53 protein-coding genes (1 of these 53 running past the window's edge) are annotated in these 56,330 nt (G+C 63.3%); 33 read left to right on the top strand and 20 right to left on the bottom strand.

Translation table 11 applies throughout. The features are described from left to right. Positions 1–839 carry the 5' portion of a helix-turn-helix domain-containing protein gene (locus tag RTP54_RS29490; RefSeq protein ID WP_312367540.1) on the bottom strand. 88 nt of this gene lie to the left of the window's left edge, so the window shows 839 of its 927 coding nt (coding positions 1–839); its start codon is at positions 837–839; its stop codon lies beyond the left edge, outside the window. Between the two features lie 95 nt (positions 840–934). Between RTP54_RS29490 and RTP54_RS29485 the strand changes: the two genes are divergently transcribed. From RTP54_RS29485 to RTP54_RS29475, 3 genes are all read left to right on the top strand, one after another. Beyond that, positions 935–2,497, top strand: a complete 1,563-nt coding sequence (locus RTP54_RS29485) for a 4-hydroxyphenylacetate 3-hydroxylase N-terminal domain-containing protein (RefSeq protein ID WP_312367539.1) — start codon at positions 935–937, stop codon at positions 2,495–2,497. Between the two features lie 10 nt (positions 2,498–2,507). Next, positions 2,508–3,020, top strand: coding sequence for a flavin reductase (locus RTP54_RS29480; protein ID WP_112808106.1), 513 nt, complete (start codon positions 2,508–2,510; stop codon positions 3,018–3,020). A gap of 182 nt (positions 3,021–3,202) precedes the next feature. Next, complete coding sequence (locus RTP54_RS29475; RefSeq protein ID WP_312367535.1) at positions 3,203–4,462, top strand: sensor domain-containing diguanylate cyclase; 1,260 nt, start codon at positions 3,203–3,205, stop codon at positions 4,460–4,462. A gap of 54 nt (positions 4,463–4,516) precedes the next feature. On the opposite strand, the gene RTP54_RS29470 is transcribed toward RTP54_RS29475, so the two are convergent. Next, positions 4,517–5,995, bottom strand: coding sequence for an aldehyde dehydrogenase (locus RTP54_RS29470; RefSeq protein ID WP_312367533.1), 1,479 nt, complete (start codon positions 5,993–5,995; stop codon positions 4,517–4,519). 58 nt (positions 5,996–6,053) lie between these two features. Next, a complete protein-coding gene (locus RTP54_RS29465) occupies positions 6,054–7,505 on the bottom strand; it encodes an APC family permease (protein ID WP_312367531.1) in 1,452 nt (483 codons plus the stop codon). A 310-nt stretch (positions 7,506–7,815) separates the two neighbouring features. Here RTP54_RS29465 and RTP54_RS29460 point away from each other — a divergent pair, with 310 nt between their 5' ends. From RTP54_RS29460 to RTP54_RS29435, 6 genes are read left to right on the top strand one after another with little or no spacing between them, the layout of a single operon-like run. Then, positions 7,816–8,598, top strand: coding sequence for an IclR family transcriptional regulator (locus RTP54_RS29460; RefSeq protein WP_112808112.1), 783 nt, complete (start codon positions 7,816–7,818; stop codon positions 8,596–8,598). Then, entirely contained in the window at positions 8,598–9,851 is a 1,254-nt protein-coding gene (locus tag RTP54_RS29455; RefSeq protein ID WP_312367529.1) for a Tm-1-like ATP-binding domain-containing protein, read from the top strand. The genes RTP54_RS29460 and RTP54_RS29455 overlap by 1 nt, the downstream gene beginning before the upstream one ends. Beyond that, positions 9,848–10,495: an HAD-IA family hydrolase gene (locus RTP54_RS29450; RefSeq protein WP_312367528.1), complete on the top strand. Its 648-nt coding sequence runs from the start codon at positions 9,848–9,850 to the stop codon at positions 10,493–10,495. The genes RTP54_RS29455 and RTP54_RS29450 overlap by 4 nt, the downstream gene beginning before the upstream one ends. A gap of 18 nt (positions 10,496–10,513) precedes the next feature. Next, positions 10,514–11,872, top strand: coding sequence for an aspartate aminotransferase family protein (locus RTP54_RS29445; RefSeq protein WP_312367527.1), 1,359 nt, complete (start codon positions 10,514–10,516; stop codon positions 11,870–11,872). A gap of 1 nt (position 11,873) precedes the next feature. Beyond that, complete coding sequence (locus tag RTP54_RS29440; protein WP_312367525.1) at positions 11,874–13,145, top strand: aspartate aminotransferase family protein; 1,272 nt, start codon at positions 11,874–11,876, stop codon at positions 13,143–13,145. Positions 13,146–13,152: 7 nt separating this feature from the next. Continuing rightward, entirely contained in the window at positions 13,153–14,166 is a 1,014-nt protein-coding gene (locus tag RTP54_RS29435) for a phosphotransferase (protein ID WP_312367524.1), read from the top strand. Between the two features lie 17 nt (positions 14,167–14,183). Here RTP54_RS29435 and hpaR read toward each other — a convergent pair whose 3' ends face one another. Beyond that, the gene (gene hpaR, locus RTP54_RS29430) at positions 14,184–14,654 is read right to left on the bottom strand and encodes a homoprotocatechuate degradation operon regulator HpaR (RefSeq protein WP_312367522.1); all 471 of its coding nucleotides are present in this window, start codon (positions 14,652–14,654) and stop codon (positions 14,184–14,186) included. A gap of 125 nt (positions 14,655–14,779) precedes the next feature. Here hpaR and RTP54_RS29425 point away from each other — a divergent pair, with 125 nt between their 5' ends. The 7 genes from RTP54_RS29425 to hpaI all read left to right on the top strand — a co-directional run bounded on the left by RTP54_RS29425 (position 14,780) and on the right by hpaI (position 21,798). Next, on the top strand, positions 14,780–15,172 hold the full coding sequence (locus tag RTP54_RS29425; protein ID WP_312367521.1) for a 5-carboxymethyl-2-hydroxymuconate Delta-isomerase: 393 nt from the start codon (positions 14,780–14,782) through the stop codon (positions 15,170–15,172). Positions 15,173–15,240: 68 nt separating this feature from the next. Beyond that, positions 15,241–16,758, top strand: a complete 1,518-nt coding sequence (gene hpaE, locus RTP54_RS29420; RefSeq protein ID WP_312367519.1) for a 5-carboxymethyl-2-hydroxymuconate semialdehyde dehydrogenase — start codon at positions 15,241–15,243, stop codon at positions 16,756–16,758. A gap of 45 nt (positions 16,759–16,803) precedes the next feature. Next, positions 16,804–17,784 (top strand): 3,4-dihydroxyphenylacetate 2,3-dioxygenase, encoded by a 981-nt coding sequence (gene hpaD / locus RTP54_RS29415; protein ID WP_312367518.1) that lies wholly within the window; start codon positions 16,804–16,806, stop codon positions 17,782–17,784. A 45-nt stretch (positions 17,785–17,829) separates the two neighbouring features. Beyond that, positions 17,830–19,242, top strand: coding sequence for a pyridoxal phosphate-dependent decarboxylase family protein (locus RTP54_RS29410; protein WP_312367516.1), 1,413 nt, complete (start codon positions 17,830–17,832; stop codon positions 19,240–19,242). A 58-nt stretch (positions 19,243–19,300) separates the two neighbouring features. Beyond that, entirely contained in the window at positions 19,301–20,170 is an 870-nt protein-coding gene (locus tag RTP54_RS29405) for a fumarylacetoacetate hydrolase family protein (RefSeq protein ID WP_312367514.1), read from the top strand. A 3-nt stretch (positions 20,171–20,173) separates the two neighbouring features. Further along, complete coding sequence (gene hpaH / locus RTP54_RS29400) at positions 20,174–20,977, top strand: 2-oxo-hept-4-ene-1,7-dioate hydratase (protein WP_112808136.1); 804 nt, start codon at positions 20,174–20,176, stop codon at positions 20,975–20,977. Between the two features lie 8 nt (positions 20,978–20,985). Next, positions 20,986–21,798 (top strand): 4-hydroxy-2-oxoheptanedioate aldolase, encoded by an 813-nt coding sequence (gene hpaI, locus RTP54_RS29395; protein WP_312367511.1) that lies wholly within the window; start codon positions 20,986–20,988, stop codon positions 21,796–21,798. 20 nt (positions 21,799–21,818) lie between these two features. On the opposite strand, the gene RTP54_RS29390 is transcribed toward hpaI, so the two are convergent. The 3 genes from RTP54_RS29390 to RTP54_RS29380 form a co-directional block, all read right to left on the bottom strand. After that, positions 21,819–22,790, bottom strand: a complete 972-nt coding sequence (locus RTP54_RS29390; protein WP_312367509.1) for an NAD-dependent epimerase/dehydratase family protein — start codon at positions 22,788–22,790, stop codon at positions 21,819–21,821. Between the two features lie 13 nt (positions 22,791–22,803). Further along, positions 22,804–24,075, bottom strand: a complete 1,272-nt coding sequence (locus RTP54_RS29385) for a glycosyltransferase (RefSeq protein WP_312367508.1) — start codon at positions 24,073–24,075, stop codon at positions 22,804–22,806. Positions 24,076–24,212: 137 nt separating this feature from the next. Further along, on the bottom strand, positions 24,213–24,800 hold the full coding sequence (locus tag RTP54_RS29380) for a YqaA family protein (RefSeq protein WP_312367506.1): 588 nt from the start codon (positions 24,798–24,800) through the stop codon (positions 24,213–24,215). Between the two features lie 333 nt (positions 24,801–25,133). Here RTP54_RS29380 and RTP54_RS29375 point away from each other — a divergent pair, with 333 nt between their 5' ends. The 4 genes from RTP54_RS29375 (at position 25,134) to RTP54_RS29360 (ending at position 28,881) form a co-directional block, all read left to right on the top strand. After that, the gene (locus RTP54_RS29375) at positions 25,134–26,021 is read left to right on the top strand and encodes an NAD(P)/FAD-dependent oxidoreductase (RefSeq protein WP_312367503.1); all 888 of its coding nucleotides are present in this window, start codon (positions 25,134–25,136) and stop codon (positions 26,019–26,021) included. Positions 26,022–26,128: 107 nt separating this feature from the next. Beyond that, positions 26,129–26,605: an Rrf2 family transcriptional regulator gene (locus tag RTP54_RS29370; RefSeq protein WP_112808147.1), complete on the top strand. Its 477-nt coding sequence runs from the start codon at positions 26,129–26,131 to the stop codon at positions 26,603–26,605. A gap of 148 nt (positions 26,606–26,753) precedes the next feature. After that, on the top strand, positions 26,754–27,785 hold the full coding sequence (locus tag RTP54_RS29365; RefSeq protein ID WP_312367499.1) for a GH25 family lysozyme: 1,032 nt from the start codon (positions 26,754–26,756) through the stop codon (positions 27,783–27,785). Between the two features lie 838 nt (positions 27,786–28,623). Continuing rightward, positions 28,624–28,881 carry a hypothetical protein gene (locus tag RTP54_RS29360; RefSeq protein WP_162703393.1) on the top strand — a complete coding sequence of 86 codons (258 nt, stop codon included), beginning with the start codon at positions 28,624–28,626 and terminating at the stop codon, positions 28,879–28,881. A 163-nt stretch (positions 28,882–29,044) separates the two neighbouring features. Here RTP54_RS29360 and RTP54_RS29355 read toward each other — a convergent pair whose 3' ends face one another. Next, positions 29,045–29,506, bottom strand: coding sequence for an Lrp/AsnC family transcriptional regulator (locus RTP54_RS29355; protein ID WP_312367497.1), 462 nt, complete (start codon positions 29,504–29,506; stop codon positions 29,045–29,047). Positions 29,507–29,717: 211 nt separating this feature from the next. Between RTP54_RS29355 and RTP54_RS29350 the strand changes: the two genes are divergently transcribed. Continuing rightward, positions 29,718–30,971, top strand: a complete 1,254-nt coding sequence (locus RTP54_RS29350) for a D-amino acid dehydrogenase (RefSeq protein ID WP_312367495.1) — start codon at positions 29,718–29,720, stop codon at positions 30,969–30,971. Positions 30,972–31,167: 196 nt separating this feature from the next. Here the strand turns inward: RTP54_RS29350 and RTP54_RS29345 are convergent, their stop codons facing one another. Together RTP54_RS29345 and RTP54_RS29340 are read right to left on the bottom strand one after the other, a co-directional pair. Beyond that, on the bottom strand, positions 31,168–31,377 hold the full coding sequence (locus tag RTP54_RS29345) for a hypothetical protein (RefSeq protein WP_312367493.1): 210 nt from the start codon (positions 31,375–31,377) through the stop codon (positions 31,168–31,170). A gap of 175 nt (positions 31,378–31,552) precedes the next feature. Next, entirely contained in the window at positions 31,553–31,972 is a 420-nt protein-coding gene (locus RTP54_RS29340) for a VOC family protein (RefSeq protein ID WP_312367491.1), read from the bottom strand. 641 nt (positions 31,973–32,613) lie between these two features. Between RTP54_RS29340 and RTP54_RS29335 the strand changes: the two genes are divergently transcribed. Further along, on the top strand, positions 32,614–32,925 hold the full coding sequence (locus RTP54_RS29335) for a hypothetical protein (protein WP_312367489.1): 312 nt from the start codon (positions 32,614–32,616) through the stop codon (positions 32,923–32,925). A 52-nt stretch (positions 32,926–32,977) separates the two neighbouring features. Here the strand turns inward: RTP54_RS29335 and RTP54_RS29330 are convergent, their stop codons facing one another. From RTP54_RS29330 to RTP54_RS29310, 5 genes are all read right to left on the bottom strand, one after another. After that, on the bottom strand, positions 32,978–33,475 hold the full coding sequence (locus tag RTP54_RS29330; protein WP_312367487.1) for a DUF2165 family protein: 498 nt from the start codon (positions 33,473–33,475) through the stop codon (positions 32,978–32,980). Positions 33,476–33,805: 330 nt separating this feature from the next. Next, positions 33,806–34,228: a DMT family transporter gene (locus RTP54_RS29325; protein ID WP_112808165.1), complete on the bottom strand. Its 423-nt coding sequence runs from the start codon at positions 34,226–34,228 to the stop codon at positions 33,806–33,808. Then, the gene (locus tag RTP54_RS29320; protein WP_112808167.1) at positions 34,225–34,710 is read right to left on the bottom strand and encodes a DMT family transporter; all 486 of its coding nucleotides are present in this window, start codon (positions 34,708–34,710) and stop codon (positions 34,225–34,227) included. The genes RTP54_RS29325 and RTP54_RS29320 overlap by 4 nt, the downstream gene beginning before the upstream one ends. A gap of 204 nt (positions 34,711–34,914) precedes the next feature. Beyond that, positions 34,915–35,916: a toll/interleukin-1 receptor domain-containing protein gene (locus RTP54_RS29315; RefSeq protein WP_312367486.1), complete on the bottom strand. Its 1,002-nt coding sequence runs from the start codon at positions 35,914–35,916 to the stop codon at positions 34,915–34,917. Then, on the bottom strand, positions 35,913–36,377 hold the full coding sequence (locus RTP54_RS29310) for a hypothetical protein (RefSeq protein ID WP_312367485.1): 465 nt from the start codon (positions 36,375–36,377) through the stop codon (positions 35,913–35,915). Before RTP54_RS29310 ends, RTP54_RS29315 begins: the two co-directional genes overlap by 4 nt. A gap of 119 nt (positions 36,378–36,496) precedes the next feature. Between RTP54_RS29310 and RTP54_RS29305 the strand changes: the two genes are divergently transcribed. The 3 genes from RTP54_RS29305 to RTP54_RS29295 all read left to right on the top strand — a co-directional run bounded on the left by RTP54_RS29305 (position 36,497) and on the right by RTP54_RS29295 (position 41,176). Next, positions 36,497–37,273 carry an RNA polymerase sigma factor gene (locus tag RTP54_RS29305; RefSeq protein ID WP_312367483.1) on the top strand — a complete coding sequence of 259 codons (777 nt, stop codon included), beginning with the start codon at positions 36,497–36,499 and terminating at the stop codon, positions 37,271–37,273. 93 nt (positions 37,274–37,366) lie between these two features. After that, positions 37,367–38,314: a FecR family protein gene (locus RTP54_RS29300; protein ID WP_312367481.1), complete on the top strand. Its 948-nt coding sequence runs from the start codon at positions 37,367–37,369 to the stop codon at positions 38,312–38,314. 171 nt (positions 38,315–38,485) lie between these two features. Further along, a complete protein-coding gene (locus RTP54_RS29295) occupies positions 38,486–41,176 on the top strand; it encodes a TonB-dependent receptor domain-containing protein (protein WP_312367480.1) in 2,691 nt (896 codons plus the stop codon). A gap of 53 nt (positions 41,177–41,229) precedes the next feature. Here the strand turns inward: RTP54_RS29295 and RTP54_RS29290 are convergent, their stop codons facing one another. Both RTP54_RS29290 and RTP54_RS29285 read right to left on the bottom strand, forming a co-directional pair. Then, positions 41,230–42,654, bottom strand: a complete 1,425-nt coding sequence (locus RTP54_RS29290; RefSeq protein WP_312367478.1) for a coniferyl aldehyde dehydrogenase — start codon at positions 42,652–42,654, stop codon at positions 41,230–41,232. Continuing rightward, positions 42,644–43,360 carry a lysoplasmalogenase gene (locus tag RTP54_RS29285; protein WP_312367476.1) on the bottom strand — a complete coding sequence of 239 codons (717 nt, stop codon included), beginning with the start codon at positions 43,358–43,360 and terminating at the stop codon, positions 42,644–42,646. Before RTP54_RS29285 ends, RTP54_RS29290 begins: the two co-directional genes overlap by 11 nt. A 292-nt stretch (positions 43,361–43,652) precedes the next feature. Here RTP54_RS29285 and RTP54_RS29280 point away from each other — a divergent pair, with 292 nt between their 5' ends. Next, entirely contained in the window at positions 43,653–44,186 is a 534-nt protein-coding gene (locus tag RTP54_RS29280) for a TetR/AcrR family transcriptional regulator (protein WP_312367474.1), read from the top strand. Between the two features lie 59 nt (positions 44,187–44,245). Continuing rightward, the gene (locus RTP54_RS29275) at positions 44,246–44,719 is read left to right on the top strand and encodes a Rid family hydrolase (protein WP_312367472.1); all 474 of its coding nucleotides are present in this window, start codon (positions 44,246–44,248) and stop codon (positions 44,717–44,719) included. Positions 44,720–44,735: 16 nt separating this feature from the next. Here RTP54_RS29275 and RTP54_RS29270 read toward each other — a convergent pair whose 3' ends face one another. The 3 genes from RTP54_RS29270 to RTP54_RS29260 all read right to left on the bottom strand — a co-directional run bounded on the left by RTP54_RS29270 (position 44,736) and on the right by RTP54_RS29260 (position 49,310). Beyond that, positions 44,736–45,626, bottom strand: a complete 891-nt coding sequence (locus RTP54_RS29270; RefSeq protein ID WP_312367470.1) for a hypothetical protein — start codon at positions 45,624–45,626, stop codon at positions 44,736–44,738. Positions 45,627–45,941: 315 nt separating this feature from the next. Then, positions 45,942–46,088, bottom strand: coding sequence for a DUF1127 domain-containing protein (locus tag RTP54_RS29265; RefSeq protein ID WP_112815170.1), 147 nt, complete (start codon positions 46,086–46,088; stop codon positions 45,942–45,944). A gap of 177 nt (positions 46,089–46,265) precedes the next feature. Next, positions 46,266–49,310, bottom strand: coding sequence for a PAS domain-containing protein (locus RTP54_RS29260; RefSeq protein ID WP_312367468.1), 3,045 nt, complete (start codon positions 49,308–49,310; stop codon positions 46,266–46,268). A 650-nt stretch (positions 49,311–49,960) separates the two neighbouring features. On the opposite strand from RTP54_RS29260, the gene RTP54_RS29255 reads away from it, so the two are divergent. The 6 genes from RTP54_RS29255 to RTP54_RS29230 all read left to right on the top strand — a co-directional run bounded on the left by RTP54_RS29255 (position 49,961) and on the right by RTP54_RS29230 (position 55,910). Then, positions 49,961–51,076 (top strand): ROK family transcriptional regulator, encoded by a 1,116-nt coding sequence (locus tag RTP54_RS29255; protein ID WP_312367466.1) that lies wholly within the window; start codon positions 49,961–49,963, stop codon positions 51,074–51,076. After that, the gene (locus RTP54_RS29250) at positions 51,073–51,870 is read left to right on the top strand and encodes an ABC transporter permease (RefSeq protein WP_112808193.1); all 798 of its coding nucleotides are present in this window, start codon (positions 51,073–51,075) and stop codon (positions 51,868–51,870) included. Before RTP54_RS29255 ends, RTP54_RS29250 begins: the two co-directional genes overlap by 4 nt. Next, on the top strand, positions 51,867–52,667 hold the full coding sequence (locus RTP54_RS29245) for an ABC transporter ATP-binding protein (RefSeq protein WP_112808195.1): 801 nt from the start codon (positions 51,867–51,869) through the stop codon (positions 52,665–52,667). The genes RTP54_RS29250 and RTP54_RS29245 overlap by 4 nt, the downstream gene beginning before the upstream one ends. Before the next feature lie 23 nt (positions 52,668–52,690). Then, positions 52,691–53,671, top strand: a complete 981-nt coding sequence (locus tag RTP54_RS29240) for an aliphatic sulfonate ABC transporter substrate-binding protein (RefSeq protein WP_409517232.1) — start codon at positions 52,691–52,693, stop codon at positions 53,669–53,671. Between the two features lie 61 nt (positions 53,672–53,732). After that, positions 53,733–55,292, top strand: a complete 1,560-nt coding sequence (locus RTP54_RS29235; protein WP_312367463.1) for a sulfatase — start codon at positions 53,733–53,735, stop codon at positions 55,290–55,292. Positions 55,293–55,604: 312 nt separating this feature from the next. Beyond that, complete coding sequence (locus RTP54_RS29230; RefSeq protein ID WP_112808201.1) at positions 55,605–55,910, top strand: hypothetical protein; 306 nt, start codon at positions 55,605–55,607, stop codon at positions 55,908–55,910. The last annotated feature ends 420 nt before the right edge of the window (positions 55,911–56,330 follow it).

Genomic DNA, 56,330 nt, shown 5'->3' with positions numbered 1-56,330 from the left:
TCGCGTGGCGCCATGCCGGTGCGCAAGCGGAAGAAGCGGGAGAAATACGCCGCATCGCGCAGACCGATCTCATAGGCGATGTCTTCGAGCGAGCGTACCGTGAAGAGCAGTAAGCGCTTGGCTTCGAGCAGCCGACGCTCGTTGATCAGTTCCTTGACCTGCATGCCGAACGCCGTGTTGCTGGCCTTGGCCAGCAGATGCGGCGTTGTCGCGAGCGCATCCGTGTAGCGTCCGATGCTCCAGTTTTCGCGAAAATGCGCGTCGATCATCTGTCGCAACTGCGTTGCCAGCATGCTGTCTCGGGCGTGGGCAGACGACGGAGCCAGCGAGGCAAGTCGGGCGATCTGGGTCAGGATTGCCGATGCGAGTGATGCCATCATCGACTGCGTGGCAAAGGCACCCGTCCCGTATTCGTTCGCGATCATCTCCATCAGTTGCGCCAGACGCTGCCACTGGCGGTCGTCGCTGCTGCCGGCCACCATGATCGGCGCGTCGGGCGGAAGCACCGTGCGCTCCCGGATGGACAACATCAGACCGTCGGCGATCGAGATCACGAAGGCATCGCTTTCCAGCGGCTCGACGGAAAATCCGTGCACGATGCCGCTCGGTACGAAGCTGACGGCCGGCGCGGAAAAGTCCAATACCTTGTCTTCGATGAAATAGGTGCCGCGGCCGCGGAACCAATAGGTCACCTGCGCCAGCTGGTCATGCTTGTGTGCCTTCACCTGCCCCTGGTGAAGTCCACGCCTCGCCATGACAGTTTCGACATGGAAGAAACCGGGCTCAAGCGGTTGCTCCGGCTCGCCATAGACAAAGAAGCTTGGAATGACGTCGGCCATCAGTCACCCGAAAAAGTACAAGTCATTTTGGCATTCTGTCCATGGAGACCGCGACAAGCAATGCCTAGTCTTGACGAAATTCTGGGAGGAGAACCATGAGAGCAGAGGACTTTCGCGCCGACAAGGCGCGCCCGTTCACCGGGGCCGAATATCTCGAAAGCCTGCGCGATGGTCGCGAGGTCTATATCAATGGCGATCGCATCGCCGATGTGACCACGCACCCGGCCATGCGCAATTCCGCGCGCTCACTGGCGCGCCTCTATGACGCGCTGCATGAACCGGCAAAGAAGGATGCCCTGACCGCGCCGACCGACACCGGCTCCGGCGGTTATACGCACAAGTATTTCCGTGTCGCCCGATCGGCTGCCGATCTCGTCGCCCAGCAGGGCGCGATCGCCGAATGGGCGCGCATGTCCTATGGCTGGATGGGACGCACGGCCGACTACAAGGCGGCGCTGATGAACACGCTCGGCGCCAATGCCTCCTGGTACGGCCCGTTCAAGGACAATGCGCTCGCCTGGCACGCACGCGCCCAGGAGGCGGCGCTGTTCATGAACCACGCGATCGTCAACCCGCCGATCGACCGGCACAAGCCGGCCGATGCGGTCAAGGATGTATTCGTCCACATCACCAAGGAGACGGACGCCGGCATCTACGTCTCCGGCGCCAAGGTGGTGGCGACCTCGTCGGCGCTCACGCACTACAATTTTCTCGCCCAGAGTTCGGCGACGGTGACGGAGGACCCGTCGCTGTCGGTGATGTTCATCGTCCCGATGAACGCGCCCGGGATCAAGATGTTCTGCCGCGTCTCCTACGAGCAGACCGCCAACACGGTCGGCCATCCCTTCGACTATCCGCTGTCGTCGCGCTTCGACGAAAACGATGCCATCCTGGTGCTCGACAACGTGTTCGTGCCCTGGGAAGACGTGCTCGTGCTGCGCGATGCCGCCAAAATCCTGTCGTTCCACCCGGCCTCGGGCTTCATGCACGGCTACTGTTTCCAGGGCTGCACCCGCTTTGCGGTCAAGCTAGACTTCCTCGCCGGCCTGCTTGCCAAGGCGCTACGCGCGACCGGCGGCGACGCCTTTCGCGGCAACCAGGCAGCCCTTGGCGAGGTCATCGCGCTGCGGCACATGTTCTGGAGCTTCTCCAATGCCATGGCCTATAACCCCATCCCCTGGGCGGACGGCGCCGTTCTGCCCAATCTGGAAGCCGCCCTTTCCTACCGGACCTTCATGTCGGAGGCCTATCCCCGGGTGGTCGACACCATTCGCCGCGTCGTCGCTTCGGGCCTCATCTATCTGCCTTCGTCTGCCAAGGATTTCGGCAATGGCGAGATCGACCGATATCTCGCGCAATATGTGCGCGGCTCCAACGACATGGGCCATATCGAGCGCATCAAGATCATGAAGCTGCTGTGGGATGCGACCGGCACCGAGTTCGGCGGGCGCCATGCGCTCTACGAACTCAACTATGCGGGCGCGCCGGAAGAAGTGCGCCTGCAGGTGCTGAAGGGTGCGGAACGCGGCGGACGGCTGAAGGAAATGGAAGCGCTCGTCGACACCTGCATGGCCGACTACGACCAGCATGGCTGGACCGGCGACACCTGGCTGCCGCCGCTTGGGGCCGAGGGTCAAATCCGCGATGCGGCCGAGTGAGGCGCTCGCCATGGAAACGGCTGTCTCGAAGACCGAATTCCGCAACGCGATGGCGCGGGTCTGCGCGCCCGTCAACGTCGTCACCACCAATGGACCCGCCGGGCGCGGCGGGTTCACCGCCACCGCAATGTGCTCGGTGACCGACGATCCGCCGAGCCTGCTCGTCTGCATGAACCGCAACTCGACGCAATGCGGCCTGTTCATCGACAACCGCCGCTTCTGCGTCAACGTGCTCAGCCACGACCACACCGCGCTTGCCGGGCATTTCGCCGGCGCCACCAAGGACATGACGGAGCGCTACGCAGCAGCCGACTGGGTGGAGATGCAATCGGGAGGTCTCGCCGTCAAGGATGCGATCGTCTCGCTGGATTGCGAACTGGCCGAGGCACGATTGCTCGGCACCCACCACATCCTGATCGGTCGTGTCGTCGGCATCCGCGCGCGCAGCGACGGCAACGCGCTCCTCTATTTCGACCGCAACTACGTGCATGTGCCGACACAACTCGGAAGCTTCGGCGGATAGGCAAACGTCGCAATCGTCCGGATCGTCGCGCGCCGCCGGTCACGACCGTCTGAGATGGCCCAGCCAGAAGCCGCTTTGCCGCAGAGCCGTCGCAATCGACAGGCACATGCCGGATCGGCGCCTTTTGCTTTTTTCCGAAACGCGTCTATTTGCCTGGCGTGGAATGAAAAAGGAAAAGCGGAATGGTGGTCAAGCCAACCGGACGGTCGATGACGGACATGAAGGACATGAACGACAGGGAGATCGTTCGTCTGACCGCCCTCGGGCAACTCGACTTCCTCGATACACCGAGAGATCATGGCATCGAACGCGTCGTGAGGCTCATCAAGAGTGTCTTCGCAATCGAGATCGGCATCGTTTCGCTAATCGACGCGCATCGGCAATGGTATATGGCCTGTTCGGGCCTTTCGGCGGAAGAAATGCCGCGCGAAGACACGTTCTGCCAATACGTGATCGCCGCCGACAAACCCGTCGTTGTGCACGACGCCACAAAGGACGCGCGTTTTTCGCAGCATCCGGCCGTGACGGGCCAGGAGCATATTCGGTTTTACGCCGGCGTTCCCCTGAGGACCCGGGACGGGCACATGATCGGGACCGTTTGCGCGATCGATCGCAGCGCGAGGGGTTTTGCCGACAGGGAACTCGACATCCTGACCGAACTGGCAGGGGTGGCGATGGACCGGATCGAACTGCTCCGCTCGGCTGCGACTGACGGATTGACCGGCACGCTGACGCGACGTGCCTTCCGCGAAGAGGCCGACAAGCTCATTTCGCTTGCTGTCCGCCACCAGCACGACCTGTCGTGCATCGTGCTCGACGTCGATCACTTCAAGCGGATCAACGACACCCATGGGCACCCCGCCGGTGACGAGGTGCTAAAGGCGGTCGCCTCCGCGTGCCAATCCAACCTGCGGGCAAGCGACCTGTTCGGGCGGCTTGGCGGCGAGGAGTTTGCCATCATGCTACCGCATGTCGACGCCAAGGGCGCGCTGGCCGCGGCGGAAAAGCTCAGGGCAGCGATCGCTGCGGCGACAATTCACGGCGATTTCGGTCGGCTTGCGGTCACCGCCAGCTTCGGCATATCGACGCTTGCGACCGGCACCCGGGATAGCGGCACCTTGCTGGCTCAGGCGGATGCGGCCATGTACTACGCCAAGGCCGCCGGCCGGAACCGATGCGCCGATTGGAGCGACCTTGATGTCGATCCTCAGGCCGGCCCCCGACAGAGCGTTCTGAAAGCCGGCACCATTCTTTACGACGACCGCCACTCAAGGATCGAATGCACGGTCAGGTCGCTTGGCACAGACGGTGCGGCGGTCACCGTTTCCAATTCCGCCGGCATTCCGCCGGATCTCGTGCTGGTCGTCGCCAGCGAGGGTCTGGAGACCAAATGCCATGTGGTGGCGCGGGATCGGCAAAACCTCGAACTCGCCTTCGGATAACTCCGTTTCGCGACGCAAGCGCCCGGCCCGAACGGTCGGGCGCTTGCGTGCCAGTCAGAGCTGGATCCAGGCAGTCTTGAGGTCGGTGTACTTGTCGAGCGCATGCAGCGACTTGTCGTGACCGTTGCCGGACTGCTTCACGCCGCCGAGCGGCACCGTGTTGTCGGCGCCGCCATAGGTGTTGACATGCACGACACCGGCCCGGATGGAGCGCACCATGCGGTGCGCCCGCGACAGGTTCGCGGTCCAGACCGCCGAGGCGAGACCATATTCGCTGCCATTGGCGATCCGAAGCGCATCAGCCTCGTCGTCGAAGGGGATGATCGACAGGATCGGCCCGAAGACCTCTTCTCTCGCAAGCGTCATGCCGGGCGCGACGTCGAAGATGGTGGGCTGCATGTAGAAGCCGCCGGTGTCTTCGAGGATGCGTTTTCCGCCGGTCCTCAGTCGTGCGCCTTCGTCCAGCGCCTGCCCAGCGAAACCGAGATTCTTTTCCAGCTGGATCTTGCTGGAGATGGCGCCGGCCTCCGTGGACAGCAGCAACGGATCGCCCACCCTGATCGCTGCCGCGATCGTGGCCACCTTCTCGGCAAAGGTCTCGTGGATCGATCGCTCGACCAGAAGCCGCGAACCGGCGACGCAGACCTGGCCGGAATTTCGGAAGATGCCGTAGGCGGAGACCTTTGCCGCCTGGTCCAGATCCGGCGCATCGGCAAAGACGATGTTCGGGGACTTGCCACCGAGCTCGAGATAGACGCGCTTGAGGTTGGAGCGTGCCGAATAGTCCAAGAGCCGCCGGCCGACGCCACCCGAGCCGGTAAAGGCGAGCACATCGATGTCGGCATGCAGCCCGATCGCCTCGCCGGCGACGGATCCCCTGCCGGTCACGACGTTCAGCACGCCCTCCGGCAACCCGGCTTCGGCACAGAGCGCGGCAAGCCGCAGCAGGGTCAGCGACGCGTCCTCCGCCGGCTTCAGGATCACCGAATTGCCAGCAGCAAGCGCCGGCGCGATCTTCCAGGCGCCGATCATGAGCGGGAAATTCCAGGGCACGATGGCAGCGACGACACCGACGGGCTCGCGATGGATGAGGCCGAGCACGTTGTCAGCGGTGGGCGCGATCTCGCCATAGACCTTGTCGATCGCCTCGGCATAGTAGCGGAATGTGCCGGCAGCACTTCCCGGCTCCGCTTTCAGCGCCATCGCGATTTCAGTGCCATTGTCACGCACGCCGAGGACGGCAAGTTCGAGCGCATTCTTCTCGATCAGGTCGGCGACACGCAGCAGCACTTTCTTGCGCTCGGCGGGTGCAGCCCTCGACCACGTCCCCTTCTCGAAAGCAGCCCGGGCGGCGCGAACCGCGGCGTCGACGTCGTCTGCGCCGGCATCGGCAATGGTCGTCAGTCGGGTCCCATTAATTGGCGAGATGACCTCGAGCGTCCCGCCGGACATCGCCTCGCGCCAGTGGCCGCTGATGAAGAGTTGTTGCGGCGGCACGACAGTGGCGCGCAACTGGTCGATTTTATCCTGCATGTTCCCGTTCCATTTTTCAGGCGGAAGAGCGGCCGATTGCTCGGCCGCCCCTATCGGATCAGATCTCCTGGCCAGCGCCAAGCCGGGCAAACTCCAGCGGACGGCCCGATTTCAGAGCGGCTGCCAGCGCCAGACCGACAACGCCGGCAATAAGAACCAGCCCCGGCAGGAAGATTGCGAGCAGCCCGGTGGCGCCAGCGAGATCGCCGAAGTTGATGGTGATCGCGATGATCACCGCGATCAGGATCAGACCTGTGATCACCGGAATGACCTTGGTCACGAGCGTATTGGATTCCAGCCCCGGATTGCGGTTGAAGAAGGCGACGATGGCAAAGGCGGTAAAGGCCATCAGCACCATGACGGCAAGCGTGCCGACGTTTGTGAGCCACGAAAACAGCGCCAGCACCGGATCCTGCCCTGTCGCGGCAAACAGCGCGACGACGATGGCGGCGGTGATCGTCTGGATAACCGAGCCGGCATGCGGGCTGTGATAGACCGGATGGGTCACGCCGACGGATGCCGGAAGCAGCCGCTCGCGGCCGGCGACATAGAGATATCGGGCGACGCCGTTGTGGAATGCGAGCACGCCGGCAAACAGACTTGTGACGAAGAGCACGTTCATGATCGGTGGCAGCCAGCCGCCCGCATAGCGCTCGGCGAGGCCAAAGAGGAAGGTGGTCGGATCGGCAAGCCCCTGCAATTCGGGCACCAGCTTGTCGGCACCGGCCGCGCTCACCATCAGCCAGGAGGTGAGCATGTAGAAGATGCCGATGATCAGCACGGAGATATAGGTCGCGCGCGGCACGGTCCGGTGCGGATCGCGGGCCTCCTCGCTGTAGATCGTCGTCGCCTCGAAACCGATGAAGGCGGCAAAGCAGAAGAGGATACCGATCGCCGGCGAGCCTGACAGCAAGGCGGAAGGCGTGAACGATACCGTCGTCAGGCCGCTGTCTCCGCCCTTGGCGATGATCGCGACGTCGATGACGAGGACGACCAGATATTCGAGGATGACCAGCACGGTCAGAACCTTGGCCGACAGGTCGACGCGACGATAGCCGAGAACGCCGACCACGGCGATGCCGATGAAGGTCCAGACCCACCACGGCAGGTCGAGGCCGAGCCCGGCGAAGAGCCCGGCCGTCGCCGCCCCGAACAGGCCGAAGACGCCGATCTGCATGGTGTTATAGGCCAGGATCGCGATCATCGCGGCCGCACCTCCCATCAGCCCACCCAGCCCTTGCGCGGTATAGGCATAGAAGGCGCCAGCATTGCGGATATGCCGCGCCATGGCGACGTAACCGATCGAGAACATCAACAGGATCAGCGTAACCAGCAGAAACGTGCCGGGAATGCCGGCACCGTTGCCGAGCAGCATGGCCAGCGGCACGCCGCCGGCAACCGCCGTCAGCGGCGCTGCGGCCGATACCACGAGAAATGTGACGGCACCGACCCCGAGCGCATTCTTGCGCAGCTGGTTCGCGCCGGTTGCGGGCGACGATTGATTGTCCATAGCGTCTTAAGCTCCCCTTTTTTCTTGGCACTATTTGCCTTCGCCTCAGATCGGTCTCTCCAAGGCATCCTCCCGTGAAGCTGCTCTCGACCATGTTGCTTTTTGTTCTTGGTCACGCACACTATTCGGTTCAATATTTAAACCGTTGCTTCAAATATAGACTTGCAAATGCCGCGGCGACCTGTCAAGTTATTTCGCATGTTAAGTATCTCTGCCGGATAAAAACGCGATACGGGTGGCGCAACCCCCTGAAAATCAAGGGAACAGGCATCGGGATCACTGGCGGCGGCGCTCGGCGACGGAGGACTGGATGAGCACCATCGGTAAGGCACTGGGCCTGTTGGACGCGATCTCGCGGCTGGACAGGGAAGTCGGCTTGAGCGACATCGCCAGGCATTGCGCGCTCGACAAGGCGACGGCGCGGCGCTTCCTTGTCGAGCTCGAAAGACACGGTTTTGTCGAACAGGATCCGGACAGCAAGCGCTACCGCATCGGCGGCGCGCCAGTAAGGCTCGCGCGTATCCGCGAGGCCCGCTTTCCCTATCTCAGCGTCGCCATGCCCTTCGTGAAGGAACTCGCCGGCCTATCGGGCGAGACCGTGCATCTCTCGGAATTCGTCGCCGGTCGGCTTTCGACCATCTATGTGGAAGACTCGCCGCGCGCGCACCGGGTGACGGTCGATGCCGGCAGCGCGCTGCCGTTTCATGCGACCGCATCCGGCCACGCCTTCCTTGCCTCCTGCCCGGCAAGACAGGTGGAGGATGTGCTGGCCCTGCCTCTGGAAGCCTTCACCGAGCACACGATCACCTCGAAGACCGAACTGCGCAGGCTCATCGCGGAGACGGCGCGACGCGGCTATTCGATCAGCCAGCAGGGCCTTGAAAGCGGCGTCATCAGCGTTGCCGCTCCCATCGGCGCACCGGACAGCGTGCCGATCGGCGCAATCGCCGTCGCAGCTCCGCAGGTTCGCGCGAACGCCGAGACGATCGAGCAGCTTGGCCCGGCGACGGCTGCGATCGCTCGACGCATTTCGGAGAAATTCTTCGGTTTGGAACCGGCGACGGCAAGTCCGCTGGCAAGGAGGGCCGGCTGATGAATGCGATGAACCGCCTGCCCAATATCCTCGTCGTGGGAACGGGAGACACCAAATGTGATGAACTTCAGTTCATGGCATCCGTCATTAGAGAGGCCGGCGGCCTGCCTGTGATGATGGACGTCAGCGTTCTCGGCGATCCGCCCTATGCGCCGGAATATTCCCGCCACGATATTGCGGCAGCCGCCGGCACCTCGATCGTCGCGATCGCCGCGAGCGGCGACGAAAACAGCGCGATGGAAATGATGGCCAAGGGGGCAGCGGCCCTGACCCGCAGCCTCCACGATGCAGGCCAAGCCGATGGCGTCATCATTCTCGGGGGCTCGATGGGCACCGATCTGGCGCTCGACGTCGCAGCATCCCTGCCGCTCGGCGTACCGAAATTCGTCGTCTCGACCATCGCCTATTCACATCTGCTGCCGCCGGAGCGCATCGCGCCCGATCTGATGATGATCCTCTGGGCCGGTGGACTTTACGGCCTCAACGGCATCTGCCGTTCGGTGCTGTCGCAGGCCTGCGGCGCTGTTGTTGGTGCGGCACGTTTCGGCACCAGGCCGGACAGGGACCGTCCGTTGATCGGCATGACCTCGCTGGGGTCGAGCTGCCTCAAATACATGAAACACCTGAAGCCCGAACTGGAACGCCGCGGCTATGACGTCGCGGTGTTTCACGCGACCGGCATGGGCGGGCGTGCCTTCGAAGCGATCGCCGCGCAAAACGGTTTTACCGCCGTCTTGGATTTCTGCATCCAGGAGGTCAGCAACCACCATCACGGCACCGTCGTCACGTCGGGGCCTGATCGACTCGAAAATGCAGGCCGCGCGGGAATTCCGCAGATCGTCGCGCCGGGCGCGGTCGACATGGTTGACCTGCCCGCATGGCAACCGCTGCCCGAAACCCTTGCCGACCGGCCCTATCATGCGCACAACCGGCTGCTCGGTTCGGTGACCACATCGCCCGAAGGCCGGCGTGAGATCGCCCGCGTCATCGGCGGCAAGCTCGCCGACAGCAGCGCGGAAGTGGCCTTCATTTTGCCGCTCAGGGGCATCCAGGAATGGGACCAGCCGGGCGAACCGCTGCATGAGCCGGAGGCGCTCGATGCCTTCGTCGACGAGATGCGCCGCGCCATGCCCTCTTCCGTCCGCCTTCACGAAATCGACAGCCATATCAACGCACCGGAGTTCTCCGCCATGGCGCTCGCCATCTTTGACGACTGGATCGCCCGCGGCGTGATCCCGGAGGGCCGCCCGTGACCGACCGCGCCCTCATCCTCGACTTCGGCGGCGTCGTCACCCGCACGCTGTTCGAGACCCACGATGTTACCGAGCGGGCGCTCGGCCTGAAGCAGGGCAGCCTCACCTGGCTCGGACCGTTCGACCCGGCGACTGATCCGCTCTGGGTCTCGATGCAGCAACGCGAGATCACCGAGCGCGACTACTGGACGGAGCGGACGCGCGAAGTCGGACGTCTTGTCGGCGAAGACTGGAGCGACATGAAGACCTTCGTGCAGCGCGCCCGCGGCGCCGAGCCGGAACTGGTGCTGCGCCCGGAAGCACGCGACGCGATCCTGCAGGCGAAGGACGCGGGCATCCGGCTCGCCATCCTTTCCAACGAACTCGACCTTTTCTACGGCATCGAATTCCGCAAGCGCTTCCCGCTGATCGAGCTTTTCGACGTCATCGTCGATGCCACCTACACCGGGATATTGAAGCCGGACGCACGGGCCTACGAACGCGTGCTTTCCGAACTCAGCCTGCCGCGCGAAGCCTGCGTCTTCGTGGACGATCAGCAGAAGAATATCGAAGGCGCAGAGGCAGTCTCCCTGCCCAATGTGCACTTCGACGTCACCAGACCCGCAGACAGCTACGCCAGAGCCCTTCGGATGCTCGGCATTTGAACTGACCAGGAGCAAGACATGCGCGAAACCAACTTTCTCATCGAGAACAATGCCCGCCTTCTGTGGCACCCGATGGCGCACCCCGCCGAGATGCACGCGACACCGCCGCGCATCATCAATGCCGGGGACGGCGTGGAGATCGTCGATATCCACGGCAGGACGGTGCTCGATGCGGTCGGCGGCTTGTGGAACGTAAATCTCGGCTATTCCTGCGAGCCGGTGAAGAAGGCGATCCGCGACCAGCTCGACGAGCTGCCCTATTATTCGACCTTCCGCGGCACCACCAATTCGCCGCTGATCGAACTTTCCTACGAGCTTGCCGAATGGTTCAAGGAAGATGGCCTCAGCCGTTCGTTCTTCACGTCGGGCGGCTCGGATTCGGTCGAGACCTGCCTTCGCCTTGCCCGCCAGTACCACAAGCTTAATGGCCAGCCGGAGCGCACGAAATTCGTGAGCCTGAAGAAGGGCTATCACGGCACGCATTTCGGCGGCGCATCCGTCAACGGCAACGCCAATTTCCGCCGCAACTACGAGCCGCTGCTGCCGGGCGTCTTTCACCTTCCCGCCCCCTACACCTACCGCAATCCGTTTGCGACCACCGATGGCGCCGAGATCGCGAGCGGCATTGCCCGCCTGTTCGAGGACGAGATCGCCTTTCAGGGCGCCGACACCATCGCAGCCCTGATCATGGAGCCGGTGCTGGGTGCCGGCGGCGTGATCGTGCCGCACGAAACCTTCATGCCGCTGATGCGCGAAATCTGCGACCGCCACGGCATCCTCCTGATTGCCGACGAGGTGATCACCGCCTTCGGCCGCACCGGCGCATGGACCGGTTCGCGCCTCTGGGGCATCAAGCCGGACCTGATGTCGACGGCCAAGGCGATCACCAACGGCTACTACCCCTTCGGGGCCGTTATGATCTCCGACAGGGTCGCCGAGGCGTTCGAAAGCAACAGGACGGCCGCCGGCTCGATCGGCCATGGCTACACCTATTCCGGCCATCCGGTCGGGGCGGCCGCCGCGCTCGCCACGCTCAAGGAGACGAAGCGCCTCGATGTCGCCACCAATGCCGGCGCGCGTGGCGAAGAGTTGATGACGGGGCTGCTTGCCTTGCAGCTCAAGCACGAGCTCGTCGGCGACGTGCGCGGCAAGGGGCTGATGTGCGCGCTTGAGCTTGTTTCGGACCGCGAGAAGAAGTCGCCAGCCGCCAAGGATGTGGTGCAGAAGGTGCAGGACGCTGCCTACGAGGCGGGCGTGATGGTGCGCACATCCGGGCCGAACGTCATCCTGTCGCCGCCGCTGATCATCACTGCCGCGGATGTCACCCGGATCCTCTCGGCCCTCGATGCCGGCCTGAGCGCTGCCGGAGGCATGTGACATGAGCGACACGGCAGCGCTCAAGGCACGCCGCGAACGGCTGCTCGGCCGGAACATGTCGCTGTTCTACAGCGACCCGGTCCACATCGTCAGGGGCGAAGGCGTCTGGCTTTATGACGCCGACGGCCGGCGCTATCTCGACTGCTACAACAATGTGCCGCATGTCGGCCATTGCCATCCGCGCGTGGTCGAGGCGATCGCCCGGCAGGCATCGACGCTCAACACCCACACGCGCTATCTGCACGAAGGCATCCTCGACTATGTCGAGCGGCTGACGGCAACATTCGACCGCCGCCTCGATACGGCGATCCTGACCTGCACCGGCAGTGAGGCCAACGACATTGCCCTGCGCATGGCCCAGGCGGTGACCGGCAAGACCGGCGTGATCGCCACCGATCACACCTACCACGGCAACACCACCGCCGTTTCGCAGCTTTCCACCCGGATGCCGCCGGTCGGCGGTTTCAGTGGCCATGTGCGCCATGTGCCGGCCCCCGACAGCTACCGGCCGCTCGGCGGTACGCCCGGCGACGCCTTCTCCGCTGCGGTGGCAAAAGCGATCGCCGATCTGCAGGAAAGCCCTTTCGGCTTCTCCGCCCTGATCATCGACCCGTTCTTCGCCAATGAAGGCTTTCCCGACCTGCCCGAAGGCTTCCTCGACGCAACCGTTGCGGCGGTGCGCAAGGCCGGCGGCGTGGTGATTGCCGACGAAGTGCAGCCCGGCTTCGGCCGCACTGGCGGGCACATGTGGGGTCACCAGAAGGCCGGCATCGTCCCCGACATTGTCACGCTCGGCAAGCCGATGGGCAACGGCCATCCGATCGGTGGCGTCGTTGCCGGCAGCGACACGCTGAATGCGTTTCGTCAGGCATTCCGCTACTTCAACACCTTCGGTGGCAACCCGGTCTCCTGCGCCGCGGCCATGGCGGTTCTCGACGTCATCGACGACGAGGCCCTGATCGATAACGCACGAGAGGTCGGCGCATATGCCAAGGCCGGCCTCGACAGGCTGAGGCACAAGCACGATGTGATCGGCGATATCAGGGGCAGCGGCCTGTTCTTCGGCGCGGAACTCGTTCTCGACCGGGAGAAAAAGACCCCGGCCACCGATCTTGCCACCAGGGTCGTCAACGGCATGCGCGAACGTGGCGTCCTGATGGGCAAGCTCGGCATTCACCAGAATGCGACGAAGATCCGGCCGCCGATGCCGTTTTCGAGGGAGAATGCCGACCTGATGCTGTCGACCCTCGACGACGTGCTGTCGGGGCTGTGAGCGGGAGATGAGCGAAGCTCTGCCGCAAAATCTACTGGACGCGCTCGACGCTCGGGCGAAGGAAGCGATGAGCCATTGGGGCCTTGCAAACGTAAAGCCCACGCTGCTGAAATACCGCGAGAATGCCGTCTTCCGGATCACGCTTGCCGACGGTGCACCGGCCGCGCTCCGGCTGCATCGGCCAGGCTACCATGATGAGGCGGCGCTGCGCTCGGAACTGCAATGGATGACGGCGCTGCGCGACGGCGGTCTTTCCGTGCCCCACGCGATCACGGCGTCGGACGGTCGGTTGCTGGTAGCGTTGCGGCCGACCGACGACTTCGCCGCCCAGCATGCCGATATCGTCAGCTGGATGCATGGGCTCCCGCTGGGTGAAAGCGGTTTGCCGCTCAGCCACGGTCCGGAGGCGCAGGTCGCCATCTTTCAGGCGCTCGGCGCGATGATGGCCGACATGCACGATCTTGCCGATCGCTGGCCGACACCGCCTGATTTCAAGCGACCCGCCTGGGACATGGAAGGCCTGCTCGGCGAAAACCCCGTCTGGGGCCGTTTCTGGGACTGCGACGGTCTTGCGCCTGAACACAAGTTTGCCCTTTGTGACCTGCGTCACCAGCTTCGGCGCCTGCTCTATGCCGTGCCGCCAGAGGCGCTCGATTACGGGCTGATCCATGCCGATCTCGTTCGCGAAAACGTACTGGTCCGGGATGGCGGCGTGGCCTTCATCGATTTCGACGACGCCGGCTTCGGATTCCGGCTGTTCGATATCGCGACGGCGCTTCTGAAGAACCGCAACGAGCCGAACTACGAGGTGATCGAACGGTCACTGATCGAGGGGTATCGGACCAAGCGGCCGCTGACGGATGCGACGTTGGCCATGCTGCCTATCTTCATGACGCTTCGCAGCCTCACCTATATCGGCTGGTTTGCCACGCGGCCTGAACTTCCCGGCATCGCGGCGCGCCTCAAACGCTACGCAGACGAAAGCCTGCGCTTGGCGCAAGCGTTGTCGGTCGCCGCATGACATCCAGAAGCATTCGTTCAGTCGCCAAGCGTCGCAAGCTCGTCGAGCATGTCGAGCAGAACCTCGACGCGTTCGCGTCCATAGCGCGCCTCGAGCTGATCGTAGATGGCTCGGCTTTCCGGGCTGACATCGGCGATCACCCGCATGCCGGCGGGTGCGATCTCGAGCAGCACGCGACGGCCGTCATCGGCGTCCTTGTGCTTGGTGATCAGTCCGCGCTCCTCGAGCGATCGAATGATGCGCGTCAGGCTCGGGGCCAGAATGAAGGCCTTGTCGGCCATCTCGGACGCATCGACCTTGCCGGATTCGGCGAGGATGCGGATCACGCGCCACTGTTGCTCGGTGATTTCGTGGCGCGCCAACATCGGCCGGAAATGGCCCATCACCGCTTCACGCGCGCGCAGAAGCGCAATCGGCAGCGAGCGCCGGGTGCTGTGGGGAAGAAGGGCGTCCGGCCCAAGCTCGACGGGGGTTTTCGCGCGGCTCATGGCCGATCTATGGGCGATTTTTCTCGGCTGCGCAATCACCGCCGAAATCAGGCGTCAGCGAAAGCCGCTTGACAGCGGACCGCATATTGTTAACGTGTTAATTAATAAATCGACGGGGACTGGGAATGCCGCACTTCACGATCGAATATTCCGCCAATCTCGAAGGCAGCGTCGATTTCGATCACCTGTGCCAAGAGGTCCACAAGACCATCCTCGCCACCGGCCTCTTTGAAATCGGCGCCGTCCGCGTCCGCGCGATCGCAAGCGACCACTACGCCATCGCCGATCTGCAGCCGGAGAACGGCTTTATCGACATGTCGTTCCGCATCGGTCGCGGCCGCTCTCAAGGTGAGAAGAAGGCGGCAGGAACGGCCATCTTCGACGCCGTTGCGCAGGAGCTCGCGCGCCTTTTCGACACGCCCCATTTTGCCCTCAGCCTGGAGATCCGCGAGATCGACCCGGAGCTGAGCTGGAAGAAGAACGCGATCCACCCGCGGCTTCGACAGAAGGGCGACTGATCCCGACAGACGTCGGCACGCTATTTCCGCGCCGCACCAGCGGCAGCGCAGCACGATTGGAGAATGCCATGTCCAAACTCGACGACAACATCAAGAAGGCCGAAACCTATCTCGCCCGCTTCCGCACCGGCGGCGTCCTCAACCACATCGATGGGCGGGCCGTACCGGCACAGGACGGCGAGACCTTCGAGACCATTTCTCCGGTCGACCTCAAGCCGCTTGGCTCCGTTGCGCGCGGCAAGGCGGCCGATATCGACCGAGCGGCACGCGCTGCCAAGGCGGCCTTCCCGGCCTGGGCTGCGATGCCCGGCGACGCGCGCAAGAAACTCCTGCACAAAATAGCCGACGCCATCGTCGCGCGCGCCGAGGAGATCGCCTTCGTCGAGTGCATGGACACGGGACAGTCGCTGAAGTTCATGGCCAAGGCCGCCTTGCGCGGCGCTGAGAACTTTCGCTTCTTTGCCGATCGCGCGCCCGAGGCCCGCGACGGCAAGGTGCTGCGCGCCGAGGGCCAGATCAACATGACCACGCGCGTGCCGATCGGCCCGATCGGCATCATCACGCCGTGGAACACCCCCTTCATGCTGTCGACATGGAAGATTGCGCCGGCGCTCGCTGCCGGCTGCACCATCGTCCACAAGCCGGCAGAGTTTTCTCCGTTGACCGCGCGCCTGCTCGTCGAGATCGCCGAGGAAGCAGGCCTTCCCAAGGGCGTCTGGAACCTCGTCAACGGTCTCGGCGAGGACGCGGGCAAGGCGCTCACAGAGCACCCCGCCATCAAGGCGATCGGCTTTGTCGGCGAGAGCCGTACAGGCTCGCTGATCATGAAGCAGGGCGCCGACACGCTGAAGCGGGTGCATTTCGAGCTTGGGGGCAAGAACCCGGTCATCGTCTTTGCCGATGCCGATCTGGAACGGGCCGCCGACGCCGCCGTCTTCATGATCTATTCGCTGAACGGCGAGCGCTGCACCTCCTCCTCCCGCCTGCTGGTGGAAGAGAGCATCTATGAGAGCTTCACCGCGCGGGTCGCCGAAAAGGCAAGACGCATCCGGATCGGCCACCCGCTCGATCCGGAAACCGTCGTCGGTCCGCTGATCCACCCGGAACACGAAAAGAAGGTGCTCGACTACATCGAGATCGGCCGGAAGGAAGGGGCCACCGTTGCAGCAGGCGGCGCCAAGTTCGAGGGCCCCGGTGGCGGATGCTATGTCCAGCCGACGCTGTTTACCGGCGCCGACAATGCCATGCGCATCGCGCAAGAGGAAATTTTCGGGCCGGTCCTGACCGCCATCCCCTTCAAGGACGAAGCGGAGGCGCTGGCGCTCGCCAACGACGTTCAGTACGGCCTGACCGGCTACCTCTGGACGTCAGACGTCACCCGCGCGTTCCGCTTCACCGACCACCTCGAAGCGGGGATGATCTGGGTCAATTCGGAGAATGTCCGCCATCTGCCGACGCCCTTCGGCGGCGTCAAGAGCTCCGGCATCGGCCGCGACGGCGGCGACTGGTCCTTCGATTTCTACATGGAAACCAAGAACATCGCGTTTGCCAGCTCGGCCCATGCGATCGCCAAGCTCGGCGGCTGAGCGCGACACGAAACCGCGCCGCCCAAAAACCTGGAGGAGACCAGAATGCCGTTACCGAAGCCGAACCTTCACCCGCCCTTCAACATCGTGCGGCTGAGCCACGTCGAACTCGCCGTCACCGATCTTGCCAAGTCGCGCGCCTTCTATGTCGACGTGCTCGGCCTGCAGGTGACCGACGAGACCGCCGACACGATCTACCTGCGCGCCATGGAGGAACGCGGCCATCACTGCATCATCCTGAAGAGGGCGGCTGACGCCGAGGCGCGCGATCTCGGTTTCAAGGTGTTTGGCGACGAGGATCTCGACAAGGCGGCGCATTTCTTCAAACAGAAAGGGCTGTCGGTCGAATGGATCGAGCGCCCCTATCAATCGCGCACGTTTCGCACCCGTGACCCCCAGGACATACCGCTCGAATTCTATTCGAAGATGGACCGCCTGCCGCCGATCCACCAGAAATATGCGCTCTATCGCGGCGTGAAGCCGCTGCGCATCGACCATTTCAACTGCTTCTCGCCCAATGTCGACGATGCCGTCGCCTTCTACAACGAGATCGGCTTCCGCGTGACCGAGTACACGGCCGACGAGGAGACCGGCCGGCTCTGGGCCGCCTGGACCCACCGCAAGGGCGGCGTCCATGACATCGCCTTTACCAACGGTCGCGGGCCCCGGCTGCATCACACCGCCTTCTGGGTGCCGACACCACTCAACATCATCGACCTGCTCGACCTGATGTCGACCTCCGGCTGGCTCGCCAACATCGAGCGCGGCCCCGGTCGGCACGGCATCTCCAACGCCTTCTTCCTCTATGTCCGCGATCCCGATGGACACCGCATCGAGATCTACTGCTCCGACTACCAGACGGTCGATCCCGATCTCGAACCGATCAAGTGGGACCTCAAGGACCCGCAGCGCCAGACGCTCTGGGGGGCACCGGCACCAAGATCCTGGTTCGAGGAGGGCAGTCTTTTTGCCGGCGCCGAGGCGGTGGAACCCGTGCTGAAGGCGCAACCTATCATCGCCCCCTAAATCGAGGCATGAAAGGCGGTACGCGAGCGCAAAGGGAGGAATGTCATGGACGAAAAGACTTTCGGTGAATGGTCGCAGAAGGCGGCCGAATGGGGGGCGGCCTACCGGGCGTCGCTCCGCGACCGGCCGGTTCGCGCCCAGACGGCACCGGGCGCCATCGCCGCACAGCTCCCCACCAAGCCGCCGCAGACCGGCGAGGACATGGCTGCCATTTTCGAGGATTTCGAAAACATCATCCTGCCGGGCATGACCCATTGGCAGCATCCGCGCTTCTTTGCCTATTTCCCGGCCAACGCCGCGCCGGTCTCCGTCATCGCCGAGTATCTGGTCACGGCAATGGCCGCCCAATGCATGTTGTGGCAGACCTCGCCGGCGGCGACCGAGCTTGAAACCCGGGTGCTCGACTGGCTGCGCCAGGCGATCGGCCTGCCCGACGGCTTTTCAGGCGTCATCCAGGATTCTGCCTCCTCCGCCACGCTTTCAGCCGTGCTCGTCATGCGCGAGCGCGCCTTGAACTGGAAGGGCAACAAGCAGGGGCTGAGCGCCCATCCACCCTTGCGTATCTATTCTTCGGACCAGGTGCACACCTCGATCGACCGGGCGATCTGGGTCTCGGGCATCGGCGAGGAAAACCTCGTGCGCATACCGGTGGCAGGGTCGCTGCAGTCGATGGATTGCCAGGCGCTCGAAGCGGCCATTCTGAGGGACAAGGCTGCGGGCCTTCTGCCTGCCGGCGTCATCGCCTGCACCGGCGGCACCAGCACTGGCGCGTGCGACGATATCGCCGAGGTCGTGCGCGTTGCCCACAGGCATGGGCTTTATGTGCATGTCGATGCGGCATGGGCAGGCTCCGCGATGATCTGCGAGGAGTTTCGCCCGCTGTGGGCCGGGGTCGAAGAGGCGGATTCGGTCGTCTTCAATCCGCACAAATGGCTCGGCGCCCAGTTCGACTGCTCCGCCCATTTCATCCGCAATCCCGACGATCTCGTGCGCACTCTGGCGATCCAGCCGGAATATCTGAAGACGCACGGCCGCGATGGCATCATCAACTATTCCGAATGGACCATTCCGCTCGGCCGGCGCTTCCGCGCGCTGAAACTGTGGTTCCTGCTGCGCTTCCACGGGCTTGATGGCCTGAAGACGATGATCCGCAACCATGTGGCCTGGGCAGGCCGTCTCGCCGAGCGCCTGGGCGCAAATGAGGACTTCGAAATCGTCACCGCCCCGCGGTTCTCGCTGTTTTCGTTCCGTCATCGCGGTGGCGCCGACGGCGACGCCCACAACATCGCGCTCGTCAACGCGATCAACGATGACGGCCGGATCTACCTGACCCAGACGCGGGTCGACGGCCGCGTCGCCATCCGCTTCCAGGCCGGCCAGTTCGACATGACCGAGGCGGACGCTAACGTCGCCTTCGACGTCATCACCGAAGTCGCAGCGGGGATGGCGAACCAATGACCCCGAAGATCACCCACGCTTACCCGCAGGCGGTGCCTGACCGGGACGGAGGATTGAAATGACGTCTGCGAAACTTGCCAGTTTTTCCGTGGCCGGGCGCCACGGCTACGGCCTTGTCAGCAATGACGGTATCGTCGATCTGTCCCGACGCCACGGCGCAACGTGGCCGACGCTCCGTGAGATGATCGCCGACGGTGCTCTTGCAAGACTTGTGGACCAGGCGTCCAGCCTAGCGCCGGATCTGTCGCTCGCCGATATCCGGTTCGAGATCCCCGTGCCAGCGCCGGAGAAGATCATCTGCGTCGGCGTCAACTTCCCGGATCGCAATGCGGAATATAAGGACGGACAGGCAGCACCCTCCAACCCTTCGCTGTTCATTCGCTTTCCGCGCTCGTTTACCGGCCACGGGCAGCCCCTGATCCGCCCACCCGAAAGCCCTGAACTCGACTACGAGGGCGAGATCGTCATCGTCATAGGCAAGGGCGGCCGGCGCATCCCAGAGGCATCGGCGCTCGATCACATCGCAGCGCTGTCGCTCTGCAACGAGGGCACGATCCGCGACTGGGTGCGCCACGCCAAGTTCAACGTGACGCAGGGCAAGAACTTCGACCGAACCGGGTCGATCGGCCCGTGGCTCGTGCCCTTCACCGACGAGGCGCAGATCGCCGACATCAAGCTGGAAACCCGCGTCAACGGCGAAGTGCGCCAGCAGGACCGCACGAGCCGAATGATCTTCTCCTTCCGCAAGATCATCAACTACGTCTCGACATTTACGACGCTCGTGCCCGGCGACGTCATCGTCACGGGAACGCCAACCGGCGCCGGCGCCCGTTTCGACCCGCCGATCTGGCTGAAGCCCGGCGACATCGTCGAGGTCGAGGCCGATGGCATCGGCTTGCTTGCCAATCCTATTGCCGACGAGGCCTGAACCATGCTGGACGCCAACGAAATCGCCGCTGCCGCAAAGGCGCTGGATGAGGCGGAGAAAAGCCGCATCCAGACCGGCCTTCTCTCCCTCAAGCATCCCGAAATGACCATGGACGACGCCTATGCCGTGCAATCGGCCTGGGTGAAGCAGAAGATCGCCCGCGGCCGGCGAGTCATCGGCTGGAAGATCGGGCTGACGTCGAAGGCGATGCAATATGCACTCAACATCGACATTCCCGATTCCGGCGTGCTGTTCGACGACATGATGTTCGAGGATGGCGCGACGATCCCGGCGGATCGTTTCATCCAGCCGCGCATCGAGGCCGAGATCGCCTTCGTCATGAAGGCGCCGCTCGCCGGCCCGAATGTCAGCGTCTTCGACGTGCTCAACGCCACGGACTACATCACCCCGGCGCTTGAAATTCTCGATACGCGTATCCTGCGCGCCGACCCGGAAACGAAGAAGGCCCGCACCATCGTCGACACCATTTCCGACAATGCCGCCAATGCCGGCATCGTCATCGGCGGCCGCGCCATGCGGCCACAGGATGTCGACATGCGCTGGATGGGCGCCATCGTCTCGCGCAATGCGGAAGTGGAGGAAACCGGGCTCGGCGCCGGCGTGCTCAATCACCCCGCACGCGGGATCGCCTGGCTCGCCCGGAGGCTCGCCAGCTACGGCGACCGCATTGATGCCGGGCAGATCGTCCTTGCCGGCTCCTTCATCCGCCCCGTCGAGGCCCGTCACGGCGACACCATCGTCGCCGATTTCGGGCCGCAGGGAACCGTCAGCTGCTTTTTCGAATAGGTGCGTCCATGCCCGCTCCCCGCAACATGTTCAAGCAGGCGCTTGCCGAAGGACGGCCGCAGATCGGCCTCTGGCTGGCGCTTGCCAACCCCTATACGGCTGAAATCTGCGGCGGTGCCGGCTTCGACTGGCTGCTCATCGATGGCGAACATGCGCCCAACGACGTGCCGTTGATGATGGCGCAACTGCAGGCGCTTTCGGGTTCGCCGAGCCATCCGATCATCCGCCCTGTGATCGGCGAGCCCTGGCTGATCAAGCAGCTTCTCGATATCGGCGCCCAGACGCTGCTGGTTCCGATGGTCGAGACCGGCGAGCACGCCCGCGCGCTGGTGCGGGCTGTGCGATATCCGCCACACGGCATGCGCGGCGTCGGCGCCGCGCTTGCCCGGGCGTCCGCCTTTAACCGGGCGGAGGATTATCTGGCAACGGCCAACGCCGAAATCTGCCTGCTACTGCAGGTGGAAAGCCGCGCGGGATTGGCCGCCCTCGACGCGATTGCCTCGACCGAAGGGGTCGACGGCGTCTTTATCGGCCCCGCTGATCTGGCCGCAGACATGGGCTTTCTTGGCCGGCCGGGCGCCCCGGAGGTCCAGCAGGCGGTCGAGGCGGCACTCGCGCGGATCCAGTCGCACGGAAAGGCGGCCGGCATCCTCACCTCCGACACCACGCTTGCGAAACGTTACCTCGAACTTGGCGCGCTTTTCGTCGCGGTCGGCAATGATGTCAGCCTGCTTGTCGGTGCTACGAGCCGCCTGCGAGCGAGTTTTGACGATGTCCCCGTCTCACCCGCGGGCGCGAATGCGCCTGCGTCCGGATATTGACGGTCGATAGCAACGCGAGGTCAGTGCACCCTCGTTCGCAGATGATCGAGCGCGCGCGCCACGCCGGCTTCGAGGCTGACGCGTGGTGCTAGGCCATAGGAGGACTGCAGCGCCGTGTCGCCGCAGCGGAAGAACACGCCCTCCGGCTTGTCCGACCGACCGGATATTTTCGGCTCCCAGCCGATGCCCCGGCTGACGAGCCTGGCGAGTTCGATGAACGATGTGGGGATACCGGTCGAGATATTGAGAGATCCGCCGTTCTGAAGCCGCGTAAACGTCTTCCAGACGAAATCGATGCAATCCGAGATATGGATGAAATCGCGGCATTGCCGTCCGGAGCCCCAGACGAAGACCTCATCCGAACCGCGCTCCTCGATCAGCCGCTGGCAGATTGCCGGGAACGGGTAGCTCAGGTCCTGATCTTCGCCGTAGCCGCTGAACGGACGATAGGCGACCGCCCGCCCGCCGTAATTCTCGACATAGAGCTTCATCAGATATTCGCCGCTGAGTTTCGCCCAGCCATAGCTCAGATCCGGCACGCCGAGCGTATGTTCGAAGTCGATCATGTCTTCGCTGAGCTTGCGATACCCTTCGGGGCGCTGCAGGCCAACGGGGTAGGCGGCGCTCGAGCTGAAATAGACGACCGACCCCGGGCGCGTGCGTGCCGCCCAGCGCCACATGTCGGTGTCGACGGCAAGATCCTCGGCAACCAGCAGCGTCTGGGTCTCCAGCATGACGCGACCGCCCACCATGGCGGCGAGATGGAACACCATGTCGAACCGTTCGGCGGCGCGATCGAAGTAGCGGCGGCAATCCTCCTCGATGAGAACGAAGCCGCCCTTGGGCGGAGCATGCCATCGCGCGGGGCGCATCGCGCCCGTCCCGCGCGCAAGCTTGTCGACGCAGACGACATCGACGCCTTCCGATAGGAGCTTGGCGCAGAGATGGCGCCCCACGAATCCTGCTCCCCCCGTCACCAACGCACGCGCCATCCCCCTCCCCCTTTCAGATCCGCCCGGCCAGTTCAAACGCCGGGCGTTCCGGTTGCCCCCGTGCTTCCGTCATCACGTCACGAGTCGAAAATTTGACCCGCCCCGTGTAGATATCGACCATGCGCTGGCGCCATTCCTCTTTCGAGGGCGCCACCCTGCGGCCATAGGCAAGGGCACCCTCGCTCAATTGCCGGACCAACGCGTCATTCTCCATCGACAGCATCTTTTCGGCGAGTGAGCAGGCATTGCCGCTTTCAAACACAAGCCCCGCCTGGTTCTCCTCGATCTCCCTGGCAATCAATGCATTGCTGCTGGCGATCACCGGTATACCGGACATCAGCGCTTCGGCTGCGACAAGACCGTAGGGTTCCGGCATCCGCGAAGGCATGAAGAAGTAACGCGCCCTTGCCGCCACATATGCGACCTCTTCGTCATCAAGCCAGCCGGGGACGTAACAGTGGGGAAGCGCGCCCTGTATCTCCTCGAGCAGCGGCCCGCGCCCGATCAAAGCCGCCGTCCGGCCCGTCAGGTTCAGCGCGTCGGCCAGCGTGCGCACGCCCTTTTCGACCGACATGCGCCCCAGAAACAGCGCGCGCTCATTTCGCCAGGCCTCGACAGGAACCCGCGTCAGCGGCGTCGATGGCGTGCGTAATGTCAGGAAATTTCGAAGCGGACCTGCGCCGAGATATGGCTCCATGCCCTCATGGGCGAGAATGACGCCGACGCGGGCCCAGAATGCTTCACCGGCCGCCACCTGGGTCATCGCGCGGGCGAAACGCCACAGCTTGTGAAGATAGTTGCGCTTGTCGCAGGCGCTGGCGAGGCAGCCGGCAGACAGCGGTTTTTCGCGACAGATGTCGCCCCTGCCGAAATGCGCATAGGCGCCGTTCGGACAGGTCAGGAAGAAATCATGGGCGGTCACGACCACCTTGGCCTCGCTTCGGGCCAGCGCATGGAAAATCGAAGGGGAAAGGATTTGCGACCAGCCGTGCACATGGACGACCGTATCGCTGCCGGTTTTCAGGAGCCGGCGCAAGGCACGGTAGGCGCGGCCGTTGAAATGTCTGTCGAACAGGTTTGCGAAACGGACGCCGTCACGCAAGGGGCGCTCGCCCAGTGCCTCGACCCGCACACCGGGGAAGCGCGCGCGAATTCCCGCACCGTCATCACCGACCAGAACGGCGCATTCCAGCCCCGCCGCAACACCTGCCTCTATGCACTGGAGCGCGACCTTGGTCGCACCGCCCAGGGCCTCCGACACGTCGTTGACAACGATAAGCCGCATGGACACTCGCCTCTCGGAGACTAAACTGCGCGACCTGGAATAGCTCCATTTGGCCGCCGCTTGCGCCCGGTTGGCAAGATATCAATTTGCGGTAGACGCGGTGTGCCTGCGGCCGGATCGGCGCCGACAGACCGCCCTCATTTCACCAGGACGTAACCCGCATAAAGCATGATCAGCGCCGCCGCACCGCCGGCGGCGATCAGCCCCAAACGCTTTTCGATGAAGTGGCGGACGGCGTCGCCATGCCGGCGAAGGACCGCGGCCAGGATGAAGAAGCGGGCGCCGCGCGTGATCACTGCCGACGCTATGAACATGCCGAGGCTGACATTGGCCGCCCCCGACAGAATGGTGACCACCTTCATCGGCGGAACATGAGCAAGCCCCGAGGTTACCAGCAGCAGCAGGATTGCCTCGATATCGACCGATGCGCGCATGGATTCGAACGCGTCGAGCTTGCCATAGAATTGCAGGATCGGACGGGCAATGGCATCGAAGGCATAATGGCCGAGGAACCAGCCGGCGATACCGCCGAGCACGGAAAAGACGGTCGCGAGGAACGCATAGCGATAGGCTCTATGCGGTTTTGCCAGCACCATGGGCAGGAACAGGACGTCGGCCGGGACCACGAAGACGGAGCTTTCGACGAAGGCAACAAGTGCCAGCCACCAGGCAGCCGATTTCCGGCCAGCGAGGTCCATCGTCCAATTATACAAGCTGCGAAGCATGAGAATTCCGGTCGTTGATAGGGCGTCCGACGGGGCCGATGGCGGGAGCGACGCGTTCCCGAGAATGAATGCCAGGCCGCGCCGCGTTTCCCCTTCCATTATCAAAAAGGCATATGTTTGTCCGCACGTGCGGAACGCGGAAGCGAAGCTGGCACCGCGACCCTAGGCAATTTGCCGAGGAAGAATACTGATCGATCCTGGCGTGCTGCGGATCCATCCGCGAGGACCTTTCCCGGCGTTACCAGCGCCCATCATGTAACTTTTGACATGCCATGATATTGCAATCGGAAATCACGTAACTTATAAAGATGCGAAATCGAAACAGGAGGCGACATGTCCTTTGACGCAATCATCCTCGGCGGCAGCTATGCCGGCCTATCAGCCGGCCTGCAGCTCGCCCGCGCCCGCCGCAAGGTTCTGATCATCGACAACGGCTTGCGCCGGAACCGCTTCGCAGAAACGTCGCACGGCTTTCTCACCCAGGACGGCAACACGCCCTCGGCAATCGCGGCCGAAGGCCGCGCACAGTTGATGGAGTACCCGACCGTGCAATGGTTGCAGGACGAGGCGACAAGCGCCGAGCCCTTGAAGGATGGCTTCAAGATCGCGCTCCGGCACGGTGCCGACATCACCGGCCGACGGCTTGTTCTTGCGACCGGCGTCACGGATGTGCTGCCGGAACTGGAAGGCCTTGCCGAACGCTGGGGCAAAAGCGTCTTCCACTGCCCCTACTGCCATGGCTACGAACTCGAAGAGGGCGCGATCGGCGTGCTTGCGACATCCGCCCTTTCCATGCACCACGCGCTGATGCTGCCGGACTGGGGGCCGACCACGTTCTTTCTCAACGGTGCATTCGAGCCCGATGCGGATCAGTTGCAGCAACTGGCACGGCGCAATGTGACGGTGGAGCGAGGAACGATCGACAGGCTGGAAGGAGAGCGGGCAAATGTCGTCATGAAGGACGGGCGCGTGCTCCCGATGTCGGGCCTGTTCACCGCCACCAGGACAGAGGTGGCGGCACCCTTTGCCGAACAACTCGGTTGCGCCTTCGATGATGGTCCGCTCGGTCGCTCCATCCGGACCGACGCCATGAAGGCGACGACCGTTCACGGCGTCTTTGCCTGCGGCGACGCGGCAAGGTCTGCGGGGTCGGTGGCGCTGGCTGTCGGTGACGGCGCAATGGCCGGCGCGGCCACCCATCGGTCCCTGATGTTCGACTGAGGGTCCGCCACATCAGCACCCCCGCATCGCTGAGATGCACAATGCTGCATCGGTCTCCCCGGCCCGCACCATCCATGCTATCAGATGCAAAACAGGAAATGGTGCCATTGCGACAGGACGGACGCCTCTCACGATTGCTGCATGTGTTGCTGCACATGGAAAAGCATGCACAGCCGATGACATCCGAAAGGATCGCCCAGATGCTCGGGACGAACTCCGTCGTCGTCCGACGTACGATGGCCGGTCTGCGCGACGCCGGCTATGTCTCGTCCGAAAAAGGCCATGGCGGCGGCTGGACGTTGTCGCGGCCGCTTTCGGACATCACTCTCCTCGATGTCTACAGGACGATCGGGAGCCCCGGCTTTTTCGCCATGGGTGTCGCGACCGAAGAGCCGCAATGCCTGGTCGAACAGGCCGTCAATTCGGCGCTGGAGCGCACGCTCGATGAGGCGGAGACACTGCTGCTGAGGCGCCTCGGCGAAATCGCCATCTCGGATATCGCCGCTGATTTCGAAAGGCGCTACGGCGCGGCCAGGGGCAGCGGATCACGCCCCTGCGCCGACCACCCGGACAGATCGTCCTGATCGCGGCTCCTTGGGCGCCGCCTCCATGGGGGGCGGCCGTAAAGATTGTATTTAGTCTTTTCCGGTAAGTTTCCGTTAGCAATTTCAAATCAATGGGGTCACGGCGGCACTGTTCCTCGCCGCCGACATGTTTTGCGTACGGGTGCTCATGCGTTTCTCAGCTGTGCCAGCAATGTTCCTTGCCTGCCTGGTCTTGGCAGGCTGCACGTCCAGTTCGGCGCTCGATACGATCGTGCCGCAACAGCCCTCGCGCGAAACGACGAGCTCCGTCGTGCCGGCGTCGCCCGTGCCGTCGGCCAGCGTCGGCGTTGCCCAGGCGCAGACAGCGCCACCACAGGAAGTGCTTGCCTGGGCCGGAACCGTGCCGGAGCCGGAAGCGTTCCAGCCACAGACAAGAACCGTCGCAATGCCGATGCCGCTCGAACGGCCTGTTGCCGCGATCGTGCCCGCGACGCCTGCCGTCCTGACGACGCCTGGAACGCGCACGCAGATCTACGGACACCGTTTCCGCGACGCCAAGCCGATCAATTTCGGGCGGGCGTCCCCCCGCAAGATGGCCGTCCATGGCGTCGACGTTTCGCGCTGGCAGGGTGAGATCGACTGGCCCAAGCTGCGCACGCAAGGTGCCAACTTCGCCTTCATCAAGGCGACCGATGGCGGCGACCACCTGGATCCGATGTTCAAGACGAACTGGCGCAAGGCAAAGGAAGCCGGACTGAAGCGTGGCGCTTACCACTTCTTCTACTGGTGCCGCACGGCCGGCGAGCAGGCCGACTGGTTCATTCGCAATGTCCCGAGGGAAGCCGGCGCACTGCCACCGGTGATCGATGTCGAATACAATGGCGAGTCGAGCTGCAAACGGCGGCTGTCGCGCGCCCGCGTGCTGGAAAAGATGCAGGTCTTCATGGACAAGCTCGAGGCGCATTACGGCCAGCGCCCGATCATCTACACCGCCCCCGATTTCTATGCCGACAACCTTTCGGGCGAGCTGCTCGACTATCCGTTCTGGCTACGCTCGGTTGCAGCTCATCCCTCCAAGAGATACCCGGGCCGCAAGTGGGTCTTCTGGCAGTATTCGGGCTCCGGGCTGTCGCACGGCGTTGAAGGCAAGATCGACCTCAACGTGTTCCACGGCGACGAGAACGACTGGCAGAACTGGCTCGCCCGACGCGCGAGCTAGAATTGGCCGTGCAAGGCCGCCAGCGGCTTTGGGCTTTCGTACGCGCCGAGCGTGCGAAATCAAGTATATCCTGAGCGCGCGCGACGCGCTCCGACGGTCGCCGTCACATCGACCGCCTCGGCCCAATGGCGACCGGTCAACCGTCCCCACGGATCCGTGGCATGCGCAATGCGCTTGCTGCCCCCATGACCCCATGACCCGACCTGTGCCACGCGCAGTCGCGCATCGCCGCCGAGGCTATATTTCGATCAATGGTGATACCCGCCCACATCCGCCAAACCGTGCCCTGAAAAAGAAAAAGCCTGCCGCGGGAGGAGGTGCGGCAGGCTCTTAAAGGGATTGAATGGCAACTGGGAGGAGGAGTGTTGCCATTCCGGCAGGCGCTCATTGGGAGGAGGAGAAAGCGCCTGCATGCATCGAAGTTCTGCGGGAGGAGGTGCATCGCTTCGATGAGTTCAATATACAGAATGCCCACGGTTTTCGTAGAGCCGACTTCGCAGACCAGCCATGCGCTCAGCGCCGATCACCTGTTCTGCCGCGATCGCCAGCACCCGCCACGGGCGCCTGCCGATCGCGGAAATACTGAAGGTTGAGGGGCACCGCATAGCCGGCGCACGCCTATGGGCGCGCCCACTTTTATTTCTAAAAATTACGACTGTTCAATATGTTACGGTAATATTAGCGATCTCGATTGCAGCCGTCACGCCCATGTCACGGGAACGGTCCCAAAAACCATGCTATAGAATTCCGACATCGCGTGTCTCGGACATCCCCGGCTTTTGGCCGCGGATGCGGGAAGCATTGAGAGCCCATGCAAATCGGAAAGGAGCGGCGGACCATGCCCCGCTACATGTACCATATCCATGCGGCCGGTGTGACAAGCCGCGACCAGGCCGGCAAGCAACACCCCAATGAAGGCCGCGCTGTTGCCTACGGTCAACTGATCGCCGACGAACTCGCCGAGGAATACGAATATCGCGGCGCGATCGTCGATGTCCTCACCCCAGGCGGACGGCTGATCGCGCGCCTTGTTTCCAGTCGGGCGTTCCCGCCCTGGCTGCAGTCGACGCCGCCGGAGCAGCGGGCGTTGCACTGATCCACATCGTCGCCACAAGGTACCGATCGTCGCGCTTACCGGCGCGACGCGGCAATTTCGGGTGGCATCATGGCGTACGCCATGCGGTGGTCGCCAGCCATCGGCCCGCCCTCCCCACAGTCTCCACGTGCCGCAATCGACCCCGCCGTTGCCGAGCGAGAGGCTAACGCCGCCTTGAGCGTGAAAGCAGCACGTTGCGGATCGAAAAGCTGGAGTGAATGCGCAGGACCCCCGGCAACTTTGCCAGGATTTCCTTGTGGATCCGCTCGAAATCGCCGGCGTTTTCGACCTCCACCCGCAAGAGATAGTCGGAGCCGCCGGTCATCAGGTAGCACTCCTGGATTTCCGGGTGTTTGCGCACGGCCGCCTCGAAGCGGTTGAGGTGTTCCTCGGTCTGGCGCTCCAGCGTGATGTTGATGATCACCGCAATCGCATTGTCGCCATCGGCGTTTCCGACCAACGCCGTGTAACCGCGAATGACGCCGCCCTGTTCCAGGAGATTGATGCGTCTCAGGCAGGCCGACGGCGACAGCCCCACCTCGGCTGCGAGCTTGGCATTGCTCATCCGGGCGTTGAGCCGCAGCAGTCGGATGATGTTGCGATCTATGGCATCCAAACCGGACATGTGGATTCTTTCATTTCTTCGCAGATAATTCTTAAGATCAGCACGCTTGAGAATAATCAAGCGCGAGTTCGCATGATCTTGCTCGATTATTTCACTATGTTCTGAGCCAATTCCAGTGGGGGCTGGCATTGCGGGAGGGGCTGGCAACAGCACGTCTCCGGCCACTGCCTTGCCTTGCTGGACGACCGATCAGTGTTCCCCAGAGGATGCAATGAAGATTACCATTTTGGGCGCCGGCGTGATCGGCGTGACCTCCGCATATTATCTGGCCAAGGCGGGCCATGAGGTGACCGTCCTCGATCGTCAGTCCGGCCCGGCGCTGGAGACGAGCTTTGCCAATGCCGGCGAGATATCCCCCGGCTATGCCTCGCCCTGGGCTGCCCCCGGCATCCCGCAAAAGGCCATGAAATGGCTGTTCATGAAGCACGCGCCTCTGATCATCCGCCCGATGATGGACGCCGCGACCTGGCGCTGGATGACGGCCATGCTGCGCAACTGCACCTCCGCGCGCTATGCCGTCAACAAGGGCCGGATGGTTCGCCTGGCGGAATACAGCCGCGATTGCCTGATTGCACTGCGCGACGAGACGGGCATCGCCTACGATCACCGCACGCAAGGCACGCTGCAGCTGTTTCGGACCGCCAAGCAGCTCGACGGCATTGGCAAGGATATCGAAGTGTTGCGGGCCGACGGCGTGCCCTTCGAAGTTCTCGACCCGGCCGGTTGCGTGGCAGCTGAACCCGGCCTCCGGCCTGTCCGCGACAAGATCGTCGGCGGCCTCCGGCTGCCGAACGACGAGACCGGCGATTGCTTCAAGTTCACCAACGAACTGCAGAGGCACGCCGAAGCACTCGGCGTGACGTTCCGTTTCGGTGTCGATATCCGCGGACTGCGGCAGGACGGAAATCGCATCGTCGCCGTCGAAACGGCCGAGGGCGAGGTCCGATCCGATGTCTTCGTCGCCGCACTCGGCAGCTATACGCCGGCGCTTCTGAAGCCGCTTGGCCTTCGCCTGCCCGTTTACCCCGTGAAGGGTTATTCGATCACCGTGCCGATCGTCGACGAGGCGCGCGCGCCGGTCTCGACGATCATGGATGAGACCTACAAGATCGCGATAACGCGCCTGGGCGACCGCATTCGTGTTGGCGGCATGGCCGAGATTGCCGGCTTCAGCAGCGACCTGCCCGCGAACCGCCGCGCCACGCTCGAGCATTCGGTCGAAGACCTTTTCGGCGGCGCCGGAAACCAGAAGGAAGCGACGTTCTGGTCCGGACTGCGGCCGATGACGCCGGATGGAACGCCTGTCATCGGCGCGACGCGCTTTGCCAACCTGTTTCTCAACTCCGGTCACGGCACGCTTGGATGGACCATGGCCTGCGGCTCCGGCCGCGTGCTGAGCGACCTCATCAGCAACACCAAACCCGAGATCGAAACGACGGATCTGGCGATCAGCCGCTACCACTGACGGCGATTGGCGACACAGGTTGGCCGCGGGGGCAAGCACCGCGGCATGACCTGGCGCGGCCCGGCTGTCCCCAGCATGGCAGGGTTGAGCCAGACTGGCGAAGACAAACCCCATCGCTGAGCCGGCCGCCTGCAGAAGATGGCGGCCAGGGTTCCCGAGCCGTCCATGCCACCGCCGATCCCGATGGCGTCCCTGGTCAGTGGGACTTCGCCCTCGTCGGCTCGGCTCGTTTCCGCCCGCCATCCAGGTTCAGGTTCAGCTGCACGCCATGGCTCAGCTTGGGCAAGTGGGCGCTCAGATCGATACGCCCAAAAATCTGCTTGCGGCGCTCGCTGTCGCGCTCCCGCTTCAGGCGGGAATCCGCGACGGCGGCGAGGGCACGATTGATGATTTCAGTGCGGGTCATCGTTCATCTCCACATCTGTTCTCTTTTTGTTCTGCTTTTAGAACAATGTCAAGTGCGCAGGCTTTGGCGGAAAATGGACCGGGGACGCTGCGACCCGCATGACAGCACTTGCGCCAAGCCTCGGCGCTTGCGCCAACACATCGCGGCGGGGCCTCGAGCATGCGCGGATGAGGGTCTAGAAGGTGAGCTTCACCGAACTGGCACTGCGCGCGGCCGGGCCGTGAAACACCGCCTCGATGTTGTTGCCGTCCGGATCGAGCAGGAACGCGGCATAGTAGCCGGGGTGATAGGGTCGATCGCCGGGCTTGCCATTGTCGGTGCCGCCATTTTCTAGCCCGGCCTGGTAGAAGCCGTCGACCATGGCGCGATCCCCGGCCTGGAAGGCGAGATGGTGCCGACCCGTCAGCTCTCCCTGAGCGGCTGCGCTGGTGCTGCTCGAGATAAAGAGTTCGTCGGCCCAGAAGTAATCCTTGCCCTCGCCGCCGAGCGGCACGGAAAGCGCGCGGAACACGGCTTCATAGAAGCGCCGGCTGGCGTCCAGATCTTTGACGACGAGCTGAATATGGTCGATCAGGCGGCCACGGTGCAGTTCCATCCTTAAATCCTCCGGCTGCAATCGAAAGAAAATGCGATCAGCGAAGTACCGTCAATGACCCCTCGGGCCATCGCGGCTCCCGCCTTGATGACACAATGCCGGATCGCCAACAAAGTTTCCGCCGGGGCTTGAAATCGCCGCAATCAGTCGCCAAATAGGGTTCAAAGAATTGATCGTCGAGCATGAACAGTCTCACTGAGGCAGCATGCTCCGGTCAGAGTTCGCGCTAAACCGCTGACCACGGATGTACTGGCAGGGCAGAGCAGCGAACGGGAAAAGGTCGGCATTGCCGGCCTTTTTTGTTTTTGCAATTCGCTCACGTGAGTGAATTGCCAACTGATCGGTTGCGTCCAACTGCTATTTTCTGGCAGAAGACCCGGGAACGCGACCGCCATCAGTTCTAGGATGGGGTCGGGCGGGCGATTGACGTCTACCTCGCTGCCACGAGACCACGTGGCCGTTCACGACGCTTCGCACCGTAGGCTTGACGGAAGCTGCGGCCTTTTCCTTTTACCCCCTGACAAAACAGATTGCCGCCTCGGCGCCACGCGTCCCGAACTTGCCATCGCATTCGAAAGCCCGCGCGGAACTTAAGCCGCCCGTCTTCGTTGCTACCTTGCCAAGACAAGCGAGGTGCACACATGGCCAATGATATTCAGCGATCCGTCGAGGACCAGATCTCCGAATTGCGCGCGCAGGTCGCGGAGCTGACAAAATCGCTCTCGGCGCGCGCCGGCGAAGCCGCCGACAGCGCCGCCGAATTCGCCGATGACGCCCGCGGGCGCATGCGCTCGGCGGCGCGGGTCGTCCGGGCGCAGGGACAGAGCGTGGTTGATGCGGCAAAGGATAATCCCGGAACCGCCACGACGGTCGTCAGCACGGCCGGATTGATCGGCTTTGCGCTCGGCGTTCTCGTCGGCGTATCCTGCCAGAGCGGCACGCGCTGGCGCTGACGGCAGAAATCGAGGTGGCTGACCATTTGCAGCAGCCACCTCGATGCGCACGCTATTGTACCGGCATGTTCACCAGCAACGTGCCGACGACCCCAAGGCCGATCAGGATGAAATGGGTGATCTGCGTCGTCTCCTGACGGATGTAATAGGCAAACCAGGCACCGCCGACGAGCATGACGACGCTGAGGGCGATGAACGCCGCAAGAGCGAGATTTGCCCAAAGGATCGCCGCCGCGCCATTTGAAGCGCCAGCGAAGCCCGCGGAAAACAGGATCGCGGCGCCCACCATAAGCACCATTGTCATCACTTCCATCGCCAGGACGACGCTGAACACGGCGCGATGCCAGAACGCGCTTTTGACGCGGCGCGACAGCAGCGGCGTGCGGATGGGCGGCTCCTGATCGAACAATTGCATGCCCATGAGCAGACCGATCGCATAGACGCCGTTGCGAAAGGCGATGATGTTGTTGGCAACGATAACGGCGAGCCAGAGCGCAATGCCCGAGAACAGAACGGCCTTGATCAGGAGAAGAGAGGTCAATTGGGTCATGTCGATATCACCATGGGTTGAGGTCCGCCCGTTCGAGCGCGATACCCTGATGACGATCCAGTGCCGCCGCCTGTGACGCCGGCATTCCGCTTTTTTTGATCTGCGCCCTATTTTTCGCGGGGACTATCCACAGCCCCGACAATTAGCTGGGGATCACTGCGCCCGCAGCAACGCTCCGTTCCCCCATCCGTCGACGCGCCATATTGAGGCCACGAAGGCGACGGCACCATTCGTGCCGGCGGACCCGTGGTCTGTTGCCTTGCGCGGGGATTGAACGAGGGCCTGCGCAAGGCATTGGTCAGCGCGCCTGTCGCCGGTTGCGATCGCTGGCTACCGGCGACGCTGGGTGAGCGCCATGCCGGCAAGAATGAGAGCCACGCCGAGAACACTGGCCAGAAGCCCTGCTGACACACCTTGCATCAGATCGAGCGCTACACCCGATACCATCTGGCCGCCGATGACGAGCAGGGCAGTGTTGACGGCACCGATACGCGCAATGAGCCAGCTGCCGGCGGCCACGAAGATCACGCCGATCGAGCCGCCGATATAGGCGTGCCAGGGCGCTTGCGCGGCGCCTGCGGGAATGAGCCCACCGATCGACAGGCCGAGAATGCTCAGCGCGACGAAGCCGACGACATGGTTCCAGAAAGAAGCGATCAGCGGCGAGGTCGACAGGCTGAGCCGGCCATTGACCTGTCGGCTGACGCCAACCAGCACACCGGCAAGGCAGGCAAAGAGGATCGGTACGGTCATGCCTCGCCCCTGCCGAAAAGAATGATGAGCGCGCTGCCGGCCAGGATCAGCGTCATGGCCGCGAGATCGCGCCGATCAGGGCGGCGCATCGGCAGGCCGAACAGCCCCCAGCGGTCCGCCACGATGCTGAAGATCACCTGGCCCGCCAGCCCCAGGGCAAGCGTTCCTGACAATGCCAATGGCGAATTGACCGTAAACGAGGTCAGCATGACGGTGACGGCGCCGGAGATTCCTCCGAGATAGGACCAGAGCGGGGCCCGCGGCTTCGCTCCCTCGCTTCGACTGCGCCAGGGGTAGAGGATGGCAAGCAGAACGAGGGCTGCGACCGTACCCGTCCCATGTGCCGCCCAGGACGAAAACAGCGCATTGCCATAGCGCCCCAGCTCCCCGTTGAAATGAACCATCAGGGTCAACAGCCCGCCCGTACCGAAGGCTGCCATGAGGTGCAGCGGGTTCAGGCGATGTGCGGAGGGCGTGGTCATGGCGGATGCTCGCAATTAGAATCATGTCAGACCGTGATCATCACTCCAAGATCGAGTCTCCTCCAGAGACTTCGACCGCAGACTGACAGCTTTCGCGCGCGCTGATCCGGAAATTCGCAATCGAGCCGGCCGAAACTGACGCGGCTTCGACCGCATCGGCTGCCTCGACGACACGGGAGCCCGCTTGAGCATTTTTGCAGGCCATCACACTGAATGCTCGTTCGGCACCGAAAGGTCCCAAACGACATCGAACTCGGTGGCCAGAGCATCGACGAAATCGCCGGAGTATGCCGTCGATCGGAAAGAGGGCGTTCTGCTCATTTCTCCATAGGCATAGAAGGAAACATGCGCTTCCGCAGCGGTGGTGCCGCGATCGCTAACCCACATGTTGTGCAGCAACGGTTTGCCCGACAGAAGCTTTGTTTGAAGCAGACCGGTGAGAGCGCCAGACTGCCTCAATCGTGCGATACGACCGTTGACGTTTTCCAGCTCGATCGCCTTCTCGTTTCTTTCCCCGAGAATGCTCTCGAGTGCTTCGTAGTATTGCCGATTGGCTTCCAGCGGACTGAACATGACCACCCTGAGCTTGAGCCCACGCCTTACCGCCACCTCGACCTCGGTCCAGTTGTCTTTCAGGACGCGCGCCGAAAACGCCAGCAAATCGAGGGTCGCGGAGCGACGCAGGACGTCATGGAAAGGCGGCAACTTGTTGCGGTCGGTGAACACGCGCACCCGCTCATTCGCCTCGGTCGTATAGAGGTTTGTCCGCAAGCCTTTGAACTCCAGCACGTAGCGCGCGAAGATTGCGTCCGACAATTGCTTTGCCAGCACCTTGATGGTCGAAGCCCCGTCGTACTTCACGTAAAGGACGCTGCGCACGTAGTCTGTCAGCGTATCTGCCTGCGTTTCAAGGGCGCTCGCGTCGAGGACGGCGGGAATGATGAATTTGCGGTGCTGGCGTTGTTCGAGCTCAAGGGCTATGGCGAACTCGTCCCTGACCCATTTCGATTGCAACGAGTTGCGACTGACGAATATCAGGTAGAGATCCGATTCATGCTTGATCTGGTGCCTGATCCGCTCCGTAACCTGTTCGCCTACTTCCAGCCTGTTCCTGTCGAGCCAGAACGCAAGTTTGGGCGGCATGGCGGCAAGAACTTTGTCGATCGTCTCCAGGTCGGCGTGCGAATAGGAGACGAAAACGGTCATTGCTGCTCAACCGGTGGCGGGTTTGACGCGGCGGGCGGCGCGACGCGATCCGGCATGAAGATGAAGATCAGGATCGTTACGATCGTCACGGCTCCGTAGAACCCCACGACAGACAGGCTGAAGAAGGCCTTGAGCGTCGACTGGCGCCGCGCGGGCGCGATGGCAAAATCGGGCAATGCCTCGAGCTTTTCGTTGCGCACCTTGTCGTATTGGGAGCGGAAGCCTCGCTCGAGGGCCAGGTAATAGGCGTCGAGAATGGCAAATCCCACCACGACCGGCACGGTGTAGATGACAATCTGGTCCTTTGAGAGAGCGGCAGCAAGGCCCACGATCGCGCCGATCAAGCTGAGGCAGTGCCCTTTCAATCTCGCGCTGTTGTCGCTCATCCGGGAAAGCGCGCTCTGGATCAGCTCGAGATGCTTCATGCGCATTTCGGGTATACGGTCGCCGAATTTTTCCATCGCCTCGCCCCCATTGCCATCAATTCAAACGCATCCACGTTAGCAACGCAAGATCAAGGCAGGTGCGGTGCCGTTGACGTTGCGGCACTCAGTCCGCCGGAGAGCCCAGGAGATCTGGCTTGGCTGGCCGAGATCGGCCGTACAACGGCAATTTCACCTTGCATTGTCAGGCCCAGGCGACTAGTTCAGGCAATAACATGAGTATTATACTCCTGTTTAAATCAAGGAGACTTCGGCATTCTGGGGAACCCGCGCCTCGCATGCGACACCGCCCTTCCATGCTCACCGAGCGCGGAGGCGAAGGGCTGCATGCCTCTTCGCTGGGGGGCCTCCGACCGGACAACAGCCGTTATCCAGACGCAGGAATAGCCGACGTTTCCGTGAGCGACGATACCAACAGAGATCCTGACGCCCTTTCGCCGTTGTTACGCAGCCACTATGCCGAGCTGCGCAACTATGCGCGTGCGAAAGCGGGCGACGCAGCAGCTGCGGAGGACCTCGTCCAGGAAGCCTATCTTCGTCTCGTCAACTCCGATGTGTCGGCGCTGCGCAATCCGCGTGCTTTCCTCTATCGGGTCTTGAACAATCTATCGATCGACCATCTTCGCCGGCAACGACGCATGAAGCTTCGCTTCAGGCCGCTCGAGAACGATGACGTTGCCGACGAACGCGAGGACATCGAGCGCGGCGTGATCGCGCGGCAGCGGTTGAAAATCCTTGAGGAGGCCATTGCTGACTTGCCGCCAAGATGTCGCGAATGTTTTATCCTGCGGCGGTTCGACAATCTCTCACACGCCGAGATCGCCGAACGCATGGGCATCACCAAAAGCGCGGTCGAGAAGCATCTGGCAACAGCCACCGCCCATTGCGCAAGGAGGCTGCGTGCGAAGGATTGACCGGAAGTCCCATCCGTCGGCGCTGGGGTGGCAGGCGTTGGCCTGTGACCTCCCGCCGTCTTTAGAATTTTGGCCAAGGGCCGAGGGAAAACCATGAGCGCTGAAAGGCAGGAAGACGCCTTGGACCAGGCCGCCGAATGGTTCTTTCGGCAGGGCGACTGTCCGCTTGCGCCCGCCGACCAGCGGCGTTTCGACGCTTGGCTTTCGGCATCACCCGAAAACCGGGCGGCCTATGACGAGGTCTCGCGGACATGGGACGAGCTCTCCCGGATCGCGGCTCCACCGCGCGCCCGACCGGCAGGGCCGGTCAAAGCGCGGCGCTCGTTTGCGGGCGCGATCGCCAGCGCGGGGATAATGGCCGCCTTGCTGCTGGTCGCCGCCTGGGGCTTCGATCTCCCGATCCGTCTTCAGGCGGACGCCTACACCGCGACAAGCGAGATCCGCAGCCTGACCCTTTCGGATGGCAGCACGGTCGAGCTCAATTCGTCCTCGGCCATCGCCGTCGACTATACGGATGCGGCGCGCAGCATCCGATTGCTGAAGGGCGAGGCCGTCTTCAGTGTCGCACCGGACGCGGCCCGTCCGTTTACCGTCGCCAGCGGCAGCGGCGACGCCACGGCACTTGGAACGGTCTACGGCGTGCGCGAGGGTGCGGACGCATCGACCGTCACGGTGCTCGAAAGCCGGGTGAGTGTCCGCTCGACGCACGACGCCTTCTCCCCGGTAACCGTGTCTGCCGGCGAACAGGTCCGTTACGACGCCGCGGGCATCGGCACCATTGCGCATGTCGACGCCGCGGCCGCGACCGCGTGGCGACGCGGCAAACTGATCTTCACCGAGCGCCCGCTTGGCGACGTCGTCGCGGAACTCAATCGCTATCATCACGGTTTCATCCGCATCGTCGGCGACGATCTGCGCAACCGGCATGTCAACGGCGTCTTCGAACTCGGCGATATCGCCGCGGTCGTCGATACGCTTGAGACCTCGCTCGGCATCCGCTCGACCCGCCTCGGCAGCTCCGTGATCGTATTGCATCGATAAACTTGACTTTTATTGTCCGGTTTTTCTTCCCTCGAGCGTCTTCCCCTTCGAGAGCAAACCGAAACGCCCTGGGGCGTGACGGTTGCTCATGGGAATTTCGCATGCGAGGGCATAATGACGACCGGCACGAGATCTAGACTCCACCCCCTGGCAATCATGACGTCCGTGCTCATGAGCACGACGATGCTTGCCGCCACCCTGCCATCTCTGGCAGGCACAGCGCAGGCGCAGCAAGACGCTAGCATCGACTACTCGATCCCGGCCGGGCCGCTTGCAGAAACGCTCAACCGCTTCGCCGACGTCTCGCGTTTGCAGCTGATCTACGACGCCTCGATTGCAAGGGGTCTGCGGTCTCCCGGCGTCAACGGCAGAAAGTCGCCGCAGGCCGCGCTGGGTGAGATCCTGACCGGAACCGGCGTTCGCTACAGCTTCTCCGGCGAGCGGACGGTGGTGCTGACAGCCGATGGCGCGGCGCTTGGGCAGGCGACAGTGGGCGCGGACGGTGCGACGGCGCTGGAAACGATCGCGGTCTCCGGCGGCCGCCCCGAGGATGCGACCTACCAGACCGCCGCATCCTCCGCCTATATCTCGCAAGAGGAAATCGAGCTGTTCAGGGGCACGTCGACAGGCGACTTCCTGAAGGGCATTCCGGGCGTGATGACCGGCGACAACCGCAACAGCGGCGCCGTCGACATCAACATTCGCGGCATGCAGGGCTTCGGGCGCGTACCGGTCGTCGTCGACGGCGCCCAGCAGCAGAACACCGTCTATCGCGGCTATTCCGGCGTCGCCTCGCGCAACTACCTCGATCCGGACCTGATTGGTGGCGTCGAGATCATCAAGGGACCATCCGGTGGCGTCTACGGCGTCGGCGCGACGGGCGGCATCGCCCATATGCGGACGATCAACGCCGACGACATTTTGACGGACGGCAAGGACATCGGCATTCGCCTGCGCGGTGGCATGATGTCGAACACGGCGAGCCCGCCGCCCGCCGGCACGACGGGCGGGGTCTACGGGGTCAGCAAATCCTACACCACCGGCTGCAACACCAGCTGCACGATCACGCCGGCGCCCGATCATCTCGACCTTGCCAATTTCGGCGGCACGACGGGCTTCGACCGGCCGGCCATGTTCGAGCCATCGTCTGGCTCCGGCAGCGTCGCCTTTGCCAAGCGATGGGAAAACCTCGACGTGGTCGCGGCCTATTCGCGCCGCAAGACCGGCAATTACTTCGCCGGCACCAACGGCAACACCCCGACCATCAAGAAGTCCGTCAACAGGGTCGTGCGACCGGGCCGACCGGGGCGGCCGGAAACCTGGACCGAGATCACCTCGTTCAGCCTTGACGGCCTCAACCGCTATCGCGCCGGCGAAGAAGTGCTCAACACCTCGCAGGACAACAGCTCGTATCTGCTGAAAGGCAAGATCACCCTCGATGGCGGCCACACCATCGATCTCGGCTACATCAACTACCGGAGCGAATTCGGCGAGTTGATGCCCTCTGTCATCATCCGCGGCGAGGGTGCCGTGCAAGCACCATTGAGCGAAGTGGAGTCCAACACCTATACGGCCCGCTACAATTTTCAGCCCGACGACAACGACCTGATCAACCTCAAGGCCAATCTGTGGCACACCAATGTCGAGACACAGATCCGCACGCCCTACGAATTCTTCGGCCTCGATTACAGCCAGGGCTATTGGGACATCGCCAAGCGAACGGGGGTCGATATCTCCAACGAATCCCTGCTCGACACGCAATGGGGCGAACTGACGCTCGTCTATGGCGGATCCTACACCTACGAGACATTGGCGCCGCCTGACAACATCGCCTCGCTGTCGGGTGCCGTCAACAACACGCTCGAGGCCCGCAACGGATGGCGCCGGGAAGCCAGCGGCTTCGTCTCCTCCGAATGGAAACCCTTCGACTGGCTGAAGCTCGACGGCACGATGCGCTACACCTGGACGCACAGCTATGACAACACCCCGACGCGGGTGGCGACCGGCCTCTATCTCAACAACGAGGAAGAGAGCTCCGGCTTCGCGCCGATCATCGCCGCAACGGTCGAACCGATCGACGGCCTGCAATTCTACGGGCGCTATGCGGAGGCAATCCGCTCGCCGAGCCTGTTTGAATCCACGTCCGGGTGGTCGTTCGATTCCGCGCCGACGCTGGCGCTGAAGCCCGAGCACACCAGGAACTGGGAGTTCGGCATGAACGTGCTCTTCGACGGCGTGTTCGACAGCGACGACGAAGTGCGGTTCAAGGCCGCCTATTTCAACAACCGCACCGACAATTACCTGACGCGCACGATCGAAACCGCGGACATCGACAAGGTGCCGAGCACCACCTTACGCAACCTACGCTACGCGGCATTCAAGGGTTTCGAGGCTTCAGCGCGCTACGATGTCGGCTGGTTCTTCACAGAAGTGGGCGGCATCTACTACACCGACACCGAGTTCTGCACCAATGAGGACCAGCTCTTCGGCCGAGAGCGATGCTTCGATGGCGGCGTTCCCAACGGTTACGCGCAATTGCATGTTCCGCCGAAGATGAGCGGCACCCTGACACTCGGAACACGGCTCTACGAGGAGAAGCTGACCCTTGGTGGTCGCGTCACCTACCAGGGCGAACGCGCGGTCGATTCCAAGAGCACCAGCAGCGGCGGCTACACCGCCTCGATCGCCTGGGAGCCCTATACGCTCCTCGACCTCTTCGCGACCTACAAGATCAGCGAAACCGCAAGCTTCGACCTGTCGATCGATAACGTGACCGATGTCTACTACATGGACGCGCTGACCCTTGGGCTGATGCCGTCGCCGGGGCGAACGGTGCGGGCAACGCTCACGGCAAAATTCTAGATCGACCGCGACATGGGAGACCTGCCCGGCGCAATCCGGGCAGAAAAAGCATTTCAGCGGCCGGGAAGCCAGGTAATCAACCGGACAAGCCTGTCGGTCAGGCCCTGGTATGGCGGCGCGATCAGGTCGCTCGGGGCCGGATCGTATTTCCTCAGCACCGGCATCGACTTGGAGAAGGTGAGAAACCCTTCCCGGCCATGATAATGACCCATGCCGCTTGCGCCGACGCCGCCGAAGGGCATGTCGTTGCAGGCAAACTGGTAGAGCGTGTCATTGATGCAGACGCCGCCGGCAACAATACCGGCAAGGATCGTTTCGATTTCGGCCTTGTCCGCACTGAAGCAATAGAGCGCCAGCGGCCGGTCGCGGCCGGCGACATAGCTGATCGCCTCTTCCGTCGTGCGATAGCCGATCACCGGCAGAATCGGCCCGAAGATCTCCTCGCGCATGACGGCGCTGTCCGGGGCGGGATCGAGGACGACCGTCGGCTCCAGCATTCTCACCCGCGCTGCAGGTGGCGGCTGCATGTCGGCAAGGGTGACCAGCCTGTGCCCGCGCGCCTGCGCATCCCTGAGCAAATTGGCAAGGCGAGCATGCTGGCCGTCGTTGATGATCGACGTGTAGTCCCGTTGGCCCTTGCCGTCACCATAGCGCCTGGCCGTCTCTTCCTTCAAAAGGGTGACGAAGGCGTCGCGCCTGCTCTCGTGAACAAGCACATAATCCGGCGCAATGCAGGTCTGGCCGGCATTGAAGAATTTTCCCGTCGCGATGCGGTTCGCCGCACGGCGAAGATCGGCCGTCTCCCCGACGATGGCCGGCGACTTGCCGCCGAGCTCCAGCGTCACCGGCGTCAGGTTCTGGGCGGCAGCCGCCATCACTTTCCGGCCGACGGCGGTGGAACCGGTGAAAAACAGATGGTCGAACGGCAGGGCGGAAAAGGCGGCAGAGAGGTCGGCACCGCCGACCACCACGGTTGCGCGCGTATCGGGGAAGACATCCGCGATCAGCCTGCGCAGGAACGCCGACGTCAGCGGCGTATGCTCCGATGGCTTGACGAGGACATGGTTGCCGGCACCGATGGCCGCGACCAGCGGTGCCAACGCCAGATTGACCGGATAGTTCCACGGCGAAATGATGCCGACAACACCCAGAGGGACGAAGCGCACCTCCGCCTTTGCCGGCCAGAGCTTCCATCCGGCCGCCCGTCGCTCCGGTTTCATCCAGCCCTTCAGCCGTGCAAGCGTGTGGTCGATCTCCGAAAGAACCACGCTGCCTTCGCCGAGCAGCGTTTCGTGGACCGAGCGATGGCCGAAATCGGCGCTGATCGCCGTGGCCATTTCATCCATGCGCTCGCGAAAGAGACGGCGCAAGCGCTTCAGATCGTCCCGGCGCTGCTCGTAGGACGGACGCTGATCGTGCCAGGCGGCGCGCAACCGCTCGAAAGCAAGCTCCATCCCGGACGTATGATTATCGGACATGGGTGTTGCCTTCGGTCGAGCGCGCAAAAAGCCATTGCGCAGCATAGTAGGTGCCCAGAACCCAGACCGCATTATAGGGAATGTTCCAGCGGAACCGTCCATAGGCAAGCAACGTGTCGCTGACCATGAAGAACAGACCGCCGAGCGCAGCCGATCGGGCGGCCGACTTCTGTGGCGCTCCCGAGCCAACTTGCCGGTCTCGGGAAATCGCCTGCGCTGCCATTGCCGCCAGCGCCAGCGCATAGATGACGACGGGAATGCGCAAGGCGGATGGCAAGGACGTCCACAAGCCGGCAATGACGACAAGGCCGATGATGGCAAAGAGGATGAAGATGCCCTTGTCGGCGGCAAAGCGGCTGTCGCGGGTGAGTGCCCAGATATAGGCGCAGTGGGTCAAAAGAAAGCAGACGAGGCCGGCGAGGAAATAGTCGCCGGGCAGCATCAGAAAGAAATCGCCGGCCGCAGCAAACGCCAGGCCGACGACGATCGCCGTGCCGAAGCTTCGCGACGACGGTCCGATGTTGCGCAGCACCGCAACGAGCAGAAGCACGGTCGCTGTGGGTTTCGTCAGGTAATGCAGCCACCGCCAGCCGGACGGATCGCCGCCGGCCATGACACTGCCGACGATCGCGAGAACCGCACAAACCACAAACAGCGCATAGATCCATGCGTTGTTTCGCGCGCCCAAACTGCCCACCTGCCCCATGCCTGCCCCTCGTTTTCTTTTTTCGGACCGTGTCCGTCGCACTTGTCCGATCGCGGCCGCCACCGCCGATCTGCAACCTCTGATCCGCACGACTGTAATCAAGCGCCCTGGATTGTCCATAGCTGAACAAATTTCCCTACGCGCTCAAGGCAAGGACACCATCGCGGCTCTCGCGTCGCACTTGCAGACCGCCTTCCGCCTATTTATATAATTCCGACTACAGAAAGGAATGCCGATGGCGACCCGAGGACGGCCGCGTGGTTTCGACCGCGATAATGCTCTTGAAAAGATCATGGATGTGTTTTGGGCAAAGGGGTACGAGGCCGCCCAGCTCAACGACCTGACGGCGGCTGTCGGCATCACGCCACCGAGCTTTTACGCAGCCTTCGGCTCCAAGGAGCAGGCCTTTCGCGAGGCGGTCAACATCTATGTCGCCAACGACGGATCAGGACCGATGCGCGCGCTCGAGACGGGCGAAACGGTACGACAGGCGATACAGGCAATGCTGCTCGCCAGCATCGACGTCGCGCTCGGCGCTCCGCAATCGAACGGCTGCCTGCTGATCCTCGGCGTGATGAACTGCCAGCCCGAAACCGGGCCGCTCTATGACCTTTTGAAGGACCTGCGCAGAGAAACCATGGAGCGCGTGCGCGCGAGACTGGAGCGCGGCGTGGCGGAGGGCGACCTGCCAAAAACCGCCGACGCCGCGACCCTCGCCAGGTACTACGGCGCCATCATGCAGGCCATCTCGATGCAGGCCCGAGACGGCGCCAGCAGACGGGACCTCGAAGCCCTCGTCCAGCCATCCCTCGCCGCCTTGCGATGAAGTCGGGTTAACCCGGCCACAGCTTGCGACGTCCACCCAGAAAACCGAAGGATAATGTGATGAAGTCCATCGACGCCACCGTGCATTTCGTTCCCACGCGGACAGGAATGGTCGCAATACCGGCCGAACTCCGTGAGGACGTGGCGCAATTTCACTATGCTCCGGCGCGCCGCGCCGGCGATTTCGTCCATCTATCGGGCGTCGTTGCCGTCAACAGCGCGCCCGAACCGATGGACGCCGAAGGGTTTCGCCGCGAATTGCGCCGGGTGTTCACCCTGATCGGGCGGTTGCTGCAGGCCTGTGACGCGCGGCTCGACGACGTTGTCGAGCTGCAGATGTTCCATGTGTTTGGAAGCGACCGCCTGGCATTGGACAAGGACGGGCAGCTGGCGGCGATCGCCGCCGTGCGCGACGAGTACTTTGCCGCCCCCTATCCGGCCGCGATCGAACTTGCCGTCGCCGAGCTCAATCCGGAAGGCGGCCTCGTGGAGATCAAGGCGACAGCGTTCGCGCCGCTTTCATCGCGCCCTTGATGCGACCGCCGGCCCGTCAGGCCTCGAGGCCGGCCCTGTCGTCGACGGTCCGCCCCTGAGCAGCCCGGGCCGCCCAGGCAACCGTCTCGGCGAGACCGCCAAAGGGGTAGAGATGCAGCAGGACCGGCCCCAGCTCGCGGCCGGCCGTGCCTTGCGCGAGCCCAAGCATGAAGCGATCCGGCCCGACCCTGTTGACGAGGTTTGCCAGTGAAAACCCATATTTGCCGACGACGGCCGCGGAGGATGCCACGCCGAATTGCGCGGCAAAGCGGAGCAGGCGCTTAACGTCCGCGGGCCCCGGGACGCCGATGCGCACTGGAGAAGCGATCCCGCGCGCCCTCAACTGCACGATCCAGTCGATGACGGCACCGGCATCAAAGCCGAACTGCGTAGTGATCTCCACCGAGCAGCCCTGGTCCTCTAGCAACTGCACCTTCCGTTGAAGAGCATCCCAAAGACGGGCCTGCTCGATCTTCGGATGGCCCTCGGGGTAACCGGCAATCCCGACACGGGTGATGCCGTGGTCCGCAAGAATGCCGCTGGCAATCAGGTCGAGAGAATCCCGGTAGGGTCCAGCCGGCGTGGAGGGATCGCCGCCCACGAGCATGAAGCGGACGGGCCGGGCGGAGCTGACCAGGCCGCTCAGCAGATCGTCCCGGTCCTCGACCGATTTCAAACGCCGGGACGAAATGATTGGAACGGGTTCGAACCCCCATTCCCGGATGCGGGAAGCCGCCTCGATGCGTTGCGCATGGGTCTCGTTTCCAAGGAAGGCAATGTTGATCGGCGTGCCCGCGGGTATCGCTGCCCTCGACGCCCCGACGTGCCCGATATCCTTGCCGGTAATTTCCAGCGAATAATCGCGAAACAATGCGCGGGCTGCATCGTCCTGGCTGAACGCGGTCATGATCATCCTTTGCTGTCGCGACGGCGAACGGCGATGTCGGGCGCACGGTGCGCCTGCGACCCGGATCAAGCGATCTTACGATTGCCGCAGCTTGATTTGGACACCCTCGCCGCCCCGGTACATTCCGCGTCGATCTAGCCGATCGATTTTGCAGCGTCGAGGCGCCAAGCGTCGCAGGGGCTTGCCGACTGTCGCAAGGCCCTTGAGCCGCCAGAAATACCAATGCCGCCTGGGCGTTCACGCTCAAGGTACGAACGAAAACGCCCGCTCGTTTCCGAGCGGGCGTTTTATGAAACTTAGTCGTCTCAGCCGCGGTTAGCGACCAAAGGCGGCCCGGGCGATCGCCGGGATGTCGGCGCGCTCGATGCCCAGGTCGCGCAGTTCGCGCGAAGACATGCGGCCGAGTTCGGAGACCGTCTGCCGGTACTTGCGCCAGTTGTTGAAAGAGCGTGCTACGTTCATGATGATCCCCTTTCCTTGGGCTTTCGAAGCTCAGCTGCCAGTCCTTGGCGCTTCGTTCGCTTCGATGAGAGGAATATAGGCCAACACCCGCTCCGGCAGTAGCGCCAAGACCTCAGCCCACCCCTGCAAGCCGTGCATGGATCCTTGTTCCCTACGGTACTGCGTTCAGCGACAGGATCAGGACGGTCTGTGACCCGGCTTCTGTACGCTCGCCTTCTCGATGGCCTGTTGCAGGCTGCGTTCGGTGTATGGCTTGACCAGGAGCACCGCGCCCGGACATGCCCCCGGCGGCATCGACGTCTCGCCGGTGGCAAAGACAACGCCGACTTCGGGCCGGATGGCGCGAACGGCAACGGCCAGATCGCCACCCTGCATGTCCGGCAAGCCGAGATCGGTCAGGATCAGGTCGATGCGCCCGGCCTGCGCTGCCGAAATCGCCTGTGCCGCCGTACCCGCCTCGATCACCTCATGACCATGCTCGCGCAAAATGTCGGCGGTGTTCATGCGAATGAGGAAATCGTCTTCAACGAGGAGCAGCGTCAGCGGCATGCGTTCGGCGGCAGCGGCGACAGCGCCGCCCTGGCCACCTTGGCCGCGTTGCGCGACCTGCCGACGGTTGGCCAGCAGATGGCGGATGCGACGATCGAGCGCTTCGCGCGTATAGGGCTTCGACAGGAGCTCGACACCGTGATCGAGCTTGCCGCCATGCACGATCGAATTCTCGGTATAGCCTGAGGTGAACAGCACCACGAGATCGGGCAGGCGCGCCTTGGCGAGCTTTGCCATGTCAGGGCTTTTCAGTGTTCCCGGCATCACCACGTCGGTAAAGAGCACGTCGATGGCGGCGCCGCTTTCCACCACGGCCAGGCCGCTCTGCGCGTCGCGCGCGGTCAGCACCCGGTAGCCGAGATCGGCAAGCGTCTCGACCACGGTGGTGCGGACTTCGTCGTCGTCCTCCACCACCAGAATGGTTTCGGTTCCACCGACGGCTGGACCGGCGACATGGACCGCCGTTTCGCGCGCCTCCTCCGCGATCTCTCGCGGCAGGTACAGCTTGACGGTCGTTCCGTGTCCCTCTTCGCTGTAGATCTTCACATGCCCGTTGGACTGCTTGGCAAAGCCATAAACCATGGAGAGCCCGAGGCCGGTGCCCTTGCCTTCCGGCTTGGTGGAGAAAAACGGCTCGAAGACCTGCTCCAGAATATCGTCCGACATCCCGGAGCCGGTGTCCGATACCGCCAGAATGACGTATTGGCCGGCGCTGACATCGGCATGCATCGTCGCGTAGTGATCGTCGAGGAACGCGTTGCCGACCTCGATCGTCAGCTTGCCGGCGCCATCCATGGCGTCGCGCGCATTGATTGCCAGATTGAGCAGCGCGTTTTCCACCTGGGTCGGATCGGCAAGCGTGTTCCAGAGACCACCGGCAACGATCACCTCGATGTCGACGCCCTCGCCGATCGAGCGGCGCAGGAGATCGTCCATGCCCTTGACGAAGCGACCGACATTGATGACCTTTGGCTCCAGCGCCTGCCGCCTGCCGAACGCGAGGAGCTGGCTTGCAAGCTTTGCCCCGCGGGCGACACCGGCCAGAGCGTTGTCCACCCGGCTCGCCGCGCGCTCGTTGCCTGCCACGTCCCGCGAAAGAAGCTGCAGATTTCCGGCCACGACCTGGAGCAGGTTGTTGAAGTCGTGCGCCACGCCGCCCGTCAGCTTGCCGATGGTTTCCATCTTCTGCGATTGCTGCAGTGCCTTTTGCGACTGGAGAAGCTCTTCGCTGCGCTCGGCGATCCGCTCCTCAAGCGTCGCGTTGAGGTCGGCCAGCGCCGCCTCGTTCTTCTTGGCGTGATCGATATCGGTGTTGGTGCCGACCCAGCGGCGCATCTCGCCGCCGTCGCCACGCACGGGAACTGCTCGCACAAGGTGCCAGCGATAGCGGCCGTCGGCCCTGCGAATGCGAAACTCGGTCTGGTACACCTTCTTTGCCGCCAGTGCCGCCGACCAGCTTGCAGCCACCGTCTCGAGATCGTCGGGATGGACGATCGAAGCCCAACCGCTGCCCGCGAGCTCCTGCGCACTCCTGCCGCTGAACGCCAGCACGCGGTCGTTGAACCAGTCGAGTTCACCGTCCGGTTTTGCCGTCCAGACGTGATTGAGCATCGACTGCGAGAGCGTCCTGAATTCGGCCTCGCTTGCCTTCAGTGCCACCTCGGTTCGCCGGCGGTCGGAAATGTCGCTGAACAGAACGGCGACATGATCCGATCGCGCTTCGTCGATCGGAAACGCCTGCACCTGATACCAGCGGTCCTGCAGCGCCTCGGCCGGATTTTCGAAGCTGATGGGCTCGCCTGTCCTTGCCACCCGGCCATAGATGTCGAACCAGTGCTGTTCATGCCCGGCAGCCACGTCGCGACGCATGCGCTTGCCGACCGCGTCGGCGATGCCGGTGTGCCTCACGAAGGCGGAATTGACCTCCAGGAACTCGTAGTCGACAGGCGCACCGTCCGCGTCCCAGATCATCTTGATGACGCAAAATCCGTCGGGAAGGGTTTCGAACAGCGATCGATAGCGCAGGCGATTGGTCACCGCATCGCTTTCAGCCAACCTCCTGGCGGTGATGTCGAACAGCACGCCGGGAAAGCGGGTCGGCCGATGCCCCTTGCCCTGCACAAGGCGGCCCCTCGCCAGCACGTGCGACAAGGATCCATCCGAGCGCAGGATGCGGTACTCGCTGTTGAACGCTGAGCCGGCGTCGATCGCATCCTTGATTTCCGCCGTCACCCGGGCTCGATCGTCCGGATGGACGCCGGCGGCAAAGTCGGCAAGCGGCAGTCCTTGGCGGGCGCTGTCAGGGTCGATCCCGAATACCTTTGCAAAGCGCGCATCGGCAACGACGCGGTCGGCCGCGATGTCCCAGTCCCAGGCGCCGATGACGTCCGCATTGGCAAAGGTCAGTTCCAGCTGCTCCTCCAGCAATTGCCGGCCGTTGCCCCTCAGCGCCAGCACCGAACCTCCGTCCGGAGACGGGACTGCCTCGGCATCGAGATCCTGTGGGCCGGTCGAACCGATGAAGAAGCCGCGTTCGTCAAAAATCGTCGATAGCGGCCGCCCGACCACCTCATCCCCGGACCAGCCGAGCAGGCGCTGGGCCCCATCGCTCCATCCGGAGATCACATTGTCGGAATTGACGAAAACGAGCGGCGGCGTGAGCGTGGTGTCCATGGTTCATTTCATAGCGCCGCGACCGGGTCTGCAGGCAGTTTGGAGTTTGCACCGAAGCATAAAGCCAATGTTTGGGCCCAATGGGCCGGCACCAGCGAGAAGTCACGTTAGATGTCCGATTTTGGACAAAATTCAAGGCCGCGCCACGGCATTTCGAGACATGGTGAAGCGTCATTCGTCGCTACGGCGCCAACGCGTGTTGCCCAGACCTATAGCGGAAGCTGACAGGGTTCGCATCTGTCGTCTCAGCGGCCATCGCTTCCGACCGGACGATGACCCTCGTAGCGATGCAGAGGTGGGAAAAACGGAGCAAGCCTATCGATTGTCGCGAGCACCCGGCAAGCACGTGGGCGCCCGGCAATACATGCCACTGGTGAGACCAATTTCCACCTCATGGCGTCGACGAAAGGGGCGCCCGTCATGGGCGGAGCATCGTCGGAATTGGCCCCGAAAACTGGACATTTCCGGCCGACCGGCCTCTTCGGAGCGGTCATGTGCATTCGTGAAGGCGTCTTGCGCAGACAGATGTGCGTGCGCAGCCGTATTCGCCGGCATGAAAAATCCTTGCTGGATCGGCTTGCGCGGCTTGTGCGCTTGACAAGCACGGCAATTACTTTCTACGCTTTAGAAAATAAAGGGAGGAGCGCTGGGTGGGCAACCATCGTGGGGACATATTGTGCATCCTGCGGGATGAGGGGCCGCAGTCTCGCGCGTCACTGGCGCGGCGTAGCAAGCTGTCGGCCACCACCCTGACACACGTAACGGCCGCGCTGTTGCAGGACGGCGCCGTGCTGGAATCGGAAATTGCCGAGACGTCGGGCATCGGACGCCCCGGCCAGGCGATCAAGCTGATCCCCGATGCCTTTCATGTCGCTGGAATTCACCTTGGCGCCGGGCTGGTTCAGATCGCGATCACGGATCTGACCGCGAGCGCCAGGGCTACCGCCTCCTTCGATTACTCCGTGCGCGACACGCCGCCCGACGAGGTCGTCGCGCGCGCCGCCGAGGCGCTTGCCAGGTTGCTGGACGAGGCGGGACATCCTCGCCTGCTCGGGGTCGGCGTCGGCGTTCCCGGACCTGTCAACGCCGACCAGCGCTCCATCCTGACGTCGATCAACACCGGCTGGCGCAATCTGCCCCTGGCGGATGCGTTCGAAGCGAAGACGGGGCTGCCGGTCGTGCTCGAGCACAATGTCAGCGCCATGGCGCTTGCCGAGGTGCGCTATGGCATCGGGCGACGTGTTCCGGCGGTGCTTTACGTCTATCTGCGCACCGGCCTCGGCGCCGGGCTCGTCGTCGACGGCCTGCCGTTCCGGCCGGGCGGCCACGGCGCCGTCGAACTGGGCCACATCCAGATCTCGCACCACGGTCCGCTCTGCAGCTGCGGCAACCACGGGTGCCTGGAAAGTTATGTCAACGAAAGCGTGCTGATGCGCGCCGTAGGCCTTGAGGGAAGTGCGCCGAACGATCTGATGCAACGCCTCGAATCGACGGATGCCTGGGGACCGACAGTGAACCGGCTGACGGATTCGCTCGCCATCGCCGTCAATCTGCTCACGCCCGATCTGATCATTCTCGGCGGCCACCTCGGCGAAGCGCCGGACAGTCTGTTCAGCCACTTGCTCAAGAACCTGCCGCCGCGGGTCATGCCGCACATGCGCGATGTCCTGCGCATCGAGCGCACGCATTTCGGCGCGCTCTCGGGAGCGATCGGCGGGGCGGCCGTGGCGCTCGATCACTTTTTCTATTCGGGGATCCGGCCATGACGGGGGCAGCAGGTGTGACGCAAAGCGCACGGAACAAGGCATTCATCGATTGGTCGCCGATCCTCCTCAACCTGCTGGCCTTTGCCTGCGGTGTCGGGCTGTGGTGGGCGATCACCGCTGCCCAGCTGGTCGTTCTACCCGGACCGGTGGAAGTTTTCACACGCGGCATCGAGCTGATTGCAAACGGCCAGTTGCCGCTCGACATCGTCTCCAGCCTGCGCCGCGTCCTCACCGGCTTTTTCCTGGGGGTCGCCCTTGCCATACCGGTGGGTTTTCTGATGGGCTGGTACCGGGTGGCGCGCGCGCTGATCGAACCCTACGTCCAGTTCTTCCGGATGATCCCGCCACTGGCCGTGATCCCGCTGGCTATCGTCACCATGGGCATCGATGAGGCACCGAAGGTCTTCGTGATCTTCCTCGCCTCCTTCCTGTCCTGCGTCGTTGCCACCTATCAGGGTGTGATCAGCGTCGACCGCACGCTGATCAATGCAGCCCGTGTGCTGGGCGCCACTGATCGCATCATCTTCCCGCGGGTGATCATCCCGGCCTCCACCCCCTTCATTCTCGTGGGGGTGCGCATCGGCCTCGGCTCGGCCTGGGCGACGGTCGTCGCCGCCGAATTGATCGCGGCGCAGTCGGGCCTCGGCTTTCGGATGCAGCAGGCACAGCTCTATTACGACCTGCCGACAATCTTCGTGAGCCTGATCACCATCGGCATTCTCGGGCTTGTCATGGACCGGCTGGTTCAGGCGGCCGAGCGCCGGTTGACGCAATGGCAGGAGCGCGCGCGATGACCTCTTCAACGGCAGACGTGCCGAAAATTTCCTTCCAGAACGTCAGCCGGCGCTTCGGAGACGGCGCCGGCAGCTTCCTCGCCCTGGATCGCCTGTCGCTCGACATTGCCGATGGCGAGTTCGTCACCGTGGTCGGCCCGTCCGGTTGCGGCAAGTCGACAGCGATGAACATCGCGGCCGGCCTCACCGAGGTCTCGGATGGACGGGTGCTCGTCGACGGAAAGGACGTGCATGGCCCGGGACCGGAACGGGGCGTCATCTTCCAGCAATACGCGCTGTTTCCCTGGCTGACCGTTCGCCAGAACGTCGAGTTCGGGCTTCGCATCAAGGGCATGCCGGCGACCGAACGCCGACGTATCTCGGACCATTTCATCAACCTGGTCGGGCTGGCCGATTTCGCCGACGCTTTGCCCAAGACGCTGTCAGGCGGCATGAAGCAACGCTGCGCCATCGCGCGCGCCTATGCGGTCAATCCGACCATTCTGCTGATGGACGAGCCTTTCGGCGCACTCGATGCCCTGACCCGCGTCGGCATGCAGGATCAGCTTCTCGACACATGGACGCAGGAGCGGCGCACGGTGGTCTTCATCACCCATGACGTCGACGAAGCCGTCTATCTCGCCAATCGCGTCATCGTCATGGCCGCCCGCCCTGGCCGCCTGCAGGAGATCATCCCCGTCGACCTGCCTTACCCGCGCACCGAAGCGATGCGTCTGTCGCCGGAATTCGCCGAAGTCCGCAACCGGGTCTGGCACGCAGTCTACCACCAGAAGCCGCAAATAGAATCAAATATATAATGAGGAGGAACTTCGACATGAGGATTACCAGACGCCATTTCCTGGCTGCAACCGCAGCCAGCGCCCTCGCCGCCCCGGCGATCGGACTGACGACGCGCAGCGCATTCGCCCAGGCAACTCCGGTGCGGGTCGGCTACATCGCCGACTATTTCGGCACGAGCCTCACCGCCATCGCCAATGACCAGGATCTCTGGGCAAAACATGGCCTCGAGCCGGAACTCAAGGTCTTCACGAACGGCCCGATCCAGATCCAGGCGCTCGGTGCGGGCAGCCTCGATTTCGGCTATGTCGGCCCCGGCGCCTTGTGGCTGCCGGCCACCGGCAAGGCCAAGCTCGTTGCGATGAATGCACTCGGCCTGTCCGACCGCGTCATCGCGCAGGCCGGCTTCGGCTCGATGGCGGACCTGAAGGGCAAGAAGATCGGCGTTCCCGAGGGGACCTCTGGCGACATGCTGTTGCGGCTGGCACTGGCCAAGGCCGGCATGACGATCGCCGATGTCGAAGTGATCAAGATGGATCCGCCGACCGTGGTTTCGGCATTTGCATCGAAGCAGATCGACGCAGCCGGCATCTGGTACCCGCTTGTCGGCATCATCAAGAAGACGGTCCCCGATCTCGTCGAGGTTGCAAAGAGCGCCGACTTCTATCCCGCCAACTCCTTCCCGTCGGCCTTTGTCGCGCGCAACGAATTCGCCGACCAGGATCCGGATACGGTGCGCAAGTTCATCGCCGTGATGAAGGATGCCAACGACTATCGCGCCGCCGACGTGCCACGATCGGTCGCCATCACCGCCAAGTTCCTTGGCGTGCCGGCGGAACCGCTGGTGACGGAAAGCCAGAACGGCCAGTTCCTGACATCGGCCGAGCTGGTTGCCGCATCGAAGGATGGAACGGTCATCAACTGGCTGAAAGGCCTGAACGAACAGTTCGTCGCCTTCGGCAAGCTGCAGAACCCGCTCGACCCGAAAGACTACTACCTGGCGGATCTTTACGCCGGCAAATGAGTAAAACATGGCCCGCCGTGTCACAAAGTGACCGGCGGGCGCACGATCCAGTGAGCCTCCAATGACCAAGCAGCCCAACATCCTGTTCATCATGTCGGACGACCATGCGGCCAGGGCGATTTCCGCCTATGGTTCGGGTCTGAACAGCACGCCAAACCTTGACCGGATCGCCGATGGCGGGATGCGCCTCGACAATTGCTACGTGACCAACTCGATCTGCACGCCCAGTCGGGCGGCGATCCTCACGGGCACGTACAACCACGTCAACCTGGTCACGACGCTCGACACCCATATCGACAATCGACTGCCAAACGTCGCCAAGCATCTGCGCGCCGCCGGCTACCAGACCGCCATTTTCGGCAAGTGGCATCTGGGAGAAGGAAAGGCCCATGAACCGAGCGGCTTCGACGCCTGGTCCGTGTTGCCGGGCCAGGGCGAGTACTTCGATCCCGTCATGATCGACCGGGACGGGCCACGCGCGGAGCAAGGCTACGCGACGGATATCATCACCGACAAATGCCTCGACTTCCTGGGCGCACGCGACGCCACGCGTCCGTTCTTCCTCATGTGCCATCACAAGGCGCCGCATCGCAGTTTCGAGCCGCACCCGCGCCACCGCCATCTCTATGCCGACGGCCAGCTGCCGGTTCCCGACACGTTCGACGACGACTACGCCAACCGCGCGTCCGCAGCAGCGGCTGCGAAGATGCGCATCAAGTCTGATATGACCTACAAGGATCTAGGACTGGTGCAGCCGGAAGGCGGCGAAGAGGTCGGCGACCTTCTCCTGCCCGGCTGGACGCATCGCAAGGTCCCCGACACGATCGACGGCGAGGCGCTGCGCCTGATCGACGTGAACACCGGTGAGGCCTATGAATTCACCGATCCGGATCAGCTGGCCCTGTTCAAGTACCAGCGCTACATGATGCGGTATCTGCAGACGATCGCGGCCGTGGACGAGAATGTCGGCCGGCTTCTCGACTATCTCGACGCCGAAGGGCTGACGGACGACACGATCGTCATCTACACCTCCGACCAGGGGTTCTTCCTCGGCGAGCACGGGTGGTTCGACAAGCGGTTCATGTACGAGGAATCGCTGCAGATGCCGTTCCTGGTGCGATACCCGGCCGGCATTGCCGCGGGTTCGACGTCCAGCACGATCGCCACCAATGTCGACTTTGCCCCGACATTCCTGGACTATGCCGGGCTGACGATCCCGAGCTACATGCAAGGCGAAAGCATGCGGGCGCTCCTGGAGCAGGCCGGCGAAACCGACCCGCAGAGTGTGGCCTACCACCGCTACTGGATGCACAAGGACGAATTCCACAACGCCTTTGCCCATTACGGCGTGCGCGACGGCCGCTACAAACTGATCTACTGGTACAACGATCCGCTCGACCAGCTCGGCGCGCACCGCGGCGACGAACCACCCGAATGGGAGCTTTTCGACTGTGTGGAAGACCCGTTCGAACTGCACAATCGCGCCCATGACCCGGCCTATTCCGACATCTTCGCCGGCATGCTCGCCAAGCTCGATCGCAAGATGGCCGAGATCGGAGACGTTGCAGAGCATGATAGCGCTGCGGTCCTTTCCGGCCTTCGCAGACAGACGGCGGCCTGATCCAGGCGCCAAACGACGGATCGGCGGGCCAGGGCATCCGGCCCGCTGCCAGCCGAAAGCCCGCCCGGCGACACCGTCGGGTGCGATGATTACCACGACGCCTGCAATCCTCCGGTTGACCAGGATGGCACGCATGCATCCAGGCCAGGAAACGGCGCGCGTAATCATGAGTGATCAGCACCATGCCGATGCCGTTTCCTGCCTGTGACCCCCAACCCAATCGTGAAATGGCCAGAAGGGCAAAGAGTGGAGTTGACCGTTCGAGACGGCGAGGCGACACTTGCGACCGGTAGCAAGACAGGAGGAAGAATGATGGCGGAACCGGACCCCTGGCGCCACATGGCAAGCGCGCCGAAAAACGGCAGTCGGATCCTCGTGACGATCCGTCCGTCCGAACAGGGACCGGCAGAGGTCGACCTCGCCTATTGGTCGCATGGCGATCGGTTCGGCCCGGAAGGCTGGCGCGCATCCGATTCCTCGCCTGGTCGCATCATCGAATATGCCGAGCCGGAACTGAAGTGCTGGATGCCTATGCCCTCGGCCAATCTCAATCGCACCGCCATGCCGTCACCCTGGCAGGGCGACGATGAGCGGGAACTCGACGGATCCGGCATCTAGATACGCCCGCCGCGGTGTCACGTAACTCACACGCGGCAATGGGCGAAATCCGGCGGACCGATCAAAAATCATCCGCGGGAAGGGAACGTCTTCGTCGTCGTCGATAACGTGATGAACAGCCGGGCATTGCGCCATGCCGTTCATCAATCGGTCGCATCGCCCGAGCCGCCTGCTGACGACGGACATTTGCGCAAGCTGCGCGCCGATGCGCGCAATCGGCATGCGCTGTTGGCACCACGCACCTTTTCCAGAGAGCATCACATGCGGCGTTCGCCGCCCTTGTTGGCAGCGCCTCCCCCTACTCCTCGCGGAACGCCCTGAGCATCTGGTCGGTGAAGGGTTTGGTGAGGTAGGAGATTGCGGTCCTCTCGTCGGTCTGGACGAAGACCTCGACCGGCATGCCGGGCATGAGCTTGCGGC

The organism is Ensifer sp., from assembly GCF_031989085.1.
Lineage (GTDB): Bacteria > Pseudomonadota > Alphaproteobacteria > Rhizobiales > Rhizobiaceae > Ensifer.
Note: the sequence above shows the minus strand (reverse complement) of the source record. Positions and strands in the feature narration are given on the sequence as shown.

What these genes read in the sequence shown, in the direction of transcription:
- RTP54_RS29485 (WP_312367539.1), top strand. Translation starts at nt 935, where the DNA reads ATGAGAGCAGAGGACTTTCGCGCCGACAAGGCGCGCCCGTTCACCGGG.
- RTP54_RS29480 (WP_112808106.1), top strand. Translation starts at nt 2,508, where the DNA reads ATGGAAACGGCTGTCTCGAAGACCGAATTCCGCAACGCGATGGCGCGG.
- RTP54_RS29475 (WP_312367535.1), top strand. Translation starts at nt 3,203, where the DNA reads ATGGTGGTCAAGCCAACCGGACGGTCGATGACGGACATGAAGGACATG.
- RTP54_RS29470 (WP_312367533.1), bottom strand. Translation starts at nt 5,995, where the DNA reads ATGCAGGATAAAATCGACCAGTTGCGCGCCACTGTCGTGCCGCCGCAA.
- RTP54_RS29465 (WP_312367531.1), bottom strand. Translation starts at nt 7,505, where the DNA reads ATGGACAATCAATCGTCGCCCGCAACCGGCGCGAACCAGCTGCGCAAG.
- RTP54_RS29460 (WP_112808112.1), top strand. Translation starts at nt 7,816, where the DNA reads ATGAGCACCATCGGTAAGGCACTGGGCCTGTTGGACGCGATCTCGCGG.
- RTP54_RS29455 (WP_312367529.1), top strand. Translation starts at nt 8,598, where the DNA reads ATGAATGCGATGAACCGCCTGCCCAATATCCTCGTCGTGGGAACGGGA.
- RTP54_RS29445 (WP_312367527.1), top strand. Translation starts at nt 10,514, where the DNA reads ATGCGCGAAACCAACTTTCTCATCGAGAACAATGCCCGCCTTCTGTGG.
- RTP54_RS29440 (WP_312367525.1), top strand. Translation starts at nt 11,874, where the DNA reads ATGAGCGACACGGCAGCGCTCAAGGCACGCCGCGAACGGCTGCTCGGC.
- RTP54_RS29435 (WP_312367524.1), top strand. Translation starts at nt 13,153, where the DNA reads ATGAGCGAAGCTCTGCCGCAAAATCTACTGGACGCGCTCGACGCTCGG.
- hpaR (WP_312367522.1), bottom strand. Translation starts at nt 14,654, where the DNA reads ATGAGCCGCGCGAAAACCCCCGTCGAGCTTGGGCCGGACGCCCTTCTT.
- RTP54_RS29425 (WP_312367521.1), top strand. Translation starts at nt 14,780, where the DNA reads ATGCCGCACTTCACGATCGAATATTCCGCCAATCTCGAAGGCAGCGTC.
- hpaE (WP_312367519.1), top strand. Translation starts at nt 15,241, where the DNA reads ATGTCCAAACTCGACGACAACATCAAGAAGGCCGAAACCTATCTCGCC.
- hpaD (WP_312367518.1), top strand. Translation starts at nt 16,804, where the DNA reads ATGCCGTTACCGAAGCCGAACCTTCACCCGCCCTTCAACATCGTGCGG.
- RTP54_RS29410 (WP_312367516.1), top strand. Translation starts at nt 17,830, where the DNA reads ATGGACGAAAAGACTTTCGGTGAATGGTCGCAGAAGGCGGCCGAATGG.
- RTP54_RS29405 (WP_312367514.1), top strand. Translation starts at nt 19,301, where the DNA reads ATGACGTCTGCGAAACTTGCCAGTTTTTCCGTGGCCGGGCGCCACGGC.
- hpaH (WP_112808136.1), top strand. Translation starts at nt 20,174, where the DNA reads ATGCTGGACGCCAACGAAATCGCCGCTGCCGCAAAGGCGCTGGATGAG.
- hpaI (WP_312367511.1), top strand. Translation starts at nt 20,986, where the DNA reads ATGCCCGCTCCCCGCAACATGTTCAAGCAGGCGCTTGCCGAAGGACGG.
- RTP54_RS29390 (WP_312367509.1), bottom strand. Translation starts at nt 22,790, where the DNA reads ATGGCGCGTGCGTTGGTGACGGGGGGAGCAGGATTCGTGGGGCGCCAT.
- RTP54_RS29385 (WP_312367508.1), bottom strand. Translation starts at nt 24,075, where the DNA reads ATGCGGCTTATCGTTGTCAACGACGTGTCGGAGGCCCTGGGCGGTGCG.
- RTP54_RS29380 (WP_312367506.1), bottom strand. Translation starts at nt 24,800, where the DNA reads ATGCTTCGCAGCTTGTATAATTGGACGATGGACCTCGCTGGCCGGAAA.
- RTP54_RS29375 (WP_312367503.1), top strand. Translation starts at nt 25,134, where the DNA reads ATGTCCTTTGACGCAATCATCCTCGGCGGCAGCTATGCCGGCCTATCA.
- RTP54_RS29365 (WP_312367499.1), top strand. Translation starts at nt 26,754, where the DNA reads ATGCGTTTCTCAGCTGTGCCAGCAATGTTCCTTGCCTGCCTGGTCTTG.
- RTP54_RS29360 (WP_162703393.1), top strand. Translation starts at nt 28,624, where the DNA reads ATGCCCCGCTACATGTACCATATCCATGCGGCCGGTGTGACAAGCCGC.
- RTP54_RS29355 (WP_312367497.1), bottom strand. Translation starts at nt 29,506, where the DNA reads ATGTCCGGTTTGGATGCCATAGATCGCAACATCATCCGACTGCTGCGG.
- RTP54_RS29350 (WP_312367495.1), top strand. Translation starts at nt 29,718, where the DNA reads ATGAAGATTACCATTTTGGGCGCCGGCGTGATCGGCGTGACCTCCGCA.
- RTP54_RS29345 (WP_312367493.1), bottom strand. Translation starts at nt 31,377, where the DNA reads ATGACCCGCACTGAAATCATCAATCGTGCCCTCGCCGCCGTCGCGGAT.
- RTP54_RS29340 (WP_312367491.1), bottom strand. Translation starts at nt 31,972, where the DNA reads ATGGAACTGCACCGTGGCCGCCTGATCGACCATATTCAGCTCGTCGTC.
- RTP54_RS29335 (WP_312367489.1), top strand. Translation starts at nt 32,614, where the DNA reads ATGGCCAATGATATTCAGCGATCCGTCGAGGACCAGATCTCCGAATTG.
- RTP54_RS29330 (WP_312367487.1), bottom strand. Translation starts at nt 33,475, where the DNA reads ATGACCCAATTGACCTCTCTTCTCCTGATCAAGGCCGTTCTGTTCTCG.
- RTP54_RS29325 (WP_112808165.1), bottom strand. Translation starts at nt 34,228, where the DNA reads ATGACCGTACCGATCCTCTTTGCCTGCCTTGCCGGTGTGCTGGTTGGC.
- RTP54_RS29320 (WP_112808167.1), bottom strand. Translation starts at nt 34,710, where the DNA reads ATGACCACGCCCTCCGCACATCGCCTGAACCCGCTGCACCTCATGGCA.
- RTP54_RS29315 (WP_312367486.1), bottom strand. Translation starts at nt 35,916, where the DNA reads ATGACCGTTTTCGTCTCCTATTCGCACGCCGACCTGGAGACGATCGAC.
- RTP54_RS29310 (WP_312367485.1), bottom strand. Translation starts at nt 36,377, where the DNA reads ATGGAAAAATTCGGCGACCGTATACCCGAAATGCGCATGAAGCATCTC.
- RTP54_RS29300 (WP_312367481.1), top strand. Translation starts at nt 37,367, where the DNA reads ATGAGCGCTGAAAGGCAGGAAGACGCCTTGGACCAGGCCGCCGAATGG.
- RTP54_RS29295 (WP_312367480.1), top strand. Translation starts at nt 38,486, where the DNA reads ATGAGCACGACGATGCTTGCCGCCACCCTGCCATCTCTGGCAGGCACA.
- RTP54_RS29290 (WP_312367478.1), bottom strand. Translation starts at nt 42,654, where the DNA reads ATGTCCGATAATCATACGTCCGGGATGGAGCTTGCTTTCGAGCGGTTG.
- RTP54_RS29285 (WP_312367476.1), bottom strand. Translation starts at nt 43,360, where the DNA reads ATGGGGCAGGTGGGCAGTTTGGGCGCGCGAAACAACGCATGGATCTAT.
- RTP54_RS29280 (WP_312367474.1), top strand. Translation starts at nt 43,653, where the DNA reads ATGGATGTGTTTTGGGCAAAGGGGTACGAGGCCGCCCAGCTCAACGAC.
- RTP54_RS29275 (WP_312367472.1), top strand. Translation starts at nt 44,246, where the DNA reads ATGAAGTCCATCGACGCCACCGTGCATTTCGTTCCCACGCGGACAGGA.
- RTP54_RS29270 (WP_312367470.1), bottom strand. Translation starts at nt 45,626, where the DNA reads ATGACCGCGTTCAGCCAGGACGATGCAGCCCGCGCATTGTTTCGCGAT.
- RTP54_RS29265 (WP_112815170.1), bottom strand. Translation starts at nt 46,088, where the DNA reads ATGAACGTAGCACGCTCTTTCAACAACTGGCGCAAGTACCGGCAGACG.
- RTP54_RS29260 (WP_312367468.1), bottom strand. Translation starts at nt 49,310, where the DNA reads ATGGACACCACGCTCACGCCGCCGCTCGTTTTCGTCAATTCCGACAAT.
- RTP54_RS29250 (WP_112808193.1), top strand. Translation starts at nt 51,073, where the DNA reads ATGACGGGGGCAGCAGGTGTGACGCAAAGCGCACGGAACAAGGCATTC.
- RTP54_RS29245 (WP_112808195.1), top strand. Translation starts at nt 51,867, where the DNA reads ATGACCTCTTCAACGGCAGACGTGCCGAAAATTTCCTTCCAGAACGTC.
- RTP54_RS29235 (WP_312367463.1), top strand. Translation starts at nt 53,733, where the DNA reads ATGACCAAGCAGCCCAACATCCTGTTCATCATGTCGGACGACCATGCG.
- RTP54_RS29230 (WP_112808201.1), top strand. Translation starts at nt 55,605, where the DNA reads ATGGCGGAACCGGACCCCTGGCGCCACATGGCAAGCGCGCCGAAAAAC.